This window comes from Gardnerella sp. DNF00476, from assembly GCF_049262735.1.
Classification (GTDB): Bacteria; Actinomycetota; Actinomycetes; order Actinomycetales; family Bifidobacteriaceae; genus Bifidobacterium; species Bifidobacterium vaginale.
Map to the genome: position 1 here is coordinate 57,672 of NZ_CP058401.1, position 57,671 is coordinate 115,342.

Annotated in this window: 39 protein-coding genes, 3 tRNA genes and 1 pseudogene (1 of these 43 only partly in view); 11 read left to right on the forward strand and 32 right to left on the reverse strand. The window is 41.7% G+C overall.

Annotated elements, in window-relative coordinates; all coding sequences use genetic code 11:
- On the reverse strand, positions 1 to 8,715 hold the 5' portion of the coding sequence (locus HXT25_RS00240; protein WP_422118547.1) for an InlB B-repeat-containing protein. Its footprint begins 591 nt before the window's first position; only the first 8,715 of its 9,306 coding nucleotides appear in the window; it begins with the start codon at positions 8,713 to 8,715; its stop codon lies off the left edge, out of view.
- Positions 8,716 to 9,035: 320 nt separating this feature from the next.
- Positions 9,036 to 9,653 (reverse strand): 50S ribosomal protein L25/general stress protein Ctc, encoded by a 618-nt coding sequence (locus HXT25_RS00245; RefSeq protein WP_004114880.1) that lies wholly within the window; start codon positions 9,651 to 9,653, stop codon positions 9,036 to 9,038.
- A 389-nt stretch (positions 9,654 to 10,042) separates the two neighbouring features.
- Between HXT25_RS00245 and HXT25_RS00250 the strand changes: the two genes are divergently transcribed.
- Positions 10,043 to 12,109 (forward strand): AMP-dependent synthetase/ligase, encoded by a 2,067-nt coding sequence (locus tag HXT25_RS00250; protein WP_075038874.1) that lies wholly within the window; start codon positions 10,043 to 10,045, stop codon positions 12,107 to 12,109.
- A 361-nt stretch (positions 12,110 to 12,470) separates the two neighbouring features.
- Here the strand turns inward: HXT25_RS00250 and HXT25_RS00255 are convergent, their stop codons facing one another.
- Positions 12,471 to 13,757 carry a hypothetical protein gene (locus HXT25_RS00255; protein ID WP_004113096.1) on the reverse strand — a complete coding sequence of 429 codons (1,287 nt, stop codon included), beginning with the start codon at positions 13,755 to 13,757 and terminating at the stop codon, positions 12,471 to 12,473.
- Between the two features lie 446 nt (positions 13,758 to 14,203).
- On the opposite strand from HXT25_RS00255, the gene HXT25_RS00260 reads away from it, so the two are divergent.
- Complete coding sequence (locus tag HXT25_RS00260) at positions 14,204 to 18,574, forward strand: Tat pathway signal sequence domain protein (protein ID WP_422118548.1); 4,371 nt, start codon at positions 14,204 to 14,206, stop codon at positions 18,572 to 18,574.
- 343 nt (positions 18,575 to 18,917) lie between these two features.
- Here HXT25_RS00260 and era read toward each other — a convergent pair whose 3' ends face one another.
- The 6 genes from era to HXT25_RS00290 form a co-directional block, all read right to left on the reverse strand.
- Positions 18,918 to 19,982, reverse strand: a complete 1,065-nt coding sequence (gene era / locus HXT25_RS00265) for a GTPase Era (RefSeq protein ID WP_009994154.1) — start codon at positions 19,980 to 19,982, stop codon at positions 18,918 to 18,920.
- Positions 19,983 to 19,991: 9 nt separating this feature from the next.
- Positions 19,992 to 21,536 (reverse strand): hemolysin family protein, encoded by a 1,545-nt coding sequence (locus HXT25_RS00270; protein ID WP_422118549.1) that lies wholly within the window; start codon positions 21,534 to 21,536, stop codon positions 19,992 to 19,994.
- Complete coding sequence (gene ybeY, locus HXT25_RS00275; protein ID WP_004114866.1) at positions 21,526 to 22,053, reverse strand: rRNA maturation RNase YbeY; 528 nt, start codon at positions 22,051 to 22,053, stop codon at positions 21,526 to 21,528. Before ybeY ends, HXT25_RS00270 begins: the two co-directional genes overlap by 11 nt.
- Positions 22,054 to 22,055: 2 nt before the next feature.
- Positions 22,056 to 23,336, reverse strand: a complete 1,281-nt coding sequence (locus tag HXT25_RS00280) for a PhoH family protein (RefSeq protein WP_422118550.1) — start codon at positions 23,334 to 23,336, stop codon at positions 22,056 to 22,058.
- A gap of 3 nt (positions 23,337 to 23,339) precedes the next feature.
- Positions 23,340 to 23,708: a histidine triad nucleotide-binding protein gene (locus tag HXT25_RS00285; RefSeq protein WP_004114864.1), complete on the reverse strand. Its 369-nt coding sequence runs from the start codon at positions 23,706 to 23,708 to the stop codon at positions 23,340 to 23,342.
- A 112-nt stretch (positions 23,709 to 23,820) separates the two neighbouring features.
- Positions 23,821 to 24,618, reverse strand: coding sequence for a 16S rRNA (uracil(1498)-N(3))-methyltransferase (locus HXT25_RS00290; protein ID WP_004114863.1), 798 nt, complete (start codon positions 24,616 to 24,618; stop codon positions 23,821 to 23,823).
- 144 nt (positions 24,619 to 24,762) lie between these two features.
- Here HXT25_RS00290 and HXT25_RS00295 point away from each other — a divergent pair, with 144 nt between their 5' ends.
- Entirely contained in the window at positions 24,763 to 25,929 is a 1,167-nt protein-coding gene (locus HXT25_RS00295; protein ID WP_246943412.1) for a succinate dehydrogenase/fumarate reductase iron-sulfur subunit, read from the forward strand.
- 6 nt (positions 25,930 to 25,935) lie between these two features.
- Here HXT25_RS00295 and HXT25_RS00300 read toward each other — a convergent pair whose 3' ends face one another.
- The 5 genes from HXT25_RS00300 to HXT25_RS00320 all read right to left on the reverse strand — a co-directional run bounded on the left by HXT25_RS00300 (position 25,936) and on the right by HXT25_RS00320 (position 30,729).
- Complete coding sequence (locus HXT25_RS00300; protein ID WP_422118551.1) at positions 25,936 to 26,805, reverse strand: TIGR00730 family Rossman fold protein; 870 nt, start codon at positions 26,803 to 26,805, stop codon at positions 25,936 to 25,938.
- Positions 26,806 to 26,874: 69 nt separating this feature from the next.
- Positions 26,875 to 28,134, reverse strand: a complete 1,260-nt coding sequence (locus tag HXT25_RS00305) for a Na+/H+ antiporter NhaA (protein ID WP_004114860.1) — start codon at positions 28,132 to 28,134, stop codon at positions 26,875 to 26,877.
- Between the two features lie 222 nt (positions 28,135 to 28,356).
- Positions 28,357 to 28,429 (reverse strand) — tRNA-Ala (locus HXT25_RS00310).
- Positions 28,430 to 28,557: 128 nt separating this feature from the next.
- Positions 28,558 to 29,682, reverse strand: coding sequence for a hypothetical protein (locus HXT25_RS00315; RefSeq protein WP_421780025.1), 1,125 nt, complete (start codon positions 29,680 to 29,682; stop codon positions 28,558 to 28,560).
- Between the two features lie 51 nt (positions 29,683 to 29,733).
- The gene (locus HXT25_RS00320; protein ID WP_004114856.1) at positions 29,734 to 30,729 is read right to left on the reverse strand and encodes a DMT family transporter; all 996 of its coding nucleotides are present in this window, start codon (positions 30,727 to 30,729) and stop codon (positions 29,734 to 29,736) included.
- 873 nt (positions 30,730 to 31,602) lie between these two features.
- On the opposite strand from HXT25_RS00320, the gene HXT25_RS00325 reads away from it, so the two are divergent.
- The gene (locus HXT25_RS00325; RefSeq protein WP_004113128.1) at positions 31,603 to 32,007 is read left to right on the forward strand and encodes a pyridoxamine 5'-phosphate oxidase family protein; all 405 of its coding nucleotides are present in this window, start codon (positions 31,603 to 31,605) and stop codon (positions 32,005 to 32,007) included.
- Positions 32,008 to 32,169: 162 nt separating this feature from the next.
- Here HXT25_RS00325 and HXT25_RS00330 read toward each other — a convergent pair whose 3' ends face one another.
- The 6 genes from HXT25_RS00330 to HXT25_RS00355 all read right to left on the reverse strand — a co-directional run bounded on the left by HXT25_RS00330 (position 32,170) and on the right by HXT25_RS00355 (position 36,257).
- Entirely contained in the window at positions 32,170 to 32,619 is a 450-nt protein-coding gene (locus tag HXT25_RS00330; protein WP_004114854.1) for a DUF3021 family protein, read from the reverse strand.
- Positions 32,620 to 32,696: 77 nt separating this feature from the next.
- Positions 32,697 to 33,197 (reverse strand): LytTR family DNA-binding domain-containing protein, encoded by a 501-nt coding sequence (locus tag HXT25_RS00335; RefSeq protein WP_004113132.1) that lies wholly within the window; start codon positions 33,195 to 33,197, stop codon positions 32,697 to 32,699.
- 184 nt (positions 33,198 to 33,381) lie between these two features.
- Positions 33,382 to 34,203 carry a histidine phosphatase family protein gene (locus HXT25_RS00340; RefSeq protein ID WP_009993488.1) on the reverse strand — a complete coding sequence of 274 codons (822 nt, stop codon included), beginning with the start codon at positions 34,201 to 34,203 and terminating at the stop codon, positions 33,382 to 33,384.
- A gap of 9 nt (positions 34,204 to 34,212) precedes the next feature.
- Positions 34,213 to 34,659 carry a ribosome silencing factor gene (gene rsfS, locus HXT25_RS00345; RefSeq protein WP_004113136.1) on the reverse strand — a complete coding sequence of 149 codons (447 nt, stop codon included), beginning with the start codon at positions 34,657 to 34,659 and terminating at the stop codon, positions 34,213 to 34,215.
- Between the two features lie 37 nt (positions 34,660 to 34,696).
- Positions 34,697 to 36,112: a bifunctional UDP-N-acetylglucosamine diphosphorylase/glucosamine-1-phosphate N-acetyltransferase GlmU gene (gene glmU / locus HXT25_RS00350; protein WP_116437739.1), complete on the reverse strand. Its 1,416-nt coding sequence runs from the start codon at positions 36,110 to 36,112 to the stop codon at positions 34,697 to 34,699.
- Positions 36,113 to 36,184: 72 nt separating this feature from the next.
- Positions 36,185 to 36,257 (reverse strand) — tRNA-Arg (locus HXT25_RS00355).
- Between the two features lie 249 nt (positions 36,258 to 36,506).
- Between HXT25_RS00355 and HXT25_RS00360 the strand changes: the two genes are divergently transcribed.
- Positions 36,507 to 36,580: transfer RNA gene (locus HXT25_RS00360), tRNA-Leu, on the forward strand.
- A gap of 276 nt (positions 36,581 to 36,856) precedes the next feature.
- Here the strand turns inward: HXT25_RS00360 and pyk are convergent.
- The 6 genes and pseudogenes from pyk to HXT25_RS00390 form a co-directional block, all read right to left on the reverse strand.
- Positions 36,857 to 38,296, reverse strand: coding sequence for a pyruvate kinase (pyk, locus tag HXT25_RS00365; protein ID WP_422118552.1), 1,440 nt, complete (start codon positions 38,294 to 38,296; stop codon positions 36,857 to 36,859).
- Between the two features lie 240 nt (positions 38,297 to 38,536).
- Entirely contained in the window at positions 38,537 to 40,651 is a 2,115-nt protein-coding gene (uvrB, locus tag HXT25_RS00370; RefSeq protein ID WP_422118553.1) for an excinuclease ABC subunit UvrB, read from the reverse strand.
- A gap of 90 nt (positions 40,652 to 40,741) precedes the next feature.
- Complete coding sequence (coaE, locus tag HXT25_RS00375) at positions 40,742 to 41,413, reverse strand: dephospho-CoA kinase (protein WP_422118554.1); 672 nt, start codon at positions 41,411 to 41,413, stop codon at positions 40,742 to 40,744.
- 69 nt (positions 41,414 to 41,482) lie between these two features.
- Positions 41,483 to 42,055 carry a TM2 domain-containing protein gene (locus HXT25_RS00380; protein ID WP_020759461.1) on the reverse strand — a complete coding sequence of 191 codons (573 nt, stop codon included), beginning with the start codon at positions 42,053 to 42,055 and terminating at the stop codon, positions 41,483 to 41,485.
- Positions 42,056 to 42,279: 224 nt separating this feature from the next.
- Positions 42,280 to 42,396: pseudogene (locus HXT25_RS00385) on the reverse strand (dephospho-CoA kinase); the annotation flags it as partial.
- A 55-nt stretch (positions 42,397 to 42,451) separates the two neighbouring features.
- The gene (locus HXT25_RS00390; RefSeq protein WP_016833167.1) at positions 42,452 to 42,976 is read right to left on the reverse strand and encodes a GNAT family N-acetyltransferase; all 525 of its coding nucleotides are present in this window, start codon (positions 42,974 to 42,976) and stop codon (positions 42,452 to 42,454) included.
- Positions 42,977 to 43,277: 301 nt separating this feature from the next.
- On the opposite strand from HXT25_RS00390, the gene HXT25_RS00395 reads away from it, so the two are divergent.
- The gene (locus tag HXT25_RS00395; RefSeq protein ID WP_422118555.1) at positions 43,278 to 45,701 is read left to right on the forward strand and encodes a sialidase family protein; all 2,424 of its coding nucleotides are present in this window, start codon (positions 43,278 to 43,280) and stop codon (positions 45,699 to 45,701) included.
- 142 nt (positions 45,702 to 45,843) lie between these two features.
- Here the strand turns inward: HXT25_RS00395 and HXT25_RS00400 are convergent, their stop codons facing one another.
- The 3 genes from HXT25_RS00400 to HXT25_RS00410 all read right to left on the reverse strand — a co-directional run bounded on the left by HXT25_RS00400 (position 45,844) and on the right by HXT25_RS00410 (position 48,954).
- Positions 45,844 to 46,173, reverse strand: a complete 330-nt coding sequence (locus tag HXT25_RS00400; RefSeq protein ID WP_009994376.1) for a TM2 domain-containing protein — start codon at positions 46,171 to 46,173, stop codon at positions 45,844 to 45,846.
- Between the two features lie 231 nt (positions 46,174 to 46,404).
- Positions 46,405 to 47,907, reverse strand: a complete 1,503-nt coding sequence (rpsA, locus tag HXT25_RS00405; RefSeq protein ID WP_004113153.1) for a 30S ribosomal protein S1 — start codon at positions 47,905 to 47,907, stop codon at positions 46,405 to 46,407.
- A gap of 162 nt (positions 47,908 to 48,069) precedes the next feature.
- The gene (locus tag HXT25_RS00410) at positions 48,070 to 48,954 is read right to left on the reverse strand and encodes a bifunctional methylenetetrahydrofolate dehydrogenase/methenyltetrahydrofolate cyclohydrolase (RefSeq protein WP_020759463.1); all 885 of its coding nucleotides are present in this window, start codon (positions 48,952 to 48,954) and stop codon (positions 48,070 to 48,072) included.
- 243 nt (positions 48,955 to 49,197) lie between these two features.
- On the opposite strand from HXT25_RS00410, the gene HXT25_RS00415 reads away from it, so the two are divergent.
- On the forward strand, positions 49,198 to 50,271 hold the full coding sequence (locus HXT25_RS00415) for a metal ABC transporter solute-binding protein, Zn/Mn family (protein ID WP_004114839.1): 1,074 nt from the start codon (positions 49,198 to 49,200) through the stop codon (positions 50,269 to 50,271).
- 133 nt (positions 50,272 to 50,404) lie between these two features.
- Here HXT25_RS00415 and HXT25_RS00420 read toward each other — a convergent pair whose 3' ends face one another.
- On the reverse strand, positions 50,405 to 51,001 hold the full coding sequence (locus HXT25_RS00420) for a CarD family transcriptional regulator (RefSeq protein WP_009994378.1): 597 nt from the start codon (positions 50,999 to 51,001) through the stop codon (positions 50,405 to 50,407).
- Positions 51,002 to 51,147: 146 nt separating this feature from the next.
- Here HXT25_RS00420 and glgB point away from each other — a divergent pair, with 146 nt between their 5' ends.
- Genes glgB through HXT25_RS00435 form a run of 3 tightly spaced genes read left to right on the forward strand, consistent with a single transcriptional unit; the run spans position 51,148 to position 55,314 of the window.
- Entirely contained in the window at positions 51,148 to 53,421 is a 2,274-nt protein-coding gene (gene glgB / locus HXT25_RS00425) for a 1,4-alpha-glucan branching protein GlgB (RefSeq protein ID WP_004117613.1), read from the forward strand.
- 47 nt (positions 53,422 to 53,468) lie between these two features.
- Complete coding sequence (locus tag HXT25_RS00430) at positions 53,469 to 54,209, forward strand: response regulator transcription factor (RefSeq protein ID WP_004113162.1); 741 nt, start codon at positions 53,469 to 53,471, stop codon at positions 54,207 to 54,209.
- Complete coding sequence (locus tag HXT25_RS00435; RefSeq protein ID WP_004114833.1) at positions 54,181 to 55,314, forward strand: sensor histidine kinase; 1,134 nt, start codon at positions 54,181 to 54,183, stop codon at positions 55,312 to 55,314. The genes HXT25_RS00430 and HXT25_RS00435 overlap by 29 nt, the downstream gene beginning before the upstream one ends.
- A 7-nt stretch (positions 55,315 to 55,321) precedes the next feature.
- On the opposite strand, the gene HXT25_RS00440 is transcribed toward HXT25_RS00435, so the two are convergent.
- Both HXT25_RS00440 and HXT25_RS00445 read right to left on the reverse strand, forming a co-directional pair.
- Positions 55,322 to 56,107: a ComF family protein gene (locus HXT25_RS00440; protein ID WP_009994383.1), complete on the reverse strand. Its 786-nt coding sequence runs from the start codon at positions 56,105 to 56,107 to the stop codon at positions 55,322 to 55,324.
- A 118-nt stretch (positions 56,108 to 56,225) separates the two neighbouring features.
- A complete protein-coding gene (locus tag HXT25_RS00445) occupies positions 56,226 to 57,044 on the reverse strand; it encodes an HAD-IIB family hydrolase (RefSeq protein ID WP_004113169.1) in 819 nt (272 codons plus the stop codon).
- A gap of 175 nt (positions 57,045 to 57,219) precedes the next feature.
- Between HXT25_RS00445 and HXT25_RS00450 the strand changes: the two genes are divergently transcribed.
- Positions 57,220 to 57,648, forward strand: a complete 429-nt coding sequence (locus tag HXT25_RS00450; protein ID WP_004138024.1) for a metallopeptidase family protein — start codon at positions 57,220 to 57,222, stop codon at positions 57,646 to 57,648.
- Positions 57,649 to 57,671: the final 23 nt, after the last annotated feature.

Consider the following 57,671-nt stretch of genomic DNA (forward strand, 5'->3'; position numbering starts at 1 on the left):
CATGTTTTGCAATCTGAAGTTCGTTAGAATACCCTCGCGAGCAGAACCACTAAACTTAAACTTCATAGGAGCCATCTTCTCGAAGTTTGCAGTAATAATGGTTTCGCTTTCTGGGAATACCATTGCAATATCAGCGTCAGTAATACCAGCTTGTACAAGTAAATTCTTCAAAGCTTCAATAGTTGAGTGTTGTGAATTACGAATTATTTTTGCCGTATATGACTTTCCTAATGTTTCAGCAACAATAGCCAATCTATTACGACTTGCTTCATAACTCATATTCTCGTTATTTATAGCTTCAGCAAGAATATTCTTTATAGCCGCAAATGTAGAATTCTTAGATTTGCGGATTACATTAGCTGTAAACGACATGCCATAGCGTTCAGCAATCTTAGCTAATGTTTCACGCTCAATATCAGTTGATTTGTGGTTATCAGCACTGTTATAGATGGTATCAATATGTTTAGAGTAAGATACTTCATCCCAATTCTTGAATATGTAACCTTTGTTAGCAAGAACGTCTGGAATATAATTATTTATTTCAGATATTCTATCTTTACGCACCCAGTATGTATGTACTCGTGACTGCATAGTTCCGCCATTGCCAGCTACATACGTTACCTTTGTGTAGTTTTCTAAAATAAACTTTCCTGCTTGACTGTTACTTGAAGGTAAATCTCTCTCTGCAATCACATTCGGAAGCACTTGAATAGGTACATTTTCATAACGTACTATCTTTGCACCCTTCTTATTTGGATCAGATGTTTCAACCCTCACTCTAACAGTAGTAATGCCCGGCTTTGCAATACGAACGGAATTGGCACCGGAAGAATAAGCTACACCCGCACCATGCATGCCCGCAATCTCTAGGTTATTAGGATCAACACCAGACACAAGCTCATCAGGAGCAGGAACTTCGTCTCCAACACTCTTAACAAACTGAGATACATTCACAGGCATATCAGCAATCTGATTTGCAACATATACGCGAATTTGTCTATTCTTATTTGTGTCAGTTAACGGAACAGGTTTGTTGCCTGCATCATAAACTTCCCACTTGCTAAAGCCCTTAAGCTGTTGCTTTAACTCATTAGTTTTATTATTAACGTCATTTTCATATGTAGTACTATCGGACTTAAAGTAGATAACTTTCGGTTTGTATGAGCCATCATCCCACTTCCTTCCGAAAGCTGGTAAGAACACATACGGCACGTAGTTATCTGGAATTTTCTCATTACTCTTCGCGTCGATGATGTTCATCACCTTTTCATACACTGCTTGGTATGTAGTATTTTCAGAGTACTTTAATTTGCGAATCTCATCATTCGTTAACAACTTTTCACCATTCGCGTTTTGCACATCAACGCTAGTTGCAGATGCTGGTTCACTTACCATCAAAGTAGTGACAGGAATTTCAGGTTGATTTGCTAAGCTTCTTCTTGCACGCGAACGAGCATCAGAATTATCATTATCAACAAAATTCTCAAGCTTCCTCCAGCCTTTGAACACGTAATGGTATCCATCAGCGTCATAATCCTTGCCAACAGCTTGCGGAGCTTTTACGCCCGTAACATCGTCTTTAAGAACGTAGTACAGCTTAGTAGTATCTTTATCAAGGCTGCCCTGATCTTTATGATCAACTTGATTGGCATTTATAAAGTTGACCTTAACATACTTATCCTTATTGAGAACAAGATCACGCTCTGCAGCAACACCCGTAAGAGGATTAGTATCGCCAGGCTGATGTGAAGGCTGAGTACTATCTGGTTTCGGTAGGCTCTTATCGTACATCAACTGGTAAATCACCTTTAAGCGTCCTACAAGTCTATAAGTCTTGTAATCTGCTGCATCCTTATACTTAACTGTAACTTTCAAAGGAACAGTGTACAAAGCAGGTTTCTTAAGCATCTTCTGCTTTAATGTATTTTGTTCAGCTTCAGTTGGTAAATCATATTCGACTTTTATGTCTTCTACGCCATTATTCGTAGCAGCATCTGCTTTGAGTTGAGGCATATTAGTTATAAAATCGGTTAACTTTGGAAGCGTGTCAGGCTTATCTTGCACAGCGACCAAGTAATCAGTCTGCACTGTTGGTTCTGTCCAAGGGGTTTGATCTGCCACGAACTCTTGGAATGGTTCATTGACTTTCCACTTGTCAGTAGAGTCAGCGACATTTGGAATTGAATCAACCTTCTTACCGTCGTTAAGCATGCTGCTTCGAGACCAAGTTCCCTTAGCGCCAGTTAGCTGATTATTAAGCCAAGCTAATGCGCCACTTCCTTCTTTTGTAATCTTCTCAAGATCAGTACCCTTCTTTACGTAGAACACTTTAGGGCCGCTTGTGCCATCCTTCCACAATCGCCCTGGAGCAGGCTTGAAGATTGCGACTACAGCATCCTTAGGAACTTCACCACCGTCAGAAGTGCTAGAGAAGTATTCAATCTTCTTGTAAACAGCGGTGTAAGTTTTGCCAGAATTATCGTCAACAGTAACATCTTTATAACGACCTTCAGGATCGATATCGTACTTCTGCTCTGGATTTGGATTCTCAGCAGTCGGTTCTACAACCTTAGTCGCCCAGCCCTTGAACACATAGTAGTAATTATCTTGACCGTGATCCTTACCGAAGGCTTGCGGCACGCGGATTCTAACTTCCTTACCCTTATAAACGTACGCAGTAAGAGTAGTTTCTCCGCCAGCAGGATGATTAGCATTATCTCCATCGTGACCAACAATAGTGCCTTCATCATTCTTTCCGGTAAAAGTAATCGGCGCATACTCGTCAATATGAGCTTTGCCGTAGTCGCTAGTCTTAAACTTATCCCAATCGCTTGCGTACACCAAATCTGGCAGCACGCGGTACAGCACTTCAGCTTCAGCACTGTTATCACCAAGCTTCACTTGCACTTTAATCTTGTGCAAGCCTGGAGTGTTGTCAAACTTTTCACCATCAGCAAAGCTGAACTTAGCACCATCTGGATAATCACCAGCATTCGTTATAAGCTTCTTAGCATCATCACTATTTGCAATACTAATATTCTCAGTTGGCTTAAGCACTTGCGGAGCTGCAGCAACAGGAGCTTTTAGCTTGAATTTAGCAGTGTAAATTACCTCAGGACTGTTCTGCTCTTCGGAGCGAATCGGCAAGCGACTTACGCCATCAGCATACTGAAGCTTCGTAGAGCCAGCATCATACGAACCAATTTGCGAAGTCCAGCCATCAAACTCATAGCCTTGCTTTGCTTTAACTGTTGGAAGCGGCATCTGGTATGCCTTCGTGCCCTTAATTGCGTCGTACACAAGAGCAGAGCCGTCAGCTACATCCTTGTTCTGCCAGTCAACAACGCTACCCATAGAGCCTTGCTTATCATCCACTTTGAACACGTAGCGCGTGTAGTTGGTTGGGCGATACTGATTATCGTCCTGGCGCTTAAGCACGCGAACGTCTTTATACTTGAAGGTGATTGTAGGGATACCGTTAGTCTGCTTACCTTCGCTATCAGTAGTATAAATAATATTCTTCTGCGTAGTTTCCGGCATAAAGCCTTCAATCGGCTTGTAGAATGCTACGTCATAGTTTCTATTTACAGAGCTGACTTCGCTTTCTGGAAGAAGATCCTTGCCGTTTTGATCAATATACTTTACCTTATACTTGCGCGTATTGTACGTTTGGTAAATAAACTCGCCAGTATTCTGCTTCTCATCACTCGAGGCTTCAAAGCTCGTGAAATGCTTATCCGGGAAGTGCGTTTCGTCACTGTAGACTGCTTCAGCATTGTAGCGCAAATGCTCGCGCAAACCTGAAACCGTTTGAGTAGAAATGTGATCCACCATCGCGGCTTTTTCTGCGTCTGAAAGACCCTCTTTCTTATAGTCAGCAAACGTGTACCTTGGCTTTAAGAATATGTGCTTAAAAGTACCGTTGTAGCGAGTATCCCTAACCCACACTGCATCAAGCTTTATATCTTCTACTACTTTATTGCCAAAAGCGTACGGCAAAGTTTTGCCGTTCTTAGTAATTTCCCAACCGTAGAAGTCGTAGCCCTTACGCGTTGGAACCTTTATATCATTCTTTTCGTCAATAACATTGTAGCGAGCGAACTCTTTTTTCTTAACTACATCTTGGATAGTATTGCCGTTTTCGTCAGTTCCAGGCATATGGTAGTCAAGCGTCACAGTGTGCTTAATATTAGTTGGCTTACCCCAGGCAGCGTAAAGCTTAATGCCGTTGACTGGCATTGTAATATCTTTGTTTTCGCCATTTATAAACTGAGTACCAGCCTGATCAACAGCCCAGCCTTTAAACACATAGTCTTCTGGCAAATCAGCAGGGCGAACGATGGAGTAAGTCTTGCCGTTAAGTGTGAATGTGTACTTGCCATCGAACTGAGTTGCGGTGTTATCACCACCATCTTTAGTTACAGAAGCATCATAAGATGTATCGTTTCCGTATAAATCTTTGTCTTCGCCCGTCAAATCTTTTTTGCCGCGCTTAGTCAAGCTATACTCGAACGGCAGGCTCTCTTTAGCAGAGCCATTGCCGTCCTTTATAGCATTGCCATCCGCATTATAAAACTGCACATCATACGACTTGCGGTCGTATCTAAATTCAATTATTTTGTTTTCTTCAAATTCAGTTGCATCACCAGAATAATCTTCTTGTTCATCTACTGGAACGCCCCTAAATTTTCTAAATTCTAAATGATACTTTTTAGCAAAAGCATTCTTCTCATCATCACTTAAATCATCCCAATTCCCATGACCATGAGATTCGTTATACCACTCTTCCCGTTTATCTTCAAAGTCGTCTGAATCTAACGAATCACTAACTTTTGTCTTATCATAACCATTAGCAGGATTAAAACCTGCAATAGATGGAGCTGTATATTTATAGCTATCGTTGGAAGTATCATCTTTGCTATATGAATCAGTTGAAAGCTCATAATCATTGTCGTCTATATCATCGCCACCGTTTTTAGCAGACGCAATACTTTGCTTCCTAATAATCACCTGTATAGGCGCACTTTTACTACTGGTATCAGCAGTAAGCAGACGCTGATTATCTTTTAGCTCGTACGCAGTTTGGGTATTACTCTCAGGGTCATCGCTAATTTTAGGCACTGTTCCAGCACCATTCTTAAGAGCAACACGCAAACTAGGGTCAGCAAATTCTTTTATAGTAAAACGATACGGAGGAGTGTCACGATACTCTACTTTCCCTGAATATCCAAGCTGCCATCCTAAAGAGCCTATATCTTCTTTATTAAAATCTAATTCATTTATATCAGGCCAAATATCAGTAAGCTTTTGACCGTAACGAACATTTACGCGGTAACCTTTATGGTTAATTACATTGCCATTATCATCTTCGTTATTATTATCATACTCCGTTGAACAATCGCCGCCGCCAGCATAGCAATAAATAGTTGTTTTGCCGTTTTCGTCTTTTCTTTTTATAGCAGCATTGTTTAAGCTATCATTTTTTATACCAGCAGGCTTAGCAAAAATAAGCTCGTAAGTATTGCGGTCGTAAACTAAGTTAAGAGTGTTGTTTAAGTCGTCAGCGCAAAGCTGCGATTTACTACGTTTGCCTAAATCTGGGCGACCCGGCACAAAATCATGTTGCTCAGTATTAAGCTTTTTAGTAAGCTCCTTATTCACATGGAAGTAGCGCGTAAATAAATCCTTGCCTTTATTTTCAGCGGCACCAGGATTCGCGGTATTGTACCCATCTAAGCTTGTTACAGGCGTATCGTTCATCCAGTTGAACTTTGAAATTAAGCCAGTCTTATGGTCAGAATCTTTTCCCTGCAGCTCTTCTTTAGTTAAGCCAAGCTCTGGGGCACTTACATAATCATCCGCGCTTGTTCCATTAAGAGCATTAGCGTCCTTAATAACGCCGGCATCATCCATTTTATCAAGCGCAACGTCGCTATCTGTCTTCACATTCTTGCGCTCAACAAGACCAACAAAGTCGTAGTTTTTAAGCGAATTTGGATTATCTTTGTCAACTAAATCCGCTTTTTGCACCCACACGTTCACGCGGTAGCTAGTAGTATTGTTCGCTTCCCAATTAGCGCGGAATTGCACATTGTGATCCGGCATCTTGTAGTCATCAAGAGAAACAATAGTATTCTCAGCATAAAGCGGATCACTCTCTTTGCTAGGATCTACTAAAGACCATCCTTTAAAAGTGTAACCGCGCCTAGTTGGGTTCGTAACTTGTGGCACATCTTGCTGGTAATACACTTTTTGAGCAGTAACATCCGTGCCGCCATCAGAATCGTACGTAACTTCATACGCTTTACGGTAGTAGCGAAGGTTCAAAACTAGCTTGTCTTTTTCATCTTCAGAATCCGAAAGCGGCGAGCTAATAAGATTATGCTCCGGTTCGTAGCCTGGGATGTACGTTGAAACAGCTGTTACATCCGAGCCAACTATGCCAGTAATCTCTGTAACGTGTATTTTCTCAGTAGTGCCATCCTTATGCGTTACAGTAATTACTTTACCTATACCCAAATTAGGAGCATCGATAAACTTATCCTTATTATCGAGATCTTGCACCAAGTGACGCACATAGTACTTAGCTGTTTTAGGAGCGTAGTTGATGTTCAACTCGCCGTAGTACTGAATGCCGTCTTCTGCTGGCATCTGCGTAGAGGATGAAGATTGCGGATTTGTAGTTGTTTGAGATGATGAGGTTTGCGGAGCTTGAGCGACGTTATTTCCCCCAACAGCCTGCCTTTTCTTTACAGCGTATTCTTTAATAAGATTTTTGTCTAGACGCAAGTAGCGAACAGCGTCCGCATTCGTACCGTCGTCAATAACGAACTCGTTTTTATCGTTTTTAATGTAGTACTGGTATGTGCCTGAATGATATACAGATGGGCGGTATCCAGCAGACTTTGGAAGCTCAATATATTCGTACTTGCCATCTTTGCCAAGATTATCGAAGCCGGCTTTGTCAATCGTAAGCTCGTACGGCTGCACAAGCTGCTTATTCGCAGCGCCACCAATCGTATAGCGAATTTGCAAATTGTATGTAGCTTTTGGCTTTTTGTCGGTTTGTACCTGTTCGTTGGCTTGCTCTGTGCTCTTCGCCTCTGGATTATCTGTATTCGGCTTAATTACCTGGCTGTTTGGATCAGTTGCTGCGTTATTAGTTGTTGTGCCAGTGTTCTGTGTGCCAGCGGTCGGTGTAGAAGCAGGTGAAGCAGGTGAAGGCGTTGTGTCAGAAGCTGAAGGCGTAGCGCTTTTATCTTTGCCAGTGACGTCTGTACCTGTAACTGCACCTTGCGCATTATCATGCGAACCTTGTGCAGTGCCTTGTGCAGTTGGATTTTCTGCACTTTGCCCTTGCGCACCTTGCCCCCCTTGAGCATTGCCATTGCCTTCTGCACTTGGGCTCGCTGTATTTCCAGCACCAGCGCTAGATTCTGTACCTGCTGAAGGTGCAGAAGCAGACGGAGTTTCAGGCGCATTACTTGCAGGAGTTACACTACTCCCCTTGTTAGAACCGTTTGCACTTTCATCAACACTCCTACGAGAACGCACTTTTGGCTTATTTGCATCATTTACTGTATTCGCATTTTCTTCGTGAGTGCTTGAAGGTTGTGCGTTTGTATTCTGCTCTATAGCAGGCTGCTGATTTTCAGCGTGTTCAGTCTGCGCTGTATTCTGATTTGGTTCAGCCTTTGCCTCTGGTTCCGTCTTCGCAACAGTCTTTGCACTTGCAGGCTGTGAAGTTTCTGGTTGTGCAGATTGCTTCGCTGCAGGAGCAGCATCCGGCTTTACAGCATCAGGATTTGTCGCAGCCGGCTTTGTGTATGAAGCCTTTGTATCTGCTGGCTTTACAGAATTTTCAACTTTAGGTTTTGCAGCAGTTGGCTTTTCAGTCGTTTTATGTGCATGTACAGACGCGTTCGACTTTGGCTTCTCCGCGACTTTACCAGTTTCAGCTGGATTGGTTTGCTCAGCATTAGTATGCTTTGCATCAGACTTCTTCGCAGATTTTACAGGTTTTGTAATCTCAGAACTTGCTGTACCTTGCTCACTCTTAGTCGCAGTCTTAGTAGCACTATTATCGGCACTATTAGTAGCAGATCTATCCTCAAAATTATTAGTATCAAAAGAACGATTTGAAGTCGAAGACGAATCGCCATTTGTAACAAAATATTCGCCATAATCCTTAACACCTACGGAAGAATCGCCAGCAACCGTTTCCTGATTCTCAGCGCCTTCAGCTATAGAATTAGAATCAGTATTTTTAACTGAATACTCTTTAGCAGAACCAACCATCTGACGCGTAGTACGATCAAAAGTAGCACCCGTGTTAAGCAATCCATGCTTATATAAGCCGTTTCCATCGCCCTTGCCATCGCCCTTGCCATTACCATTCCCAGCACCTTTGCCAGAAGTCTTAGCAACACTATTTACATAAGACGGATCAAAAGAATCAGGGTTAAAAGAAGTCCTAGCTAAAGCCGCTGCGCCAGGCAACACCATAGACAATGTAGACGCTAAAGCTACAGCTGCAACGCCAAGGCGATGACTAGAAGCACTAGTAGCAGTAGACGAGGAAGAACGCTTAGCAGCCTTAGCATTTTTCTTAGCGCTCTTAACGTTATTAGCGTTCTTAGCGTCGCCAGAAACACTCTTATGCTTAGCAGATTTAATGCTTAAAACGTCACTACCACTATTTTTAGTTCTAGCCAATTCGACTCCCAAACTCCGTTACATCTAGTACATAGAATCAACATGCACGTTTAGTATTTAACAATCAAAATACACAACATACGGCAATGTTTAGCAACCAGTGCACTCCAAAAAAATACTTAACCTTTATTATTTAAGCACAAGCTATGGATACCCCCCCCCATAAGCATTGCAATTTCTGTGTTTTTGGTGTTTCTTGTACTAAGTGAAATACCATGCTTGGTAGAGATTCTCGATTTTTCAAAAAAAAAAACCGCGCAAACCAAGAAAATCTTGACTATGCGCGGCTTATAAAATCTTAGAAAATCCTAAGCAAAACCTTACTCGGCTGCAGGAGCTTCTGCAGCAGGAGCGGCAGCATCGGCAGCAGGAGCGGCAGCTGTCTCTTCTGTAGCAGCATCTTCTGGAACAGTAACGCTAACAACAGACTCTTCGCCATCCATGTCGAGCACAACGCCCTCAGGAAGCTTAACATCTTTAGCAAACACCTTGGTGCCATCGGTCAAGCCGTCAACATTAACCACCAAGCGCTCTGGCAAGTTGGCAACGTCTGCGCGAACCTTAAGCTCCTGAACGTCTACGAATGCAACAGCAGCACCCTTTGGAGTGCCTTCAACAAACACTGGCACCTCAACGTCAATCTTTTCGCCAGCCTTAACTTCGTAGAAGTCAATGTGCTCAACGATGCGCTTAACAGGGTTGCGCTGAACGTCCTTAACAACTGCGATTCGTGACTCATTGCCGAACTTAATAGTGAACAAAGCGTTTGCGTGACGAAGAGAAAGAGTAGTCTCCCTCATTGGAAGAGTCACGTGTACAGGCTCAGCACCACCAGCGTAAATGCTGGCTGGAATCAAATTGGCAACACGCAAACGGCGAGCAACGCCCTTACCGAATTCATTGCGAACTTCGCCTTCAAGTGTAATCTTTGTAGCCATATCGGTCTCCTTATGGTCTGGATTATGCGGATAATCTTATTTAAATCCAGCTTCAGGCGCACCGACGCGCCGAAAACCACCATAAGTTGGCTATCAGCCCAGTCGATAACGGAACTTACACAACAATCGCAAGCAACCAACGAATCGCAAAGCGCCTATCGCAAGTATCGCAGTGTTATTCCCTCGCCAAAGCAACTTATCTAGTCTATAAAAACACTTAGACAGATAAAGTCTAAAGTCAAATCCAACACCAAAAGGTGACTTGAATCACACCAACGATTATCATGTATATATAGTCAAAGGCGCATAACAAATATGTGCTCGAAACAAGCTGATTTAACCAAAATAAATTAGCAAATTTAAGCATTTAGCAAAATTAAGGAGCAGATGTGTCCGTCCTAAATACACTCCAGCAGCAAGCTTTCAATCTTGCTCGTAAGGCTTTGCAAATTGGCAGCAACTTCGCGCACCCAGTAAGCGACGACATCGCAGGAGAACCAGACTATTCTATTCCACAAGATCAGCAAGACGGATCACAGAATAAACAGAATAATCTGCTTCAGCAAAATCAGTATCTTCCACGAGTAGACGAATGGGGTTCTCAACTACAAACCACCACTTTCCTAGACCCACAAACTGGCTTGCTAACCACAAAAACGGACGGAAATCCGCCATTAGACGAAGGCACAAGCATCTACGACTTGTATGCAGACAGGGCAGCAAGAATGGGAGATGATCCACTTTACACATACAAAGAAAACGATGAATGGGTTACAAAAACAGCCAACCAGTTCCTTACAGAAGTTAGAAAAGCCGCAAAAGGCTTGATTCACTATGGATTGCGCAAAGGCGACGCTGTTGCGTTAATGTGCAAAACCTCGTATGAGTGGGATGTTGTTGACGCTGCGGTTATGGCTTGCGGAGGCGTTCTGGCTACAATTTACGACACGGACTCCGCTGAGCAAATTCGCAACATTGTAAATAACTCCGATTCGCGCTTTTTGATTGTTGGCACAACTGAAATGAAAGACAATGCAGAAGGAGCTATTGAAGAATGCCCGAGCCTTGAGCGCATTATTTGCATAGAAACAGGCGGATTGGCGGAACTACAAGCCTTTGAATACTCCGTTAGCGATGAAGAACTAGACGAGCGAATTGACTCGGTTAAAAAAACCGACTTGTGCTCTATTGTGTACACTTCTGGATCTACAGCTGCGCCAAAAGGCGTGGAAATGACGCATGAGCATTACTGCACAACCGCGTTAAACTTGCCAACTTACTTGCCGGACTTGCTTAGCGAGCCTAACGGTTCTGTGCTTCTATTCTTACCTCAAGCCCATTCGTTTGCGCGCGCAATCAACTATATTGTTGTGGCGAGCACGCTTAGAATCTACATTGCGCAAGGCATTACAACGCTTATATCCGACCTTCAAGTCGCAAAACCAACTGTTATGATTGTTGTTCCGCGCGTGCTCGAAAAAGTGTATAACGCAGCTTCGCAAAAGGCAGGTCATGGTGCTAAGGGACTTGCTTTCCAGGGGGCTGTTGTTACGGCTCAGCAATACATGAAGGAAGTTCAGGATTCTGGAGATGCTAAGGCGCTAACAAAGGCTCGCCGCGCTGCTTACGATCCACTGGTTTACCGCCCGATTCGCCAAGCGCTTGGTGGGCGTGCGCGCTGGATTGTTGCTGGCGGTGCACCACTGGATCCAGAGCTGCTAGCGTTCTTCCGCGGCGCAGGCGTGCCAGTTTACGAGGGCTATGGTCTTACAGAAACCACTGCCCCGTGCGCGTTTACTCCTATTGGCGTTCCATTCCGTGAAGGATCGGTCGGTATTGCTTTCCCAGCTTTCACTTTGCGAATTGCTAAAGATGGCGAAGTGCAAATTAAGGGCACTTGCGTGTTTAAGAAGTATCACAAGAATGAAGAGGCGACAGAAACTTCGTTTACAGAAGACGGATGGTATGCTACTGGCGATTTGGGCAGAATTGACGACGATGGCATGCTTTACATTACTGGTCGCAAGAAGGACTTGATTATTACTGCCGGCGGCAAGAATGTGGCTCCGGGTCCTATTGAAGAAGTGATTAAGCGTTGCGAACTTGTATCTCAAGCTCTTGTTCTTGGAGATAAAAGACCATTTATATCTGCTCTTGTGACTTTAGACGAGGAGATTTTACGCAATTGGCTTAAGACCAAGGGCTTGGACGAGACTATGAGCATGGAAGACGCCGCAAATAACGCGGTTGTGCGCGCGGAAATCCAAAAGTTTGTGGATATTGCAAACGAGGACGTATCGCGCGCGGAATCTGTGCGAAAGTTCATTATTCTGCCAGAAGAGTTTACTCAAGAAAACGGTTTGATGACGGCTTCTATGAAGATTATCCGCCCGCGCGTTATTAAGAAATACGCTAATCTGCTTAACACGCAAATGTATACGATTCGCAAGAAGTAGCGCCTAAAGCGTAACTCGCAAATCGCCCAAAACCGCGGTTAACTAGTCTTATAACTGACTAGTCTTCCGCGGTTTTTCGTATCTACACACGATCCCGCTTTTTGCATCTACCACATGCTTCATGCGTTATATTTGTCGCACCTCCGAGACAAATATAACGAAAATCAGCCAAAAGGCGTTACAAATGTCTCATCAGTGATGCAAATCTAACGAAATTAGGGCAAAAAGCGTTACAAATGTCGCACCTCCGAGACATATATAACGAATCCAGCCATCTCGCAACAGAAAACAAAGAACGTCGCTCACTCGAGACAAATCTAACTTCACAAAATCAGCGCACATACACCATCGCTCGCATAAATCACAGCATTTTAATAATCCTAGGAACTCCTGCATCAATCAGCTTACTCTCAACCCTTTTAGGATTAACAATATCCGAAATGGTAAAACGCACAATCCTGCTTACTCCACACTCCTTCATAAGCAACGCTTCACGCTCAGCCTGCCGGTCAATATTGCGATTAATAACACTAGGATTATACGATTTACGCAACATTCGATTATCGCATGACGAATTAAAATCGACGTTAGTATGACTAGGATTATCGAAATCAACGTAATACTTTGAATGCCCGTCAAACTCGCCAACAATCAACTCAGCATTGGGAAGCCGCCACAAAAAATCACACCTATACTTGCCACCTGAGTGCGGCAATATAAACTCGCGTTGCAATTCTGGCACCATAAATCCGAGCGAAATCATCGTTCCTCGCGCGAACGATTCACCGCCGTTTTCACTTAATCTATTTGCAAAACAACAAAGGCGTCTAAGCGAGAGAAACTTGTCTATTCTAGTTTCACAGCAACTTCCAAAAAATGTGCTTTCAAATAAATCAGAGGTTGTTGCAGCAGAAACACTTTTATAATTATTAATATCCGAAGTCGAATATCTACTTTCACAAATAGAGATGACTTTAGCAAAATCAACATTATCGCGAGCAGCAGAATCGAAAATCGACAATGCTGATCTAAAATTCATGCTATTTGCAACATCGAAAAGCATTGTGCTCTTATCTACAATATGACTTCGAACTCCGTAATCTATATTGTCGCTTAAATGCGAAAGAACAACGAAGCGACCGCCACTTCCCTCCCTTCCACGCACAATTCGAACATCATCACTAGTGCCATCCATCTCTCTGCCTGTTGCATTAATTCTACGCAACAACGGATTATCATTTGCAGACTTTCTGGTTATAGTGCGAACGTAAATTGGAATTGACTGAGACGGCAGCATTTTGACGCAATCACTATTTTTATCAGTTTTATAATCAGTTTTATAATCATATGTTATGTGATCATAATCATTCACAACATCGTAGCCGATTAGCGCAGCAGCAGTAACCCCTGTAAATTTCCAGTCTGGATGAATATCCATCAAAGAAAACGCTATATGTCGAATTTGCTCAGCTGTATACAGATTTTGCCAATATTCTGTTCTTGCGTAAAGACCTGGGAATACTCTCACAAGCGATCCTGCCCTAGTGTACCTATACACACACTGCCTTTGCGAATTGCTGATTGGATGAAAACAACGATGCTCAAACTCAGCTTTTTCGAGCATGCTTTTAACGTTAGACTTTTTCATAAGCCTGAGATTATGAGATAAGCAATGAATGCGCAATAGATTTTAAGGAATGTGGATAAAGGATAGCTTGTAAGTATTAGACTAGACTGAGTTGACTTACGACAAGCGTTAGATTTGCCTCACCGATGATGCAAATCTAACGGATTTGACCCAAAAAGCGTTACAAATGTCTCATCAATGATGCAAATCTAACAAATTTGACCCAAAAAGCGTTACAAATGTCTCACCTCCGAGACATATATAACAAATCTGAGGCAAACAGAGAATGTCGCTCGCGCAGATTTAATCCATAGGTATTTGATAAAATCGCGTTGAAAACTTGATACCCCCCCCCCGGTAGAAAATATGTTTTCCAAAACAAGACGAACGGCAAGAAATTGCTAAAAATCTTGTTCAAAAACACGAAAACTAGCGATTTCCTATTATCAAACATGAGGAGAGGTTTTATGAATGCTAAAATCGCAGCCGCTATATCTTTAGGCGCAAGTTCACTGGCATTATTCGCAATGGCAAATGTGGCAAATGCCGATGTTGTAAATCAAAACTCAGATAATGCAAATGTTGAAATTAATGCTAATCATGAGAATCCTGATCCAAAGGAAGCTAAATCAAATGAACTCGCAAGAGAAGCTGAAAAGCTTGAGCTAGAAACCAAAACAGAAGTAGGCAAAGCCGATGAAGCTGTTAAAAACGCAAATAGCAATCTTGCAAAAGTAAATGAAAAAGTAGAAGACGCATCCAAAAAAGCATCCGAAGCTATAGAAGCGAAAAATCAAGCAGAAAAAGATGCAGAGGATGCAAAGAAGCAAGATGCAGAAGCTAAAGAAAAAGTAGATGCAGCTCAAAAGATAGTTGACGAAGCCGAAAAAATTAAAGAAAATGCACAATTAGCGGCAAGTAACGCCGAAAATGCAAAGAAGCAAGCAGAAAACACTGAAGCACAAGCGATAGATGCAAAGAAGCAAGCAGAAACACAACTTGAACAAAATCAAAACGAACTACAAAATGCCCAAAAAGCTGTAGATGAAGAAAAAACAAATCTGAATGAAGAAAACAAGAATCTAAACGCAGCTAAAGAAAATCTTGAAAAAGAAAAGTCATCTTATACCTCTTTAGTTGAAAGCGCAAAATCTCTTGAAGAAGCAAAGAAGAAAACAGATAATGAGCTTAAAGACAAAGAAACAGAATTAAAAGAAAAACAAGCACAGTTAGAGCAACTTAAAAAGTCTGATTCTGCTTTAAGCAATACGGATTTGGAAAAAGTAAAACAAATTGCTAAAGAGAAAGAATCCGTTTATAAGCAAGCTCAAGAAAAAGTAACAAAAATTAAAGAAACGCTTGCTACAAGTACCCAGAAAATTAACAAAACAAGTGAAGAACTAGAATCTAAAGAAAAAGAACTAGAAAAAATCGGTGATTACAAAAAGCTAGTTGAATCTTACAAAAACTTAGACAATCTTAGAGGAAAAGCAGATGCAGCAGAAAAAGTCTACGATGCTGAAAGCAAAAATGATTCTAATACAGAAAATTCATTAGAGAAGAAGTCTGACTTCTACAAGTTCTTGCAATATGTGATTAACATTGAAAAAGCTAAGGAAAATAACAAAAACGAAGATCTTATTGCAGACGCTGAGCGCGCGCAGAAAATTCTTAAAGGCGAATCATATGTGATTCCAGGGCAAGAATTCCAAGATGGATCGTATAAAGAAGCACAAACAATAGAAGCTCCAACGTGGTATGAAGATATTGTAAAACCTGGGCTTGGTAGAGTTGGCAGCGCTGACTCTTTGCAAAACATGAAGGAAGCCGCTGAGTATTATGATGCTTTAAATGAGTACAGAAGAAACGATAACAACGCGTTGCAAAATGTAAACGTGCGTTTAAGCTTGATTGCCGAAAGCATTGTGCATTCCTTCTACTCTGCTGCTATTAATAATCATGCAGTAAACCATGAAAAGTATGATAACGCTAGTGTTATGGACACTACACCGTACAAAACTGCAGAAAATCTTGCGTGGGGAGATTACGACGGGCATAAAAATGGTCGAATGAAATATTCAAATAACGATTGCAAAGTTCTAGACGACGGTAAAACTTCATGCTCAAAGCAAATTAAAACGCAAAGCACGGAACCTAAACCTACAGATAATAAGTGGAATGCCTTAGACGGCTGGTATACGATTGAAAAGAATCGCTATGAAGAGGCTAGAGATACAGGAATCTTCTATACATTCAATGGCGATACAAAGATTGAAAACAAGCTTTCTGAAGCTGGTAAGCAATTCCTTAGGGACAATCAATATGATTTTGGAATGAAATTAAGCCAAAATCCAAACACAAGATTATTCGAAGAAAATGACGAAAATGGCAAGCTAACTAATTTATTTAGTCTTTCCGTAGGTCATTACACTACTTTTGCTAGAAAAGATATAAGTGCTGGCGGTTTCGCAGAAGGCGATTTATATATTCAAGAAATGACTAGACCTTCTGGCGGGAAACAAGAAACTGTTACAAAAAATGAAGATGTTGCTGTGTGGCACGGAAGCAATGAATATTCGATTAGCGTTGCCAAATATAAAGAGCTTCTTGATGGTTATGAGAACAGTCTAAAACAAGAAAAAGCTGCTGGAAGCGCCTCTGAAGATGCAGATGAAATCGTTAAATTGCAAAAGCTGAATGCTGAAGCAAATAAAGCAAATGCAAATTTGTTTGAAGCTAAGTACAATCTTCGAAAAGTACAATACGATTTGAATTTGCCAGACAAAAAGAGCGCTAAGGGGCTAAAAGAACAAGAATTAGAACATGTAAAAGCCGAGAAAGAAAAAGCAAATAATGAAGCTAAAAAATATGGCGACCCTAACGCAGACTGGGGAATCGAAGAAAATGCAGCTATTGCAAAAAAGCTTGCTCAGCAGTGGCAAACAAAGTACACGCATCTAAATGGAAAGGTTAAAACTCTTAGTAGCTCAATAGATGCTGCGAATGCTAAGAACTTACCAAATAAAATCGCCTTGGATGCTTTCACAAATGCTGCATACGATTTTGATAGCGCTAAGAACGAGTTAAAAAAATCTCAAGAAGAATTTGCAAAGCTCACTATTGAAGCAAAGAAATACGAGAATGAGTATAAAGTTGCAAGCACAAATGTAGAAGAAGCCGAGAAACAATCTCAGTTAACTGGTGAAGCAAAGCAAGCTAAAATCAGGGAGTTTGAAGAATCTGTAAAGCAACTCAAATCTACTAAAGACGATTTGCAAATCAAAGCTAATGATGCTGCTAAAAACTTGGCAGAAGCCAACGAGAAGGTCACGAAACAAGATGAAACTGTTGATAGTGTCACACGGTTGCTTGATTCTGCTCGTAACAGAGTTAGTGAAGCAGAGAAACAATTCAATCTTGCAAACAAAACTAAGGAAAAAGCTGAACAGAAAGTTGCGGAAACTCAAAGCCAAGTTAACAAAGCACAGAAGCAAATTGAAGATGCAAGCCAACAAATTGATTCTGCTAACAGAAAAGTTACAGAAGCTCAAAAGCAAGTTCAAGATGCTGAACAGCAGGTAGCTGCAGCAACCGAAGTTAAGAATAAAGCTGATGCTACTAAGTCGAATACAACTAAGTTAGTATCTGATGCTGCTGCTAAAGCCGCTCAAGCTAAGCAAAAAGCTAATGAAGCAAAGTCTGCTATTGAGCAAGCACAACGCATTACAAAAGAAGCTCAAAGCCAATTTGAATCAGCAAAGAAAAAGGCTGAAAACGTTAAAATGCAAGTTTTGCAAGCAAAGCAAAAAGTTGCTGAATTGCATGAGAAAGTTAAGACGCTTTTGGCTGGAGCTAAAAATAACGTAATTGAAAGGTACAACGCTACTTTTGCTGCCGTAAATCAAAGCTTCAATAATTTTGAGAATACGCTTATTCTTCGTTTTACAACGCTTGATGCAGTGGAACAGTCTCTTAATGAATCTACTAGTACTTTAGATAAGACTTTAAAGGACGTAAATTCGCTGGTGACTTCAGATAATGAGAATAATGGTGATGGTGGCAATAATGGTGGTAATAATGAATCTCCAACAGTGCCACAAACAAATCCGTCTCATGACGCAAGCACAGATTTAACGCCTGCTCCTACCCCATCTAAAGAAGTAGAATCGGGCAACGCTAATCAGAATACTGGTTCAACTAGCGCAACGCAGAATAACACGAGCAACAGTACGAGTTCTAGCGAATCCTTCGAGAACTACTACAACCAGTATCTTGCAGGATACGCAAACAACTTATTCGGCAGCGAGCAACTCGGATTCCACGCTGCTATTCCAGCTGCACAATCGCAAAGCGCAAACGATGCTAACGGTGCTAACGGTGCAAATGCTCAAAATGATAATGGCGTTGCAGCGAATAATGTTGCAGGAGCTGCGCACACTAACACTCTTAGCGCAAGCAGCGCTAACCGCATAGCAGCTGCTCTTGCATCTGGCTCTAAAGCTGCAGCTAAGGATCTTGCTAAAGATCTTGCTAAAGCACAAGATGCTGCTAAGGATTCTGCTGCTAAGAGCGAGTCCAATAAGGATAATGCAAAGAACGACGCAAAGGATTCTGCAAAGAGCAAGTCTAAGAGCGAATCCAAGAATGATTCCAAGAGTGAATCTAGTGAATCCAAGGATGAGTCTAAGAACGCTCAAGCTTCTGGCGGCGCACAAGACGGAGCGCAAAGCGCATCCAACAACACTACGCTTAAGGTTGTTGCAGCTCTAGCGGCTGTTGTTGCAGGAATCGCAGCAATCGGAGGCGGCACTTACTTCGCTCGCCATCGTCGCCCATAATCAAAACTAAAAAACAAAAATAAAACCGCGGTTAACTGGTCTTATAATTGACTAGTCTTCCGCGGTTTTTTGTATCTACACACGATCCCGCTTTTTGTAGCTCTACACACGAAAATCAGCAACAAAATGCGGAAAAAACGACGCTTCATGTAGTGCGTTTGTATGACAACACGCCGTATTTTAGGTACAAACACACTACAAGGCAGGTCCTCGTTCGCACGGATTAGCCGTGCGAACGTCTTCGCTTGCGTTGAAAGCACACCGTGCTTTCAACCTTAAGCAAGCTCAGCGCTCCGAATTGCCTTTTCGCGCTACGCTCTAAGCGAAAAGACAGGTCGTCGCGCTAGAACCCCAAGCGCTCAAGCTTCTTAGGGTCACTCTGCCACCCCTTTGCAACCTTCACATGCAAATCGAGCACAGCTTTAGCGCCCGTAATACGATTCACCGCAGTGCGCAAACGCTTCTTAACGCGCACAAGATGCTCCGCACCGCGCCCAATAATAATCGGCTTTTGCGAATCGCGCTCAACATACACCGACACAATCACATGCGCTTTATTATCGCTATATTGCGTATAGTCCCCATCTCCTGGGCGCACAATGCTATCTACAACAACCGCAAGCGAATGTGGCAACTCGTCGTCAAGCTCCTCAAGAAAAGCCCCACGAATCAACTCCGCAATCATGCTAGAAGGACTCTCCTCGCTAAGCTGATCGTCTGGATACATCTTCGGACCTTCTGGAAGATTGTCAATCAAAACCTTCTTAACTTCGTCAACATTGTCGCGTTCCAAAGCGCTAACTGGCACAATATCAGTAAAATCAGCAAACTGTTGAATCTCAATCAAATGAGACACCAACTCATCTCGGCTTAGCGTATCAATTTTAGTGACGATTCCAATAAGCGGAACCTTCCACACCCAGTTTCCAGACGCGTCTTTTTTGGCAAAGTCGGAGCGAAGTCGGCTCAAGATTCTTCTATCTCCAGGCCCAATCTCTTGATCTGCTGGAAGCAAGAAAGCAATCGCATCCACATCTGCAAGCGACTCGTCTACAATATCGTTCAAACGTTGGCCTAGCAAAGTGCGCGGTCTGTGGATTCCTGGAGTATCAACTAACACCATTTGCGCGTTTGGAGTTGTTAAGATTCCGCGAATCGCCTTGCGCGTTGTTTCTGGGCGAGAAGACGCGATTGCGATTTGCGTTCCGATTAGCGCGTTCATAAGCGTTGATTTTCCAACGTTTGGTCTGCCTACTACAGCAACAAATCCCGATTTATAGCCGTTAAAATCAGGCACTTCTACGCTCGCTTTTAGAGAAGGATCTAAATTAGCAAACATTTCGTCATTCATATCTTCCATATCTTCCATATCGTCACTCATATCATTAACATCTTTCATATCATTCATAATTCAACACTATTTATCGCCATCAACTTGCGATGATTCGCTATCTTTACTACTATCTTTATCGCCATTTTTTCCATCAGTCTTTCCATCGTTTTTCCCATCAGTCTTGCTATCACTCTTTCCGCCGCTCTTTCCACTATCGTCTTCTTCTTTGAGACCTTGAATATCTTTAAGTCCTTGAATATCTCGCTCAACAAGAATCGTGGAGACTTTCTTGCGCCGCCCAGCAGAATCAACCGCGGTTAGCTTAAGACCGCGAGTCACAGCACTCGACCCAACAATCGGCACGTTTCCAAGCAACTTGGTAAGCAACCCAAACACAGTGTCTACATCGTCTTCGTCTATATGCACTTCAAAAATATCTTCCAAATCGGCGATAGGCGTGCGCGCAGGCATTTTCCACACACCCTTACTCACCTCTTGCGGATCCGCGTGCTGAGTGCGATCGTGCTCGTCTTCTAGCTCTCCAACAATTTGCTCAATCGCGTCTTCAATCGTAACAAGCCCTGCAATTCCGCCATATTCGTCTACAACAACGGCAACATGTTGTCGGATTCGCTGCATTTCGTGGAATAAATCATCCACTGGCTTGGACTCTGGTACAAGCATTGGGCTTCGACTAATCGTAGAAACTGCGCGCTCAGATGCTGCTGGATTAAACACGGTTGCGCGCACAGCATCCTTTAAATACGCGATTCCTTCCAAATCGTCAACCGACTCGCCAATTATAGGCACGCGAGAAAATCCAGATCTTGAGCACAATTTTAGGAAATTTTCCAGCGTTTCGTCGTTTTTAACACAAATCATATCGGTTCGCGGAACCATGATTTCGCGCGTTAACGTGTCGGAAAGCGTAAGCACGTTGCGCATCATCTCTGAAACTTCTGGGTCAAAATCGTTTGCTTCCACAAGCCTATCGATACTCGCTTTAGCTTGATCTAATTGAATATTTTCCAACTCTTCATCGTCGGAAAGAGCAGCATTCTTCTTATGATTTTGGCTTTGATTTTGCGAATCTCCACGACTTGCGATTTTTGCAAACGGATTCATAAAAACAGCAATCGAAATTATTCTAGACAAGCGCATCAGCTTAAAAACTGGCTGAGCCGCTCCCACTGCTCTTGGCCGCACAAGAACAGAAACAATTGCAACAATCATTGCAACTATTAGCCCGATTAATAGCGTTAACCAAAGAGGCGCACCAAGAGTCGCCGCGATTGCAGAAAAAGCCACGCCGTCCAACACGTTACACACGATTCGCACAAATGCGCACGCTCCGCTCGTAGCATACCTATCTGCTATAAGCTTTTTTGCTCTGCGAATTCTAGCAAGCTTCCTCAAGCGAACGACTTGACTTTCGTTATCGTTCGTTTGCTCTTCAATCATAAGATTATTAAGACTAGACCTTGTAACTCTTGGCACAGCCCCTTCCGCCGCCGCCATTGCAAGCGAAAGCCACACAAGCAAAACTGCGACTATTGCAATCGCACACAAGCAAGCCCACATATGTGCAGGCAAACCGGGAATCGGCGGAATTGTAATGTTATTTAGCATGATTTTTCTCGTATTCTTCCAGCTCATTTACGGCACCAGCTGGCAAAGTGGCATCGTAAAGCTCGCCAGATCTAGCCGCAAAGAACGTTAGCAAAAGCTGCCTTTGCAAGCCAAACATTTGCTTTTCTTCTTGAGGCGTAGTGTGATCGTATCCAAGCAAATGCAACATTCCGTGAATCGTGAGCAATAGCATCTCTTCCATTGTGCTATGCCCTGCCGCTGCTGCCTGTTGAGCCGCCACCCACGGGCAAATCACAAGGTCTCCAAGCATTCCTTCACTCACTTTGTCGTCGCTTCCAGGAGTCAGCTCGTCCATTGGAAAGCTCATAACGTCTGTAGGACCTTCTAAGTCCATCCACTTTTCGTGAAGACTAGCGATTGGCTCTGGGTCCACAAAAGTAATTGACAAATCGGATTGAACGCTTACTCGCATTTGTTGCAAAACCCACATTCCAAGGTCGGAGAATATTTTTGGGTCGATTTGCCAAACGGTTTCGTTCATCACTTCAACACTCATTATTACTTGATATTCCTCTCAAGACTTTGCGATTCAAGACTTTGCGATTCGTTGTTTGCTGACGATTCTTCGGTTGCTGGCGATTCAAGACTTTTCCTATTTCTAGCCTTCTCGCGCCTAAAATCAGCCTCGCGATTTTCCCACGCTTCATACGCTTCTACGATTCGCCCAACAAGCTCGGCCCTAACAACGTCTTGCGCATTTAAGTGAACAAACGCAATGCTTTTAACGTCTTTCAGCACGTTCTCAATCGAAGCTAATCCAGATTTTGGAACCGCTAAATCAACTTGCGTTCTATCTCCTGTAATCACCATTGTGGTGTTAAATCCAAGACGCGTCAAAAACATCTTAAGCTGCTGAACAGTAGCATTTTGCGCTTCGTCTAAAATAACAAAAGCATCATTAAGCGTGCGACCTCTCATGTATGCAAGCGGAGCCACTTCCACAACGTTCTCGTCCATGTATCGCTTAAGTTGCGGCGCTCCCAACATGTCGGAAAGCGCGTCGTAAAGCGGCCTTAAATATGGGTCTACTTTGTCGTTTAGCGTTCCAGGCAAGAATCCAAGATTTTCCCCAGCTTCTACAGCAGGGCGCGTCAACACTATTCTTCGCACTCGCCCATCTTCTAAAGCTCTAACAGCCTTAGCAACCGCTAAATACGTTTTTCCAGTACCAGCAGGCCCAATTCCAAACGTTACAGTATTTGATTCCATTGCTTGAATATAAGCTGTTTGACCCGCTGTTTTTGCGCGAACAGGATTTCCTCCTGCAAACGTTATAACACCTTTAGCCATTCGCGCTTTTCTGCTCATTGCACGCCTTTTAGCATCTTCACTAGATGGCATTAAATCGGCAGAACCGCGCGCAAAATCGCTTTCCATTGCGCCAGTTCCAAAGCCAGATTCAGCTCCAGTACCAAAAGACTTTAATCCGCTAAACGCTCCGCCTAAAACTCCGCCATTGTGCCCAATTCTATCGATTCGCACATTATGCTCGCTACCTTTAAGCACATCTCTTTCTAGCATGCGTTTTACAGCATAAGAATCAACAGGAGCTTCGTAAGCGCAATCAACTATTTTGCGCAACGCGTGTTCGGCTTTGCAAGCGTCTTCTTCACTTCTTGCGCTTCTAGATACGATTCTCACACAATCCGCGTGAACGGAAATATCTATGCTTGGAAAAGCCTTCTCCAACTCTCTTAAGTTTGAATCTGCTGCTCCCAAAACAGCAACTGGGCTTAATTCGCTTGGAATTTGAACAATACGCGTTGTACTATTTGACACGATTTATAAACTACCTTCTTCAAGTTTTTCGCCTGTTAAAACATGAGCATGAACATGGAACACGGTTTGACCAGCTCCCAAACCAGTGTTGAAAACAAGACGATAATCGCCATTATAAAAGTCGTTTGCAATTTTTTGCGCAACGCATGCAATATGAGCCAAAACATCAGAATCATTTTGAGCAAGATCTGCAACATTCTTGTAATGATTGCGCGGAACAATCAAAACATGCACCTTGGCTTGCGGATTAATATCTTTAAAAGCCACTACTTCATCGTCTTCATACACTTTGCTGCTTGGGATTTGCCCATCAATTATCTTGCAAAAAATGCAATCGTCGTCAGTTTTGTATGTTTTGCATGCTTTATCCATTATTTTGCCCACTTTTCAATAATTCTTATTGCAATTCTTGTTGCAATTCTTATTGCCGAACACCATTTACTATTTTACACAAAACACGCACAAAGCTTGCAAAGATTGCTTACTACTCATACCTGCCAAGTGCTCTAGAAAGCAACGATAAACATACTGGCCCTGCTGTAGATGCGCGTAAAATATTGCTTCCTAAAACGCAACTTTTGGCGCCAGCGTCTATAAAACTTTGCACTTCTTCTTCGCTAATTCCGCCTTCTGGCCCCACAACTACATAAACAGTGCGCGTTTTGCCATCTTTTAAGCATTTTTCCGTTAAGTCGTTTACGTAGTTTTCGATTTGACTAAAAGAATCCGTTGCGTCTTGATGCAAAACAACTACAAGGCTTCCATAAACGCATGCACGCCTACAAATCGCTAGAATCTGCTTGCTTGTAACTGGTTCTAAAAGCTGTGGAATCCACGCTCTGCGCGATTGCTCCGTTGCAGCCTCAAGCACTTGATTCCATCGCTTATCTGTGCGCCCTGGCTTCCATTTTGAAATCGACCTATTTGCGCACCAAGGAATTACTTCGTCTACACCAATTTGGGTAGCCATGTCTATTGCTTGCTCGTCGTGACCCGTTTTTGCGAGAGCCTGAATAAGCGTTAATCGGGTTGTTGGCGCTGGTTCTTTTATGAACGAATCTACTCTAACTAAGCCGTTTTCGCTGTCTGTAATCGTTGCGTGAATTCGCACTCCTTTGCCGTCCGAAAGGTCTAGCGAATCGCCATCCGAAAGTCGCATTGCGCTTATTGCGTGCCTTTTAACGTGTTGAGGCAAGCTAAGAGTCCACCCTTCTTCAATCCCATTTGCAAGAACGGGCGCATCGTCTTTATTCGTATCCAGCAAAAACAAAGCATCTGTCATAATTTAAGCCTAACGTTAGGCGCAGCCAACATTTTTGCTACTTCTGTGATTCGCTCAAGTATTTCTGCTTCTGCATTTTCGCTCAAGTATTTCTGTGCAAGTATTATGGCAAACTAGAATTATATGAATTGGAGGTATGCGCAAATGGTTGACGATTTTAGACGCAACTTTGCGCATTCTAATAATCAAGATTGCACTACAAGCGATGAAGCTTTTGTGACTTTTCGCGTATCTCGTTTTACGCCAAATGACGATTCTTGCGATTCGTCGGTTACTTGCGACCCCGCGGTTGCTGGCGATTCAGCCACCGATTCAGCGACCGATTCAGCACCAATCGCCTCCACTAACTCCCCTGGTTTAGTTAGAAGGCACAGAGAAAGCCCTTTTGCAAAAAAGCGCAAAAGTAGCCCATTTTCAACGCAAAATTCTGGCGATTTACCAGCTAAACCATTAAGCGGAAAACATTGGATTCAAGATTATACGATTCGTTCGCGCAAAAACGACACGATTTTAGACTGCTTGCTTAAAATTAAGCGCACAATAGACCCCACTTTGGCATTTAGATACTCTTGCGGTCACGGCGTTTGCGGATCGGATGCTGCAAACGTAAACGGCATGCCCACTTTACTTTGCACAGCCACAATCGCCCAAAACGCTAGGCAAAATACACAAACTCAAGGTGTTAGATCAAGCGGTTTTAGAAAAACTGGTAGCGTAAAGTCGCAAGCTTCCGCAACACCAACACCAACACCAACAGCCGATGAAAATCACAATCTGCAGTCACAATCTAAAGAAACTCTTTCTTTAATCCAAAATGGAAGCTTTGGCATTATTGAGATTGCGCCACTTTCAGGCTTTCCTATTCAAAGAGATCTTATTTGCGATCTTTCCCCAATGATTGCACAGCTTAAAAGACTCGAGCCATATTTGCAAGCGCAAGATGTTCAAACAAGAAACAGCAGCGGAAAACTTGCGATTATTGAGTTTTTGCAGCACCCAGAGCAGCTTGCAAAGTTTGAGCTTTTAAGCAATTGCATAATGTGCGGAGTGTGTGAAGGAATTTGCCCAGTCTATGCAGGCGGAGAAGCGTTTATTGGGCCTGCAGCGCTTATAAATGCTGCGCGATTTATTAACGATTCTAGAGATAACGCCACTAATCGAAGATTAGACTTGGCGGATTCTAGCGACGGCATAAGCGCGTGCCAATCCGTGCGAGCATGCTCCAGGCAATGCCCACGCGGAATCGACGTTGGAGAAGAAATTTGGCAACTTACAACGCTTATAAATGAGCGAAAAATGAAGGAAAACTAGCCAAAACTAATTAATAAACTTGTCTCCAGTTGCGATTCGCACAGCTTCTAGAGGGTCGTCTGTAATCGCAAGCAAACTAGGGTCAAAAGACGATATAAGTCCTCTTTCTTTAACTGTAGTTTCAATCCAATTCATAAGGCCTTTCCAATATTCGCTGCCGAAAAGAACAACAGGAATTTTAGAAACCTTATGCGTTTGAACAAGCGTAAGCGACTCAAAAAGCTCGTCCATTGTGCCAAAACCGCCTGGGCACACAATAATTCCCGAAGAATATTTTAGGAACATTGTTTTGCGAACAAAAAAGTAACGAAATTGCATTCCAAGATTCACCCATTGGTTTAAGCCCTGCTCGTGAGGCAATTCGATTCCTAGCCCCACGCTTGTTCCGCCAGCTTCTGCCGCTCCGCGATTTGCCGCTTCCATAATTCCAGGTCCGCCGCCCGTAATCACCGCAAAACCGCGTTTTACAAGCTCTTTGCCCATTATGCGAGCGCTACTGTATTCTGGCGCATCTGGCTTTATTCGTGCAGAGCCAAACACGCTAACAGCTAATCCAAGTTTTGCCAAAGCGTCGAAACCATCAATAAATTCGGCTTGTATTCTAAGAACTCTCCAAGGGTCAAGTCCTTGCCACGCATGATTATCTTGCAAATCTCCGTTAGGCAAATCGTGTTGCAATAGCGTTTCCGTTGTGCTTTCCTTAGGAATCATTGGTCCGCGCATCATTACGGCGCCGCTGTAATAAGTGTCTTTCCAAGGTGAATTCTGTTCGCTTTGCGCGCGCAAGTCGCAAGCATTATCTGGATTATCAGATTTACCAGAATTATCTAAACTATCTAAATTACCTAAATTACCTAAATTATTATTAGAAACCATAAGTCACCTTTAGAACTTTCTAGTCACTTTCTAGTCATCTTGTAATCGCGTTAAATAAACGCATTAAAGTCACTCTTCAATATCGTCTAATTCTTCTTCCATATGATTCGATTGCTTTGCAAGCATAAATCCCGAAACAGCAGCCGCAATAATAGACGCCACTAGTACTCCGAATCGTGCTTCACCCGAAAGATCCGCGTCGCTGTACGCAAGAGAAGCGATTAGCAAAGACACAGTAAAACCAATTCCGCACGCGCATGCTGTAGGCAAAAGGTCGCGAACGCGCAAATCGTCTGGAACGCGCAAGCCAATAACTTTCTTAGCAAACCAAGCAGTAATCATAATTCCAAGTGGCTTTCCAACAACTAGCGCAATCGTAATCGCAATTAGTATTGGAGACAAGAACAGCTGCCAAGTCAATGTTTCAAAATGAACTCCAGTTGCAAAAAGCGCAAAAACTGGCAGCGCAAACAAAGAAGACAAAGGCTGAATTTTCTGTCGATACCTTTCGGCTCTAAGCGACTTTTCGCCGTGAACAAGATGCGCAGGAGTTAGCAATCCAACCATTACGCCTGCAAGAGTTGGGTGAACGCCAGCTTGATACATCATAACCCACGCAAGCAAGCCAACAAGAGCCACAACAGGCCATGGAACGCGCTTTAATCGCACAAGCATAGTCCATACTAATCCGCATAAAACAACGCCTACAAACCAATACCACGCGTTAAGCGAAGAGAAGAACAATGCGATTAATGCGATTCCAAGAAGATCGTCTACTGTAGCCAGAGTCATTAAAAATGCGCGCAAGGCTTTAGGAAGCGTTTTAGCAAAAAGCGCAAGAACAGCCAGCGAGAATGCTATATCTGTTGCCGTAGGAATAGCCCAGCCAGCGCGAACCATGTCTAAAGACGGAAGCGCTCCAGAAGTAAGTCGCATAATCTCTTGACCAGCGTGCAACTCCGAGAATATTGTAACAGTTCCCGCAAAAAGAATAGGAGGAACAACCATACCTCCAATCGCGCAAATCATTGGCATTGCTGCCGCGCGAGGGTCTCTAAGCGATCCTGCAATAAGCTCGTGTTTTAAGTCTAAACCAACTGTAAGAAAGAAAATAGTTAACAAGCCGTCTTGAACCCAGTGGCTAATCGACATGTGAATATTTGTGTACGGAATTCCTATTTGAGTGTGAGAAACAGCTTCAAAAATCGGAGACGTAAATGGCAAATTTGCAAGCATTAATCCAGCTAAAGCAAATCCGAGCATAATTAACCCAGATGTACGCTCATTATTGGCTATTTTGCATACTGTTTTCCAAGAGCGTCTTAGCATGATGTAAATCTTCCCTCCGATTTTCTATCTTTTATTTTCTATTTTCTATTTTTGACTTTTAGTTTTTAGTTTCGACTTTTTACTTTCGACTTTTGTTTAACAATTTACGGCATATAAATTTTATGCGATAAAGTTTATGCACCTAGGACTTATAAGTATATAGGATACGTATCGAAATATAACAAAAAACGCCACCTCGCTTAGAAGTGACGTTTCAAATCGTGGAGCTAGGGGGATTCGAACCCCCGACCCCCTCCATGCCATGGAGATGCGCTACCAGCTGCGCCATAGCCCCGTTTTTAATTGTGCGGCTCAAACGAACCTTTGATAGAATACAACAGATTTTGCTACCAACCAAACTCGGCGTGTCGTAAACTCCTCAATTTTGTTGTAAAAATATGGATTTCTTGCCGCATAAAACTATTATTCGCCACTACCCGATGATTGTTGCGATCCAGATTCTCCCTGCTGTACAGAAGTACCACCATCTGCACCATTAGGTGAAGAATAAGAAGGAGATGAAGGAGACGAAGCCGATCCAGAATCTGTGTTTTGTGAAGAATCACCCTTAGATCCGCTAGATTTTGAGTCAGATCCAGAATTGTTTAATCCATCCGCACCCTTTGAATCACCACTATTCGAAGAGTTTTTATCATCTAAAGAGTTTCCTTCATGATTATTCGCATCTTTTTTATCAGACGGTTTTTTATCCGAACCATTCTCATCATTCTTATTGTCTTCATTAGATTTAGAATAGTTGCCTGAATCTTGATTCTGATTTTGAATACGATTATTCTCACTATTTTCAGGAGTCTGATTTCCCCTATTAGTCTGATTGTTATTTTGCGCAGGATTCTGCGGTAAATTGTTTAAATTATCAGTGCCTTTTCCTTGCGTAAACAACAGAACCATGCCAGCAGTAATAATCACCGCAGCAAGAGCGCTAAGAACAGCAACTAAAATAGTAAGTCGTTTGTACCTTGACTCATCATCCACGTATTTTTTCTGCTTTGCATAGTCATAATCACTATTGTTGCCTAATCTACGCTTTGCGTCGGTTAGCGTAAGCAGAGAATCCGAATCTCCTTCCGAAAGCGAATTATCTTCTTCTTTCATCTTTCTTAATGAAGACAATTCCATAATGCTTGTGTTATCAACGCTATTATCAGTATTTTGCCCAGAGGCAGTAGCCATAACTTTTCTAACTGTTTTTATTCTGCGAGGTTCGTTCGCTTCATGAACCTCATATTCTTCTGGCATATCATCCTCTAATGCAATAAATCGTGCATTATTTACAACTTTAGTGTCATCATCTGCATAATGGCTTGAAACTGATTTTAATGCAGAAGAAGACTGGATCTTTTTTGAAGACGCGTGAATAACATTTTGATAAAGTTGCGATGCTACAGCAGACACAATCGAACCTATTGCAACACCAATTACTGATCCTGCTATACCGATTTTTGACGATAGAAGGAATGCTGTAACAGCTGCTAAAGAACCAGCCAGCACTTGCGTAAACGATATTCCTTTGAAGAAGTTCTTCACAAGTACCACCTTACAAAATTATTATTTACTACTATTCAAATTGACAACTATTTAAATTGTAGATGCTGCTGCAGATGCAACTTTAGACTCTGTTTCAGAAATTTTCTGCTTATTTTTGATTTTTATAAGCTCAATATGCTCTGCCAAACTTGCAAGCAGAATCGCAGCAAAAATCAATGCAAAGCCAATAAAAGCAACGCTTGTTACGCGCTCGTTGTATAGAATGCTAGAAAATAGCAATGTAAATAAGCATTCTGTGCACATAATCACGGAAGCGTTAGCTGTTGAAAGATAAATCAGAGTATAGTTTTGAATGATTTGCGCAAGAACAGTTACTATCACTATAAGATAGAACATGTTCGTAATAGTTATCCAATTATCTTCGGCATTAAAATTAGGCAAAGGCTCACTTATTGCAGCTCCGCACAAAAATAGAACTCCAGAAACACTAAACTGACCGAATGTTAAAGCAACGGGATTGTATTGTCTAGAATAATACGCTAAGTATGTTAAGTTAAACGCAAAAACAGCCGCGCAAATAAGAGTTAAAACATCTCCGTGAGAAAGTGTAAGAACAAGAGATCCTGGCTTTAATGCAACGAATCCAACGCCCACAACGCATGTTAGAGCTGCAATAATTCCTAAAAGCGTTGGCTTTTTTCTAATAATCATCCAAGCTGAAAATGGCGCTATAACACAGTAGGCGGCTGTAAGAAAAGCACTTCTACCTGGGTCTATCCACCTTAATCCTTCTGTTTGAGTAACTAAAGATGCGTAGTATGTAACACCTGTTAAAAGCGAAGGAATTATTAGCTTTTTAGTAAAATTTTTGCGGATTGTTTTAAAGAAGACTGCGCCCATTATTATGCACGCTCCAAGCATGCGAACTCCCATAAGCCATTGAGGTGGGAATACCTCTAGAGCGTATTTAGATGAGACGTAGCTTCCGCCCCAAATTGCGGCGCATAAGAGCAACATGATTCGCGCGAAGTTTACGTTAATTCGATTGTTCTGTCTTGGTTGAACCGCGCTATTTATTTCACTCATGTCACTCCCCTCAATTTCTTGCAAATCACAAGTCTATAACATTAAATTTTTCTTTAAGGTAGCTAAATTGCCTTATAAACTTTATAGAATAGCCACAAAAACAAGAAAAGTACAACCTATCGGCGTTCCTTCGGAAAATTTCCTAATTGACAACTGAATTGGTTGTACACACTGCGACTTTACCTTAATATTTACGATTAATGATTGATGCGCGACGACCTGCCTTTTCGCTTAAAGCGTAGCGCGAAAAGGTAATTCGGAGCGCTGAGCTTGCTTAAGGTTGAAAGCACAGTGTGCTTTCAACGCAAGCGAAGACGTGAGCGCGCTTAGACCGCGCGAACGGTATTCTCTGTTTACTATTGTGAGAGGGCTGGCTAATTCTTGTCTCACAACGCTCCGCCTATTACGTGTAGTCTAGAGTTGCGGTTGTTCCGTTTTGTCTTTGATTTTGTTTTTGTGTTGAGGTTTGTTTGTAGTGGTTGATCATTGGATTATTTGGTATCGGCTGCCGCTCTTATATTGTTCGACCAAGAATCACCCAGCCCTCTTACATGCTAGGACTTTTGCGTGGTTTTTATCACCGAGATTCGAGATTTTTCTTGCGCGACGACCTGCCTTTTCGCTTAAAGCGTAGCGCGTTAGCGATTTTCCGCTTTTTGTACGTGATTTAGGTCAAATATGGTACAAAGTGCGGAAAATTACGTTTGCACTTTGTGCAATTGGTGATTTATGTCACAAGTTTAGGCGTTTTTGCAAAAACTTGTCGAATTTTAAGCCTTTATATGCAGGATTGCGCGTAATCTTAGATGTGATTGAATCATAATCATATGATTGCGCGATTGAAAAAATAATCAGTTGAAGAAAGGACTCAACATGGCAACTCTTAGTGAAGATATGAAGACTTTTATTGAGAACAATTTGGCTTGGATTGCAACGATTAGCAAAGATGGCGAGCTTGATCTTGGACCAAAGATGTCAATGTTTGTTCTAGACGATAATCACCTTGCTTACCATGAGCGCACTGCAGGTCAGCATTTTAAGAACTTGCAAGATGGCAGCCAGTTGGTTGTAGCAGTTGCAAATTTGGCAGAAAAGAAGGGCTATCGCTTCCGCGGAACTGTTACGCTTCACACGGATGACGCGATTTACAATGAGCAAGTTCGCGTTGCCGAAGAAAAGGGCACAAAGAAGCCTGCTGCCGTTCCTGTTATGGAGATTAATGAGATTCAGGATTTGACTTCTGGAGCTAATGCTGGAAAGACAATTACTAAAGATTAGTCAAAATACTAATTTTTAGTAAAAATCTAACAAAACGCCGAATTTTTAGGTCTCTAATACGCGGAATACAATATCGAGTGGCGTTCGTCCTCAATGGCGAAGATGAACACCACTCAATTTTTATTTGATTAATTTTTATTTGATTATTTAATTGTCACTAATTTACTTGTTTTCTTTACGCAATGCTTGCAACCTAGCGTTCATTTCTTCCGCTTTCTTCTTCTCGAAGTAATAAATTATTGCAGCAATCGCAATCGGGAAAATAACAGTGAATACAATCCATCCGCAAATCACAGCTGGCCCATCTTTGAATGAAATCCACCCAACAATCACCGATACAATAAATTGAATAGCAATTGGTGGAACTAGCGCAAAAACGAATTTTGCGAGATTTGACATACGCTCATTCGACCAAAAAATAGCGAACACTCCATAGCCTATGCCTATAACAAACGATGCTACAGCATAAGATGCAATTCTGTTTCCAACTGCGCTATGCGCTAACAGGCTAGATACAAAACTGATTGCAGTAAAAATAGTGCACCCTATGCCAATGCCTATAACAATGTTTTTTGCCATTGTTTTGCCTAAAGTTGTAACTTGCTTTTCCATAATAATCATTTCCTTTTTAAGTATTAAAAAATTAGTATTAAAATTTTTGATAGTTTTATATTTGACTACGCTTAAAACTACATTCCTAAGCGCTTTTTGAATCCTGCTAAGCATCTGCGACTAATCCACTCAACGCTTCCGTCGTCCATTTTTACGCTCATACTTCCGCCGAATCCTGGATCTACTCGAACAATGCGATTCAAGTTCACGATTGCGGATTTAGATATGCGCACAAACGACGCGAATTGCGGATTGTCAAAATCCATTAGGCGCTTGTAAGAAACGCACTCGCCTTTATCACTGTGGATGATTACGCGCGAATTTTCTACGCAAATCATAATCACATCTGGCTCGTGCATAACAATAATCGAATCGTTAATATAACCATATATAAATGAATTATTGTTGCTATTTTCCGCATTTACAGTATTATTTTCAGTGTTACTTGCTTTTGCATTTTTAGAATCAATGCTTTGCAAATTGGCTATAATGCGTTTAAGATTGTCGTCAATATTGTGAACTGACAATTGAGCGTGCTGCTCCTCTTCTGGCGGCACAATAGCAATCGTTACCTTCATCAAGCCTCCCTTCCGTATACTACCGTTAGCGTTTACTAGCTTTTGCTAACTTTTCTTAGCTTTTGCTAGCTTTTTGTTTTGTAATTTTGACTATACGGCACTGTAAATAGTCTGTCTTTACAAAACCGCTAAACGGTAGTTTTTGGAACATAAGCGGCGAAAAATGAAAAGATTACACAGCTACTTAAGCCGCTCCCCAAATGCGAATAAGACGCTGACTTGTAGGGTCGGCTGCAGGGCCTTGATCGTAAGCATCCAAACGCCAATGGATTGAACCATCCGCGTTAAGACTTGGAATTAAACGCGCCCAACGACCGTTTCCCATTCCACCAATCGTCTTATAAGAAGGATCTACCTTGTCTAATCCAAGAAGCTTATGAACAGTTTGAGATAGGCAAGAGCCGTGCGAAAACACTAGCAAATCGCGATCCGAGCCAGTTTTGCGCGCCCAATCCTCAACAGCTTTCGCCGCGCGCTCGCCAACTTCTTGCTTAGTTTCTGCACCGTGGTTGAGTTCACCACCTTTGCCATCAACCCATGACTTAAAATCTTCAGGCCATTTTTCGTTAATTTGCTGGCGATTAAGGCCTTCCCACTCTCCAAAAAAGCGCTCGCGCACACCATTTTCAACGTGAACATTAAGCTCAATCTTATCTGCAAAAGCATGAGCTGTCTGTTGTGCGCGAATAAGCGGAGAAGCAATTGCAACAAAACTCGCGTCTGCTTCTTCTGGAGTAATGCGCACGTGCTCCTCGCTATTTGGATTCTTTGGGTCTTCTAAGTCGGAAGCTCCAAAAAGAACACGCAAAGCCTTACCAGAGCGAGTCACCTGGTCTATTCCAGACTCATCTAAAGCAATATCAATCATGCCTTGAAGTCTAAATTGAGCATTATAAGGCGTCTGACCGTGGCGAACAAGCATTACAGAACGCGCAATACCCTCGTGAGCGCTGTTTTTATTTGCATTATGCGCAATTTGCGTCGCGCTTTCAACAAAATCCACCATTATCTTGCGCTACCTTTCAGACTCTTGATCGCCATTTTGCACATCATCGCCATCATCGCTATCATCGCCATGTGCATCGCTCTCATCATGCTCTGGAAGTTGCAAATCAATTGCAGGGCAATCATTCCACAAGCGCTCAAGGCGATAAAACTCGCGCGCTTCCTCGTGCATAATATGAACCACAAAGTCGCCAAAATCAAGCAAAATCCACTGCGCTAGTTCTAAGCCTTCTCGAGATAAAGCTTTACGCTTATTGTCTTTTAAGTACAAGTCTTTTTCGATTTCTTCGCTAACAGCTAAGACTTGACGCTCGTTAGATGCAGAAACAACCAGCATTGCGTCTGTAATTCCAAGCAGATTGCTAACGTCAAAAGCTTGGATATTAGTGGCTTTTAACCTATCGGCTGCAGCCGCAGCAATCCTAATCGCGTTAACAGAGCTTTCTAAAGCTGCCATTGTTTCTCCTTAACTATCGAACTAGCGAACTATCGAACTAACGCTCCCAAGCTGGCTTCCAGCCTTCTACAACGTGCTGCGTATTTTCTGAATACACCATGGAATCCGCTGGAACATCGTGACGCACAACAGATCCTGCACCCGTTGTAACTCCATCTCCAACAGTAACGGGAGCTACAAACAGGTTTCCTGCGCCAACATGCGCGTTAGAGCCAATAGTCGTGTGATTCTTATGCACACCGTCGTAGTTTGCTGTAATTGTACCACCGCCGATATTCGTGTGCTCTCCCAAATCAGCGTCGCCCATGTAGCTTAAGTGTGGAACCTTAGTGCCGTTTCCAATATGCGCTTTCTTCATCTCCACAAACGCGCCCGCTTTGCTCTCCTCGCCAAGCACATTTCCTGGTCGCAAATACGTCCACGGACCAATGTTTGCAGCGCGGCAAATATGTGATTCCTGCACACGCGAGCGCTCCACAACCGCGTCTTCATCTACTTGCGCATCGACAAGCGTAGTGTATGGTCCTACAACCGAACCGCTTTTAACAATCGTTTGCCCTTGCAAGAAGCACCCTGGAAGTACCGTAACGTCTTCTTGCAAAACAACATCGTCTTCAATCCACGTTGTTTCAGGGTCTAGAATCGTTACGCCTTCAAGCATCCACTTTTCGCAAACGCGCTTGTTGTATGCTTTTGCAAGCGCAGCTAATTGAACGCGTGTATTTACGCCTTCTACTCTCAACGAATCTGATGCTGCCATTGCTCCAACTCGACCCATTGTGCGAGCGTGCTCTAGCGCATCTGTTAAATAGAATTCGCCTTGAGCGTTCTTGGAATTAAGGTTAGATATTGCGTCTGTAAGCACTTCCGCATCGAACACATACACAGATGTGTTCACTTCCTTAATCGCAAGCTCTCCTGCATTAGCATCTTTGTGTTCAACAATTCTTAGCACATCACCATTTGCTTCTCGCACAATTCGCCCGTAGCCAGTGGCATCGTCTAAAACAGCGGTTAAAACAGTTGCTACATTGCCTTGATTATTGTGAAAATCAATTAATGATTGCAATGTTTGCGTGTCTAAAAGTGGCATATCACTTGCCGCAATTACCACAGAACCTTTAAGCGCACTACCACATTCTTGTTTTGAAGCTTCATTAAGATCTCGCATTGCGCACTGCACTGCCCTGCCCGTTCCAGGCTTATCATCCTGGTTCACAATACGCACGGCGTTATTGTAGCTTTGCGCAGCTGCCGACACTCGTTGCGCTTGAGCGTGCACTACAACAGCAAGCTCCTTAGGGTTTACGCCTGCCATTGCGTTCATTACGCGATTTAAGAACGTTTTTCCAGCGAACGGATGCAATACTTTCGGCGTTGTTGAACGCATGCGCGTCCCATCACCTGCTGCCAGAATTATCGCTGCGGCTACATTATCATTATGCTTTTCCACGCGCGCTCCTTGTTTTTATGAGATATTGTCGAAATGCTTTCGAAATAATACAAGAGCAGAAAATCAAACAAGTGCCCCCGACGCGATTCGAACGCGCAACCAACGGATTAGAAGGCCGTTGCTCTATCCATTGAGCTACAGAGGCGCAAGTCGCAATTATACCAAAATTCTTACATCAACACACCCAGTCTTAAATAATTTGCAAATTAATATTTCTGTTTTGACTCTGTTTTGACTCTGTTTTGATTTATATTTATTTATTTTGATTTTACTTTGGGTTTTTGGTGCTCGGCTGCTAGCGACTTTTCCGCACGCGCAACACGCGGTATATTTGATTACTCTACAAAATGTGGTATAGTCATCAAGTCGCGTTAAAACGCGGATAATTTAAGATGCCCCTGTATCCCAATTGGTAGAGGAAACAGCCTCAAAATCTGTGCAGTGTGAGTTCGAGTCTCACCGGGGGCACGTGCACAACGCCGCTTAACATTCTAAGCGGCGTTTTTGTTATCTTCTCTCTCACGCGATTTTGCACGATACACAAACGACACACTTAATCCTCGTAGCGTTTTCATTACTGCGTTTGTTCCCTTTTTGGCTCAAATGGTAAACAAACGCGGGAATAGACGACTTCGAGTTTAAATCGTAGCGTGAGAAATCACCAGATTCATGCTAAACGAAAACGCGCACCCAAAAGGATGCGCGTTTAAAAAAACTAACGATTAACTAGCAATCAACTAGAGATTAATCGCAAGCACCAACGGTGTGAACGTAAATAGAGTCGGTACGACCAGCCTGGCGCTCACCCTGAGCAGTGCTCAAAACAACAATCTTGTAGCCGTCTTCAACCTTACCAGCTTCACGAAGAACCTTGTCGGTGAAGATCATAAGATCGTGACGGTTCATATCGTGGTAGTCCTCGCTAATCAAGAAGCCTTCAGTGCCCCAGCTCAAAGCCAACCAGTGATAAGTGTGCTCATTGTTGGTCAAGCCGTAGATTGGAGCAGCTGGGCGTTCGCGAGAAATGCGATGCACAGTGCGACCAGTCTGAGTGTAAGCAACAATCGCCTTAGCGTTAAGCTTGTCCGCCAAGTCAACAGCTGCAGAAGAAACTGCACCCGTGCTAGACATGTCAAGCTCCACAGATGGAATGCGATCATAGCCATTTTCAGTCGCGTATTGAGAAATACGAGACATGGTCTGAACGGTAACTGCTGGATACTTGCCGACTGCGGTCTCGTTAGATGTCATAGTTGCATCGGCGCCGTCAAGAACAGCGTTAGCGCAATCAGAAGCCTCTGCACGAGTTGGAACTGGAGAGTTAACCATTGATCCAAGAACTTCAGTAGCAACGATTACTGGCTTTGCGTATTGGCGAGAAAGCTCAATGCAGCGCTTGGTAACGAGTGGAACCTGCTCAAGTGGCATCTCCACTGCCATATCTCCACGAGCAACCATAATGCCATCAAAGGTCTTAACAATCTCTTCCAAGTTTGCAACAGCCTGTGGCTTCTCAATCTTTGCAACGATTGGAATGCGGCGGCCTTCTTCGTCCATGATTTCGTGAGCGCGATCAATATCGGTAGCAAAACGCACGAACGACATTGCAATAATGTCTGCACCCGTGCGAATAGCCCAACGAAGATCAGACTCATCCTTTTCGGTCAATGCTGGAAGAGAAACGGCAACGCCTGGAAGGTTAATGCCCTTGTGGCTAGAAACTGGGCCAGCAACAACAACCTTAGTGTGTACGTCGTTGCCTTCTACCTTGGTAACCTCAAGACGAACCTTGCCGTCATCAATCAAAATTGGATCGCCTGCGTGGCAATCTCCTGGCAAACCCTTGAAGGTTGTGGAAGTGCGATGCTCATCACCCTCAATATCGTCTGTGGTTATGACGAACTCTTGACCCTCTTCCAAATAAACCTTGTCTTCGCCTTCAGCGTTCTTCTTGAACCAGCCGCAACGAATCTTTGGACCTTGCAAATCAACAAGAGCAGCAACATTACGACCAGTGGTCTTTGAAGCTTCGCGCACATTGTTGTAAACGCGCAAATGATCTTCAGGAGTGCCATGCGAACGGTTTAAGCGAGCAACATCCATGCCAGCTTCAACAAGCTTGGTAATACCCTCTAACGATTCGGTAGCTGGTCCAATAGTATCAACAATTTTGGCTTTTCTCATAATGCCTGCCTGTTTCCTTTGTTTATTTTTAAATGGGAAAATACCCACTTTCCGAGTAATAGTGTACCAGCAAATTGTGACCTATAGACAAAACTCGCGCTTATTTATTTATCGCGTCTATTTATTAGGCACACTTATCACTTAGCAACACTCATTTATTAAAACACTATTACCTTGCGACTAGCTACGATTAATCACTACTAGCTTATTTATACGCGATTAACTCACGATTAATCATACTCACTTATTAGCCTCATCCATTTGACGCAATTCTTTCTTTAGATCGCGTATTTCGTCACGCAATCGCGCTGCAAGCTCGAATTGCAACTGTTCTGCAGCAACATGCATCTGCTCACTCAGATTCTTAATTAAAGAAATAATATCGTCTTGCGGCAACTCAGAAATATTCGCCATACGCTTTTCTTTACTTTGCTGCCCAAGATTTGGCTCTTTTGGCACGCCATAATGCGAGTTCCCAGCCTTATTAGCATTCCTGTAACCGCCTGCTAGCAAAGTTTGAGTATCAACATCCTCTTTAGCAAGCATGTCGTTCACGTCACTAATCTTCTTTCGCAAAGGCTTAGGGTCAATTCCGTGAGCCTTGTTGTACGCGATTTGCTTTTCGCGGCGGCGCTCTGTCTCGCTAATCGCCTTGCTCATAGCATCCGTAACAGCATCCGCATACATAATAACAGTTCCAGAAACGTTACGAGCAGCGCGGCCAATCGTCTGAATAAGCGAGCGGTAAGATCTTAAGAAGCCTTCTTTATCTGCATCTAAAATCGCAACCAGCGAAACTTCCGGCAAATCCAAACCCTCACGAAGCAAATTAATGCCAACAATCACATCAATTTTTCCTTCGCGAAGCTCGCGCAAAAGCTCCACTCTGCGCAAAGTATCAACATCCGAATGCAAGTACTCAACTTTAATACCAAGCTCCAAAAAGTAATCAGTTAAGTCTTCCGCCATTTTCTTTGTAAGCGTAGTAACAAGCACGCGCTCATCTTTTGCAACACGCGCCTTAATCTCCGCAAGCAAATCGTCAACCTGCCCTTCCACAGGTCGAACCTCAATCTTAGGGTCAAGCAAGCCAGTTGGGCGAATAATCTGTTCAACTACGCCATCCGAAAGTCCCAACTCGTAATCTCCAGGTGTTGCCGAAAGATACACAGTTTGACCAACATGCTCCAAAAATTCTTTCCACTTTAACGGGCGATTATCCATTGCAGAAGGCAGTCTAAAACCATGCTCCACAAGCGTTCTTTTGCGCGAAGCATCGCCTTCATACATAGCTCCGATTTGCGGCACGGTTACGTGCGACTCATCTAAAACAAGCAAAAAGTCGTCTGGGAAAAAGTCAAGAAGCGTATGCGGAGGCGTGCCTGCATCGCGCCCGTCAAAATGCCTCGAATAATTTTCCACTCCTGGACACACTCCAACCTGTCGAAGCATTTCCAAATCGTACGTAGTTCGCATTTCCAAACGCTGAGCTTCCAGCAATTTGTTCTGCTTTTTAAGCTGTGCAACTCTTTCGTCGCGCTCTTTCTCAATCGCCTCAAGCGCGCGCTCCATGCGCTCAGGACCCGCAATATAGTGAGATGCAGGGAAAATATGAACACTACTCTCTTGGCGAATCACTTCCCCAGTAAGCGGATGCAACATTGTAATTCTGTCGATTTCGTCACCAAAGAACTCAATTCGCACAGCTAATTCTTCGTAAACTGGAATAATCTCAACTGTGTCACCGCGCACTCTAAAAGTTCCGCGCGTAAAAGCAATGTCATTGCGCTTGTATTGCATGCTAACAAATTGACGTAATAAATCGTCTCGCTCAAGCTGCTCCCCAACGCTTAACATAAGCATTCGCTCGGCATACTCCTCTGGGGTACCAAGTCCATAAATGCAAGAAACAGTAGCTACAACAACGCAATCCCTGCGCGTAAGCAAATTCGCTGTAGCTGCGTGACGAAGACGCTCAACATCGTCGTTAATATTCGAGTCTTTTTCAATATACGTGTCTGTTTGCGGAATATACGCTTCTGGCTGATAGTAGTCGTAGTAAGACACAAAATAGCTCACAGCATTATCTGGCATAAGCTCACGAAACTCCGCGCAAAGTTGAGCCGCAAGAGTTTTATTCGGTTCAATAATAAGTGTCGGTCGTTGCAAACGCTCAATTAGCCAAGAGGTTGTAGCAGTTTTACCAGTGCCAGTTGCGCCCATTAAAACAACGTCGTTTTCGCCGTTTTCAATGCGATTAGCCAGCTCTTCGATTGCTTGCGGCTGGTCGCCCGAAGGCGCATACGGAGCTTTTACTACAAACGGCTTGTTTGTGCGCTGAATTTTATTCGACATTATTTTTTCTCCAAGAGCATCAAGAGCATTTTATTTATTTTATTAAAGCCTAACAATCGCGCGGTTGCTTGCGATTTTTCCTTTGAGTCTCTAATGCTCCTTACTAATCCACGTTTTAATTTTTGAATCAACGCTTTTAAGCATAACTTCCATAGGCTTTGTGGAATCAACTACAAAATCCGCGATTTTTTTGCGCTCAATCTCTTCAACTTGATTACTTATGCGCTGCTCCGCCTGATTCTGGCTCATTTTGCGCTCGCTTATCATTCTCGCAATGCGAACATCTTTAGGTGCTTCAACTGTAATAATATGATCAAAACTAAATGGAATGCTGTCAATTACTTGCGCGAGAAGCGGAATATCGTGCACAATAACAGATCTTAAAGATGCTCGTTCACTGCAATCTTCTTTAGAAATTTTCCTAGAATACTCGCTTATATACTCACCTTCTAAAGTCTTCGCTAAATCATAAATAGCAGGATGAATAAGCGACTCAATCCTGCTTAACGCTTGCTTATGATTTACATCATCGCCAAAAATATGCTCCGCAATAAACTCGCGATTTAAAGAGCCATCATTCTTAACAGCATTTTCCCCAAAAATGCTTACGATTTTCTGCAAGACTGCGCTTCCCGGTTCCACTACTTTACGCGCTAAAACATCGTAATCTATAACAAACGCGCCAAACGAACGCAAATAATTTACTACTGTAGATTTTCCAGCAGCGATTCCGCCCGTTACAGCAATCCGCATCATTGTCATATTTTGATTATAATTAATGCCCCAGTAACTAATTACCGGGGCATTATATGCTAAATAGTAATTGTAAAATTAGTCTTGAAGTTCAGCACCATCGGCATCCTTATGCCACTTAGAACCAGGCTGAGAGCAAAGAATGCAAATTCCTTCAATAAATGCCCAAATTCCAGAAACAAAAGCCAGCAAGCCGAAAGAAAGAATAGAAATAAGAAGCTGGGCAATAGCCTTGCCTTTAAAACCAAGATAGAAATTGTGCACACCCAAAGCGCCCAAGAAAATCGCTAACAGGCCTGCAGCAATCTTGTTACGAGAGCTTCTGTATGTGTTTGATGAATAATTAGACCCATAGTTAGAGTATGAAGATGCTTGATTGTACTGAGGAGTAGACTGAGAGTACTGACCATATTGCGGCTGAGCATTGTACTGAGGCTGAGCATATGAATTCTGATTATACTGAGTCTGACCATACTGTGGCTGAGCATTGTACTGAGGCTGAGCACCATACTGGGATTGGTTGTTATATTGTGGCTGAGCCTGGTTATACTGCTGGGACTGATCATTGTACTGTGGTTGTCCGTACTGAGTCTGTCCGTCAGAGCCTGAGTAATCTCCAGTTTGCTTATCTAAATCACTCACAATAATCACACTTTCTCTCGTAAGAAATTTATTTTCTTAAAAACTGTATAATAAAAAATTAATAAATCAAAGCGTTATTACTAAAGATATTAAAAGATGCCCCGATGATTACTCACCGAGGGCATCTTATTTATAAGATTTTAGTAGAAAACTACTTCTTTTCGCTCAAAAGCTGTTCACGCAAAGCTGCGAGCTGATCGGAATCAGCTAAAGCACCTTCGGTAGAAGCCTCATTCACGCGCTAAAACATCGTAATCTATAGCAAACGCGCCAAGCGAACGCAAATGATTTGCTACTGTAGATTTTCCAGCTGCAATTCCGCCCTTTACCGCAATCCGCATCATTGTCATATTTTGATTATAAACGATACATTTCTCACAATAACGTAAGTTTTAATTGACCCAACTAAAACTTCTTATATAGCACGCAGTAAATAGACCCGTAATAAGATTTCCAATTATCGGTTAATAAACTGTATCCAAGCTTATTATAAAAATCTAAAGCAACAGCATTATTATCTTTTTCTGTAGATAAAATTATTGTTTTATATAATTTAAGATTTTCGACTTTCTTCATAAGCGCACTGCCAACGCCTATATGCTGAAACTCAGGATCTACAAACAACTCATTTAGCTCTAAGCTTTGATTGTACCAATCATAATTTTCTGATAAAAATGGCTTAATTTTATTCGCATACCAATTATCTTGTAATAATTCTATGCCATATAAAACACCGATAATACGATTATTCATTGTAGCAACAAGTAAAAGCGCACTATTGTTATCTTTCAAACTATCTAATATGCGCTCACGAACATTATCTATACGATCCAGTTCTTTAGGGAATGCTTTTAGATATAAATCTAAAATTATATTCATATTATCTTTGGCTTCTAAATAATCTAATTTTTTAATTTCAATGTTCTTCATAAAAATCCTTTATACAAGCTACTATCCGTATTACAACACAACATATTTAATCGACATATGCATATTTGATTTTACATAACCATCGTTATATAAGTACTAATTATTATTTTCGAAATATTTTCGCTTATATTCACTTAATCAATATAATTTCTTCTTTTTATCATAAAATTCAACATACGTCACATGTCATATGAATGATTTAGAATCTACAGATACGAGGTAATTGTTCTCGCAAACTATAAAGACAAAGATGTAATTTATAGGTAATTACTTATACGCCTTCAATGAAGAAAGGAATATAATGATTGGAACAGCGCATAAAGTTTGCAAAAATATTTTCTCAGCAATTCTTACATCTGCAACAATTGTGTCACTTAGCATAGGTGTAGCATCAGCAACTACCCCCCCCCCCGAACAAACTGAACCAGTAACATTTACGATTACACGTACGGATGATTTAAAAAATGATGTTCGAGTTGGGGATACGCTAAGATATAAGCTGACTTACACAAATAATACTAATCACAATGTGACTGTTTGGCCAACTAAAAGTAATCTCACTGCTGTGGCCGTTGAAGGAAATAATGGTAACTGTAGATGGAGAGATCTACAACCAGGAAAAACTGTATCATGCACGCAAGGATTCCATATAACAGAGAATTCTGACATTAAAGAAAAAGGTTTCACTCCGTCAACCGATTGGAAAATTAGCAAAGATGCAAATGGTAATGAAGTTATATCTACTCCAAAATTAATTGGCGAAAAAGTTACAAATATTAATCCAGTTCCAAGGCCTAGAAAAGACGGGGATCCTATTAGATTAGCAACAATAGGTCAAACTGTGGAAGGACTAACTGGAAAACCTTATTATAGAATACCTGCAATAGCTGAAGCTAACAATGGTTGGATTCTTACAGCTTGGGATTATCGACCAAATGGTGCAGCTGATGCCCCTAATCCAAATTCTATTGTTCAAAGAATATCTAAAGACGGTGGAAAAACTTTTGAAAAAATACAAATCGTAGCAAAAGGAAAAGAAAACTCAAATAAAGATGGACTCTCAAATAAATATGGATTCTCTGACCCTTCATATGTTGTAGACCAAGAAACAGGCAATATTTTCTTATTCTTCGTAAAATCATACGATGGTGGCGTATGGGATTCTACAGCTAGTACAGATAAAAGTGATAGACATATTTTAGACGCTGCTGTTACTTGCTCAAAAGATAACGGTTTAACTTGGAGTGAGCCAAAAGTTATAACTAAAGACATAACTAAATATCCAAAAAATGAACGAGCTAGATTTGCTACTTCTGGGCATGGTATTCAACTAAAATACGGAAAATATAAAGGTCGTTTAATACAACAATACGCAATAGTAAACAGTTCCAATGGAAGTGTGCAAAGAAACAATGAGAAGTGGCAAGCAGTATCTGTATACTCTGATGACCATGGAGTAACTTGGAAAGCTGGAAATCCAGTTGGACTAGGTAAAGAACAAAGCCATATGGATGAAAATAAGGTTGTAGAGCTTTCTGATGGAAGAATTATGTTAAACTCTAGACCACATGAAGGCGGTGCAAATAATCATAGAATCATTGCTTTTTCTAATGATGGCGGAGAAACGTATGGTAAAGCATACAAAGATGAGACACTGCCAGATCCAGGTAATAACGCTCAAATAACAAGAGCATTCCCAGATGCTCCAATTGGATCTGATGCAGCTAAAATCCTCTTATATTCATCTTCTTCTGGTTCTGGAAGAGCAAATGGCTTGATACGTGTCTCATATAATGATGGAGAAAATTGGACAGAAGAAAAGGGATTCAAGAATGGTGCAATGGCGTACTCCACTATTCAAGCTTTAAGCCAAAAAGCAGGAGGCGGCTATGGTCTTCTATATGAGGGCGATAATAATGACATAATGTATACGAGAATTTCTGCTGACTGGTTAAGTATACGTCCTAACATAACCTTAGCTTCCACAACTAAAATTAATCTATCCACCAAAGAGATAAGTCTTCCTGTGGTAAATCCTACGAGTACTAAATATGAAAATATTAAAGCTACGTCTATAAATACAAGTGATTTTACTGCATCAAGCGATTCTATAACAATCGAAGCGAATAAAACTACATATATTCCTTTGAAAATTGAAGTGCCTAAAACAGCAAAAGTTGGAGATAAACTTACTGCAAAAATTCGTATTGCGTCTGCAAACAAAAATCAAGATCGTTCAAGCACAGAATTATCATTTGAAACGAGTATAACTTTAAATGTTGCAAGTGAAACTAAAGATTCTAGTACTCAAACAGATCCTCTACCTAACAATCAATCACATACTGATACACAAACAGGAAAAGATCCTGAAACAACACAATCCGAAGAGGAGATAAATAAGAATAACAATAAACAGAATAGCAGCACATTTAACATAGATAAAGAATATTCTCAAAATTACAGAAAGGATTATTCTAATACAGACGATTCCAGAACGAATTATCATTACTCTTCAAAAGCAAAACAGGATAATTACAATGTGGATAACAACAGCATTGATAATGAAAATAATGATAAGCATTATAGCAAATCTGGCAATGCTTTAGCAAAGAATAGAGGAATGATGCAAAAAACTGGAATCAACACAACTATTCCTTATGCTTTAATGATTCTATTAATAGCTATCTCTGCAGCATTAATGAAATTAAAAAATATGCAATATTAAAGAATAAGTATATTTGCTATATTATTCATTTGTTCTAATGTTTTAGGCATAAAAAATAAAAGATGCGTTTTGGAAATTGAATTCTAAAACGCATCTTTTATTTGTAAAATTACTTATAAATCTTAATACTAAATATTTATTTTTAGTCTTTTAACTCAGCACCATCAGCATCTTTGTGCCACTTACTTCCAGGCTTTGAGCAAAGAATCAAAATACCCTCAACCAATGCCCATATTCCCGTAATAATCAACAGGAAACCAAAAGAAAGAACAGAAATAAGCAGCTGTGCAATCGCCTTTCCTTTAAAACCAAGATAAAAATTGTGCACACCTAAAAATCCTAAGAAAATCGCTAGCAAACCTGCAACAATTTTATTGCGCGAGCTTACTAAAGTTGCTTTAGCGTTTTCCTCATTATTACCATCATACGAAGGGAACTGAGGATTTTTCTGATTGTTATCAAACGTGCTCATAATCTTCACCAATCCTTTTAAGAATTATGATTAATGTTTAAAAGCATCATATAATCATTATTCTTAAAAGAAAATTAATTGTACCTATATTTAATTACAAAACTTGAGTCACAAAAATACTCGTAAAACATACTCAAAACAGTAACCAAACAGTAACCAAACATAAACAAAATTGCCCCGATGGTAACTCATCAGGGCAATTGTTAATAAACTTCTAGTAGAAAGTAGAAACTACTTCTTTTCGCTCAAAAGCTGTTCGCGCAAAGCTGCGAGCTGATCGGAATCAGCTAAAGCACCTTCGCTAGCTGCTTCAGAAGAATAGTTGGAAGCAACTTCTTCCTTCTTTTCTTCCTTAGCTGGCTTCTTTTCAGCTTCTTCGTTCTGACCATCAGCGGCTGCGGATTCTGCTGCAGCTGCGAGTTCCTTAGCGGCAAACACCTTGTGCTGCTCCCACAATTCGTGAGCTGCTGCATACTGTGCTTCCCACTCTTCGCGCTGCTGCTCGTAACCAGCAATCCACTCGTTAGTGTTTGGATCGAAGCCTTCTGGGTACTTGTAGTTTCCTTCTTCGTCATACTCAGCTGGCATGCCGTAGAGAGCTGGATCGAAATCTTCAGAATTTGGATCAACAGCCTCGTTAGCCTGCTTCAAGGAGAGCGAGATACGACGACGATCGAGGTCTACGTCAATAACCTTAACGAATACTTCTTCGCCACCCTTAACAACAGTTTCTGGGTTCTCTACATGACGGTTAGCAAGCTCGGAAATGTGAACCAAGCCTTCGATGCCGTCTTCAACGGAGATGAACACACCGAACTGAACAATCTTGGTGACCTTACCCTTAACAACCTGTCCAGGAACATGGGTACGAGCGAAGCGCTGCCATGGATCTTCCTGAGTTGCCTTAAGGGAGAGGGAGATGCGTTCGCGATCGAGATCAACGTCGAGAACCTCAACAGTGACCTTATCGCCAACCTTAACAACCTCGGATGGGTGATCGATATGCTTCCAAGAAAGCTCGGAAACGTGAATGAGACCGTCAACACCGCCGAGATCAACGAATGCGCCGAAGTTCACGATAGAAGACACAACGCCTTCACGAATCTGACCCTTCTTAAGCTGCGAAAGGAAGGTCTCGCGAACTTCGGACTGGGTTTCCTCGAGGAATTGACGACGAGAAAGTACAACATTGTTGCGATTCTTATCGAGCTCAAGAATCTTAGCCTTAATCTTCTGGCCAATGTATGGGGAAAGATCGCGAACGCGACGCATTTCAACGAGGGAAGCTGGCAAGAAGCCGCGCAAACCGATGTCTACAATCAAGCCGCCCTTAACAGCCTCAATAACGGTACCTTCAACAATACCGTCTGCATCCTTGATCTTCTCAATATCACCCCAAGCACGCTCATACTGTGCACGCTTCTTGGAGAGAATAAGACGTCCTTCCTTGTCTTCCTTAGTTACAACAAGGGCTTCGATGGTGTCGCCAACTTCAACAACATCATCTGGATCAACGTCTTTCTTGATGGAAAGTTCACGGGAAGGGATTACACCTTCAGTTTTGTAGCCGATGTCCAACAATACTTCGTCGTGATCAATCTTTACGACTGTACCTTCAACTAAATCACCATCGTCAAAATTCTTGATGGTTGAATCGACTGCCTTGATGAAGTCTTCTTCGGTGCCAATATCATTAATCGCAACCTTGGCGACTTCGTTATTATTCTCTGCCATTACTTATTAGTGGTTTCTTCTTGGGGTGGATATTACTCGATATTAAATTATGACTTTTGTACGCGCACTATGCACGCGCTCTGTCAATGTTATATATAGGCATAGCCAAAATCGCCGTTTTACTTCGGGCGTGTCGCGCTACTTGATATTTGCTACTTAACACTACTCGCCGCTTGCTGCTCGCTCAGCCATGTCAACAACATTAGCCAATAGCATTGCGCGAGTCATTGGACCCACTCCACCAGGATTTGGCGAATACGCTCCCGCGACTTCTCTACAAGCAACATCAACATCGCCTTTTACACGATATCTGCCCACTTCTTCATCAAAAACGCGCGATACACCAACATCAACCAACACACATCCAGGCTTAACATCGCAAGGCTTTACAAATCCAGTGCTGCCCATTGCTGCAATAATAACGTCGGAGCGCATCATAATATCATGCAAATCGCGCGTGCGCGTGTGGCATAATGTTACAGTTGCATCTACTCCCCTGCGCGTAAGAAGCAGCCCGATTGTTCGTCCAACAGTAATTCCTCGTCCAAGTACGCACACATTTTTGCCTTCAAGATCAATGTTATAAGCATCTAGCAGTGCCAAAATTCCTCGCGGCGTGCATGGAAGAGGTGTAACAATATCTCCCGAAATATGCATAACCAGCTCGCCTAAATTGTACGGATGCATTCCGTCGCAATCTTTTGCAGGGTCTATTGCCTCAATAATCTTCTTAGAATCCACGCCTTTTGGCAAAGGTAATTGCACTATAAAACCTGTGCAGGAAGGGTCATTATTTAATTTTTCGACAGCAGTAAGAATTTCGTATTCGCTAGCGTCTTCTGGCAAATCGCATCGGATTGAGCGAATCCCCACTTCTTCGCAATCCTTGTGTTTTCCAGCAACATACTTCAACGAACCAGGGTCGCTTCCAACTAAAAGCGTTCCAAGCCCTGGATTAATGCCCTTTTCTTTAAGCTTTTCTACTCTATTTTTTAAGTCGCTTTTAATACTTGCAGCTAGCGCTTTCCCATCTAATACAACAACCATGATTCACTTCCCAGCTCGCATGTTAATTCTTATGTTCAACTTACAAATCATCTAATACAATTCGTACACGTAGTATATTCGTATGGATAGGCTATCGTGAGGTATAGAGGTGCGCGACACAACTACTAATAACAGGATATTAATAATAGAATGGTATTTATTATTAGTAATACAACTTATTAGCTGTACCACAGCAGTACCACACTTTTGTACGTGCACGCTGTTTACGGAAGGGGCGCAAAGATGTGTGAAAATACTTTTCATTTAAGTCGCGCAAAGAAAATATGCAAAGCGATTTTAGCTTGCGCAATTGTGCCATCAATGTTGATTGGCATGGCTGGGTGCGGTGCAAATTCACAATCTTCTGAAAAAACAACACATACAAAAAAAGAAATTAAACAAATTAAAGTTGTTTCCACACTTGAATCTTGGGCAAGCTTAGCCAGAGAGATCGGAGGCAACGATGTTGTTGTTAAGTCAATAATAAACAAGCCAGATGTTGATTCCTCCTCATTTAAACCATCCAGTAAGGATTTGCAAAAACTTTATGATGCACAAGTTGTGATTTCTAACGGGGCTGGATATGACAGTTGGATTGCAAAATACTTATCTAAAAAGAGCGAAACAGTAAATGCTGCTTCTACAGTTGGCGCTTTAAATGGTGATAATCCTTACTTATGGTTGTCCAAAGATGCGAGAAGTGCTATGGCGTCTAATATTTGCGACGTTTTCTCTAAGATTCTTCCGTCAAAGAAGAAGATTTTTACTAAAAGACTTAATACTGTTAAATCTCAAGAAAAGAATCTTGACGAGTATATTGAAAAGTTTGGTAAAGATCACAAAAACTTAAAGTATGCGTCGACTAATCCTATTCTTTTCTGGCTTATGTCAGATATGAATATAGAGGATTCTACTCCTAAAGAATATGCTACTCAGGCTGCTCAAGACGATGCTATTGATAAGACTAATGTGGACAAATTCCAGAAATTAATAGAAGAAAGAAAATTTGACGTAATAATCAACAACAGTCAACGCAATAATACTGACATAAGCATTTTGACTGGAACAGCTGGAAGAAGCTACACGTCTGTGATGTGGGTTAACGAGCTCATGCCAACGTATGCAACCGATTTAAGAAAATGGGTTATGAAAATTTGCGAAGACATTGACAATGCCGGTAAAGCTACGATTAACATGAGAAAAGAGTTGGGAAAGCACGAAGCCTCTCAGCAAAATAAGCCTATTACAGAAAAGCCTACAGTTTCTAAGCCAGATCCAAGTAGGTCTAACAAAGGTCAGCAGGATCCTGGAAAGTAAATCTGAAAAATAAAAATAAGTAGAAGATATAGGAAGATATAAAAAAATATAAATAAAGAATAAAATTCACCTCCTAAATTTTTATAACTTAGGAGGTGAATTTTTATGTCCTATTTCTTTTTAGTTTTATGTCCTACTTCTTTTTAGATTTTTTAGACCTCTCGGCAAGCAATCTAAGAGTATCTGCAGCAGCTTCTTCTGGAGCTTGAGTATGGTGTTGCTCATCTCCAGGCAGAGGATCAGCATATCCAAGATTCACATTTAACAAGCGTTCTGCCTGCTCTTCGTCAATCTTTTCAGATAATGCAATTTCCGAAATAAGAATACTGCGAGCGCGAGCAAGCATACGCTTTTCTCCTGCAGACAAACCATGTTCGTCTACATCTCGCTGTGATAAATCTCGAACAACTTCTGCAATCTTGTTAACATCGCCAGTAGCGATTTTCTCAACATTAAGCTTGTATCTACGAGACCAATTCATTTCTTTTTCGAGAATAGGAGTGCGTAAAATTTCAAAAACTTTAGCAACTTCTTTTGCGCCTACAATATCTCGAACGCCAACTTTTTTGACATTGTCTACTGGGACATTAATCTCTAAACCATCTGAAGACAATACAACTAAGCGTAAGTATTGCCTAGTAATACCTTTGACAGTGCGTTCACTAATTTCCTCGACTCGAGCCGCACCATGACGAGGATAGACGACCATATCGCCGACTTGATAACCCACAGAACCCTCCGTATGCACAGAAAAACTCATTTCAGTTTTCCATAAGGCAAAGACTTGAGGCTCGAAAAGATATTTTTTTGACTGATTAGTCAAACTTTGCTCAAAACACACAAGACATACGCAAATAATGTTGTATGATAGACAACATGAGTACAGTATCTAACATCAATGAAGATGCAATCGCAATGGCTGTCCGTCAGGACGTGCTTGCTGCGGTCAGCAACGCAGAATACTACAATCCACACGAGGTCCTTGGTGGACATCTCGGAACTGGCAAAGGCGCTGGTACTGCCACGGTTCGCGTATTGCGACCAATGGCCAAGAAGGTAACAATTCTTACTAAGGGCGGAGAATACGAAGCCAAACACGAATACAACGGTATTTTTACTGCTGTTGTTCCTGCCACAAAGCATTCTAAGAGCAAAGAATGGTCTGTTCCTAGCTATCGTATCCGCACTGTGGAAGTGGATGGAACTGAGTCTGTAGATGATGATCCGTACCGTTACTTGCCTCAGATTGGCGATATGGACATGTATCTGTTTGGCGAAGGCAGACACGAAAGACTTTGGGAAGCACTGGGTGCTCATGTTAAAAGCATTACCGATTCTTGGGGTCTTGTTAGCCCAGAAACAGGCAAGATGGTTAAAAAAGTTACTGGAACTGCTTTTACGGTGTGGGCGCCAAACGCACGCGCTGTAAGAGTTGTTGGCAACTTTAACTATTGGAATGGTCGCCGCCACGCAATGCGTTCTCTTGGATCTAGCGGTATTTGGGAGCTTTTCATTCCAGGAGTAGGTGCAGGCGAAGTTTATAAGTTTGAGATTATGACTCAAGCTGGAAACTGGATTATGAAGGCAGATCCTATGGAGCGCTCTCATGAGCTTCCACCTAATACTGGATCTGTTGTTGTTGATTCCGAATTTAAATGGCACGATAGCGAATGGCTTGAACATCGCGCAAAGACTAATGCTCACGATGGTCCTGTAAGCATCTACGAAGTTCAGGCAAATAGCTGGAATCGCGATTACGATAATTATCGCGAACTTGCAGATCACCTGGTTGATTACGTTCAGCAAGAAGGCTTTACTCACGTTGAGTTTATGCCTCTTACCCAATACCCGTTCTCAGGTTCTTGGGGTTATCAGGTGACTGGTTATTACGCTGTTGACTCTAGGCTTGGAAGCCCAGACGACTTTAAGTACTTGGTAAACAAGCTCCACAAGGCTGGCATTGGTGTGATTATGGATTGGGTTCCAGCACACTTCCCTAAGGATGACTTTGCTTTGGGTAGATTCGACGGCACTGCGCTTTATGAAGACCCTGATCCTCTTCGCGGCGAGCACCCAGATTGGGGAACGTACATATTTAACTTTGGCAGACACGAGGTTCGTAACTTCTTGGTTGCTAACGCCTGCTTCTGGCTTAGCGAGTATCACGTTGATGCTTTGCGTGTAGACGCTGTGTCTTCTATGCTCTACTTGGATTACAGCCGTGAAGCTGGTCAATGGCGTCCAAACATGTATGGCGGACGCGAAAACCTTGAGGCTATTGACTTTATTAAGGAAGCAAACGCTACTGCATACAAGAATAATCCTGGAATTATGATGATTGCAGAAGAGTCCACTGCATATCAAGGAGTTACTGCTCCTACAGACATGGGCGGCTTAGGCTTTGGCTTAAAGTGGAATATGGGCTGGATGCACGACACTTTGCAATACCTTAAGGAAGAGCCGATTAATCGCCGTTGGCATCACAACGAAATCACATTCTCTATGGTTTACGCATATTCCGAACATTATGTGTTGCCTTTGAGCCACGATGAAGTTGTCTATGGCAAGGGATCTCTTCTTGGAAAGATGCCTGGAGACGAGTGGCAGCAATTTGCTGGCCTTCGTGCGCTTTTGGCATATCAGTGGTCTCACCCAGGAAAGAATCTTCTGTTTATGGGTGGAGAAATTGGTCAGTCTTGCGAATGGAACTTCAACAATTCGCTTAATTGGCATGAGCTTCAATGGCCGTTCCATCAAGGTGTACAAAAGTTGGTAGCAGATCTTAACGCTTTGTATAAGAGTTCTAGAGCATTTTGGAGCCAAGACTTTACGCCAGACGGATTCCAGTGGCTTACTAGCGACGATTCTGATCACAATACTTTAAGCTACATTCGTATTGGTGATAACGGTGAAGAAATTGTTGTGGTTGTTAACTTCTCTGGTCAGGCTTGGCAAGATTATCAAGTGGCATTGCCTAAGGGTGGTCAATGGGAAGAAGTTCTTACAACAGACGACGCTAAGTATTGTGGTTCTGATATTCACAATGGCACATTCACAGCCGCTGCTGAAGAGTATCATTCAAGACCATATTCTGCAAGGATTACTGTTCCAGCGCTTGGAGCTGTATTCCTTAAGCCAGTCAGCAAGTAGTTAGTTGATAATTAATAACTTAAGTTAGGAATCTGAATTAGGTTAAAATGTTGGACACTCCATCAGAAAAAGGTGTTCCTCGAACAATTCTTGTTGTAGAGGATGAGCCAGATTTAGCCACAGCTATTGCGCAACGTATTGTTGCCAGAGGTTGGAAGGCTAGAGTTGTTTCTGATGGAGTGTCTGCTGTTAAAGCTGCTTTAACATTAAAGCCTGATCTTATAATTATGGACGTCATGCTTCCTGTTATGGACGGCATTGAGGCGACTCGCAGAATAGTATCTAGATACCCTATTCCTGTGCTGATGCTTACAGCTAGAGATGCTGAGTCGGATAAACTGGCTGGATTAAGCGCTGGAGCAGACGATTATGTTACTAAACCGTTTTCTCCTAGAGAACTTATCGCAAGATGTGCTGCTATTTTGAGGAGAGTTGAAAGAGCTACTTTAATCGCAAATAGAGCGCAATATAACGCTCTATTTAAGTTTGGAGATTTGATTATTGACCCTAGACAGAGGCTTGTTACTCTTAACGGTAAAGAAATTCATTTTACTCCTACTGAATTTTCTTTATTGACTACTTTTGCAAAGCATCCTCATGATGTTTTAAAACGAGAAACACTTTTAGAAGAAGTCTGGGATTGGCCAGATGCTTCTGGAACTAGAACTGTTGATTCACATGTTAAATCTTTAAGACATAAAATTGGTTCTTCTTGGATTCGCACAATACATGGAATAGGTTATGCTTTTGAGCCACCTGATGAAGATTATGACCAAATATTTAACTAGAAATAATAAAAATAACAATAACAATTCTGTTGATAAAGTAGGTAAAGTCGATTCTTTTTCTGAGGTCACTTTGCGATCTGCTTTGCATCCTAATCGTTTTATAGGGTTTTTTGCGTCTTTAAAAGGTGAATTATCTGCGATTATTGTTGTTGCAACAGCTATAGCATTTGTAATGGCTTGGTTTCTTTTAAAAGTTGGGTTAAGCGGATGGATTGCAATGCCTATAACGCTAGCTGTAGCGCTAGGTATAACTTACGCATTTTCCAGAGGATTAACTGCTCCGCTTAGACAAATGCGAGATGCTTCTGAAGCAATGGCAGATGGTGATTATTCCGTGCGAGTTCAGATTGAGAATAGAAAAGACGAGGTTGGAAAATTAACTCTAGCTTTTAACGAAATGGCTGAAGAACTAGAGCATGCTGATAATATGAGGCGTGATCTTATAGCTAATGTAAGCCACGAGCTTAGAACACCTGTTAGTGCATTACAAGCTATGGTAGAAAATCTTGCTGATGGAGTTGTAGAGCCGACACCGTCGAATATGGAGGCTATTCTAAATCAGATTCACAAGTTGGCTGATTTAATCACTTTTCTACTCGATTTGTCTAGAGTAGAAGCTGGTGCAGAAAGTCTTGTTATTACAGAGTTCGATTTTAAAGATTTTCTTAACAGTATTGTCGAACCTATAGAAATAGCGGATGCTGGGCATAATCATCATATAAGTCTTAATGTCGAAAATGATATTACGCTTGTTGGGGACAAAAATCGCCTATCGCAATTGTTTACTAATGTGGTTTCTAATTCTATTAAACATTCTGCAGACAATACTAAGATTCTTATAACAGCAAAATCGAATCATGAGAAGAATACTCTAGTTTGTAACGTTATTAATTTTGGAAACCAGATTCCTAAGGAGGATAGGGCTGATATTTTCCGAAAATTTGTTAAGGGAAGCCAAGGTATTGGAACTGAGTCTGGTGGCACAGGATTGGGTTTGTCTATTGCAAGATGGGCTGCACAATTGCATAACGGTACTGTAAAAGTTGTTGATGATAAGCGTGGAGCTAATTTTGAGATTACACTACCGCTTACGTATAACAAATAACGAGTTATTATAATCCGTATAAAACACTTTCCTTTGACCATACTCCTGCTATAGCAAAACACGCGAAAACTGTTATACCACAATCTTTTAATGCTTCAACACAATTTTTCATCGTAGATCCTGTAGTGATAATGTCGTCTAAAAGTATTACTTTGCATCCTTTTGGCACTATTCTTGTGTCTACTAAAAACCCTTTTGTGGTTCGCAAAGATCGTCCCCTACTTCCTTTAACTTGAACTGATTTTACTTTTATTTTGCCCATTTTGATTGCTTTTACAACCCGTGCATTAATACCATATTCTTTAAGATTTTTAGAAACGTATTTAGCAATAGGATCCATGTGTTTTCTTCCGCGTTTTCTTTGTGATTTAGAAGACGATGGAATTGGTACGATAATAAGATTTTCAATAATATTTTCATCGGTATTTTTGCAATTACTTTCATAACTATTTTTATAATCACTAATAACTTTGATTATCAATTGAGAAACCAAATATGAAAAAGGCTTATCGAGAAGTTGATTACTATGATCCTTCCAACACAACAAAGATTTCCTTACAAAACCTACATAAGTTGAGCACGAATAAATATTTCCGCACATTACGCTTATCAAAGGATCCTTATGCCATTCTTTAAACATACTCGTGCAATCATCGCACAAAACGCAATCAGGAAGATCACATCCTGCGCAGCCAACTGGAAGAATAAGATTAACCATGGTTTTAAAAACAATCGTCCAAGAAATGTTAAGAATAAGCCCATTTATTTTATGAGTTAGATTTTTTAAAAGCATAAATCGACGATAAATATTACAAAATGTAATTGCAATAAAATTAAGTCAATGTGGTTAAAGGCTATTTTAAAATTTGAAAATATTTATGGAATTAGAAAATTGTCTAAAAATCAGCGCACTAGGAATTAAGATGTTTTAACATTCCAGTGCACAAGTTAAATGTGTCACTAGGATCTTTTACTCTAATAGCCAAAGCTCTAGTTAAAGATGTTGGGTAATCATTACCGCCTTCATACATTCGATCTCCAACAAAAGCCATCTTATTTAAAGGAATATGGCAATAGGAAGAAAGAGCCTTAAGAGCTTGAGCCTTATTATCGCCTTTGCTGACAATATCGACACTAGTAAAACCACCAGCACGCACAGAAAAATCAGGCAAATTTTTAGAAATTTCTTGAGCTAAAGTAGTTTTTAAAATTCCACTAGGATCCCACTGTTTTTTAAATTCAACAGGAGCGAGTTGACCTAAAGCTGAAAAAGTGATTTGCGTACCACGATTCTCTATCTGACTCCCCCAAAGTTTCTCATCTGAATCACACTTCCACAAACCCATTTTTTTAGCACAAGATATAATTACTTCAATAACATGATTTGCATCATCGTCAGAAATATTATGCGAGTAAATGCAGTACAATCTCCCATCCGAAATGCGATAATAGCTTGCTCCATTAGTCGGCATAATGTGTAGATTATCAAGTCTTGTATATGCAGGTAAAACATTTAAAATCTGACTTTTAACTAGTCGCAAGTCACCGCCAGTAATAACAGCAATAGGCAACCTATTTATCAAATCACCAAAAACTGTACGCATTCCACTTGTCATAGGCTTTTTTGAACAAGCAAGAGTATTGTCTAAATCAAAACCAATAAGCGAATACGATACAAGATACTCACAAAGTCCTTGCTCATTCCACTCATGAATATTAGACTCCAACACTTGCCTCCTGTACAAACCTTGCAATTCAAGTATTCCATATTATTAACATATTTACTACAACGTGTCTTGCATGTTTTGCAGACCACTCATTTCACCATCTATTTCACCATCTATTTCACCATCTATTCCACTATGAGTTTGTCAAATTGCCCTAGCATACAAATAAAGTTAAAGCATGACGTCTTTAATATGGGAACAGCGAAGATATAAAAATCGACACGGCAGAGGAATGAGAATGCCAATGTTTGGCACAAGACTACCACGGTACAGAACAGCAAGCGGAATGTTTGACTCAATGGTAGCTGGTCAAATACGAAGACTTAATGGCGCATGGTCTAATCTTACAAAAGGCGTGCAGTTTGCTGTAGAAGACGTTCCACCATCTCAACCAGTACTTTGGGAAAGCAACAAAAGAATAATGTCTCAAGTATTTCCAGCTTCCAAAGGAATACCACCTAGAATCGTATTGTACAGGCTGCCGCTATGCACACATGTTACTAGTCGCGCAGAATTACAATACGCCATTCGAGATGAGATGGTCCAACGACTAGCAGAATTGTATGGCAGAAGACCAGAAGAAATAGACCCAGACTGGGGATTGTAAAGATAATTAAAATAGTTTACTAA

Excerpts from the sequence above, each read along its gene's own strand:
- HXT25_RS00295 (WP_246943412.1), top strand. The coding sequence starts at position 24,763 with ATGGTTGACGATTTTAGACGCAACTTTGCGCATTCTAATAATCAAGAT.
- HXT25_RS00390 (WP_016833167.1), bottom strand. The coding sequence starts at position 42,976 with ATGAAGAACATTGAAATTAAAAAATTAGATTATTTAGAAGCCAAAGAT.
- rpsA (WP_004113153.1), bottom strand. The coding sequence starts at position 47,907 with ATGGCAGAGAATAATAACGAAGTCGCCAAGGTTGCGATTAATGATATT.
- HXT25_RS00325 (WP_004113128.1), top strand. The coding sequence starts at position 31,603 with ATGGCAACTCTTAGTGAAGATATGAAGACTTTTATTGAGAACAATTTG.
- rsfS (WP_004113136.1), bottom strand. The coding sequence starts at position 34,659 with ATGGCAGCTTTAGAAAGCTCTGTTAACGCGATTAGGATTGCTGCGGCT.
- HXT25_RS00340 (WP_009993488.1), bottom strand. The coding sequence starts at position 34,203 with ATGGTGGATTTTGTTGAAAGCGCGACGCAAATTGCGCATAATGCAAAT.
- HXT25_RS00255 (WP_004113096.1), bottom strand. The coding sequence starts at position 13,757 with ATGAAAAAGTCTAACGTTAAAAGCATGCTCGAAAAAGCTGAGTTTGAG.
- HXT25_RS00320 (WP_004114856.1), bottom strand. The coding sequence starts at position 30,729 with ATGAGTGAAATAAATAGCGCGGTTCAACCAAGACAGAACAATCGAATT.
- HXT25_RS00300 (WP_422118551.1), bottom strand. The coding sequence starts at position 26,805 with ATGGTTTCTAATAATAATTTAGGTAATTTAGGTAATTTAGATAGTTTA.
- era (WP_009994154.1), bottom strand. The coding sequence starts at position 19,982 with ATGAATGATATGAAAGATGTTAATGATATGAGTGACGATATGGAAGAT.
- HXT25_RS00400 (WP_009994376.1), bottom strand. The coding sequence starts at position 46,173 with ATGAGCACGTTTGATAACAATCAGAAAAATCCTCAGTTCCCTTCGTAT.
- HXT25_RS00410 (WP_020759463.1), bottom strand. The coding sequence starts at position 48,954 with ATGGTTGTTGTATTAGATGGGAAAGCGCTAGCTGCAAGTATTAAAAGC.
- HXT25_RS00335 (WP_004113132.1), bottom strand. The coding sequence starts at position 33,197 with ATGAAGGTAACGATTGCTATTGTGCCGCCAGAAGAGGAGCAGCACGCT.
- HXT25_RS00440 (WP_009994383.1), bottom strand. The coding sequence starts at position 56,107 with ATGCTTTTAAAAAATCTAACTCATAAAATAAATGGGCTTATTCTTAAC.
- HXT25_RS00415 (WP_004114839.1), top strand. The coding sequence starts at position 49,198 with ATGTGTGAAAATACTTTTCATTTAAGTCGCGCAAAGAAAATATGCAAA.
- HXT25_RS00290 (WP_004114863.1), bottom strand. The coding sequence starts at position 24,618 with ATGACAGATGCTTTGTTTTTGCTGGATACGAATAAAGACGATGCGCCC.
- HXT25_RS00430 (WP_004113162.1), top strand. The coding sequence starts at position 53,469 with ATGTTGGACACTCCATCAGAAAAAGGTGTTCCTCGAACAATTCTTGTT.
- HXT25_RS00435 (WP_004114833.1), top strand. The coding sequence starts at position 54,181 with ATGAAGATTATGACCAAATATTTAACTAGAAATAATAAAAATAACAAT.
- glgB (WP_004117613.1), top strand. The coding sequence starts at position 51,148 with ATGAGTACAGTATCTAACATCAATGAAGATGCAATCGCAATGGCTGTC.
- HXT25_RS00305 (WP_004114860.1), bottom strand. The coding sequence starts at position 28,134 with ATGCTAAGACGCTCTTGGAAAACAGTATGCAAAATAGCCAATAATGAG.
- coaE (WP_422118554.1), bottom strand. The coding sequence starts at position 41,413 with ATGACAATGATGCGGATTGCTGTAACGGGCGGAATCGCTGCTGGAAAA.
- HXT25_RS00260 (WP_422118548.1), top strand. The coding sequence starts at position 14,204 with ATGAATGCTAAAATCGCAGCCGCTATATCTTTAGGCGCAAGTTCACTG.
- HXT25_RS00285 (WP_004114864.1), bottom strand. The coding sequence starts at position 23,708 with ATGGATAAAGCATGCAAAACATACAAAACTGACGACGATTGCATTTTT.
- HXT25_RS00270 (WP_422118549.1), bottom strand. The coding sequence starts at position 21,536 with ATGCTAAATAACATTACAATTCCGCCGATTCCCGGTTTGCCTGCACAT.
- ybeY (WP_004114866.1), bottom strand. The coding sequence starts at position 22,053 with ATGAGTGTTGAAGTGATGAACGAAACCGTTTGGCAAATCGACCCAAAA.
- HXT25_RS00395 (WP_422118555.1), top strand. The coding sequence starts at position 43,278 with ATGATTGGAACAGCGCATAAAGTTTGCAAAAATATTTTCTCAGCAATT.
- HXT25_RS00450 (WP_004138024.1), top strand. The coding sequence starts at position 57,220 with ATGACGTCTTTAATATGGGAACAGCGAAGATATAAAAATCGACACGGC.
- HXT25_RS00330 (WP_004114854.1), bottom strand. The coding sequence starts at position 32,619 with ATGGAAAAGCAAGTTACAACTTTAGGCAAAACAATGGCAAAAAACATT.
- pyk (WP_422118552.1), bottom strand. The coding sequence starts at position 38,296 with ATGAGAAAAGCCAAAATTGTTGATACTATTGGACCAGCTACCGAATCG.
- uvrB (WP_422118553.1), bottom strand. The coding sequence starts at position 40,651 with ATGTCGAATAAAATTCAGCGCACAAACAAGCCGTTTGTAGTAAAAGCT.
- HXT25_RS00245 (WP_004114880.1), bottom strand. The coding sequence starts at position 9,653 with ATGGCTACAAAGATTACACTTGAAGGCGAAGTTCGCAATGAATTCGGT.